Source organism: Luteimonas colneyensis (assembly GCF_014836665.1).
GTDB lineage: Bacteria > Pseudomonadota > Gammaproteobacteria > Xanthomonadales > Xanthomonadaceae > Luteimonas > Luteimonas colneyensis.
The window spans coordinates 110,100-166,174 of record NZ_JACSQJ010000004.1; the positions used below are offsets into that span (position 1 = coordinate 110,100).

At 72.0% G+C, this 56,075-nt stretch carries 52 protein-coding genes and 1 pseudogene (2 of these 53 cut by a window edge); 11 read left to right on the plus strand and 42 right to left on the minus strand.

All coding sequences use genetic code 11. The annotated features are described in order from the left end of the window. The 4 genes in view from H9645_RS08950 to H9645_RS08965 are tightly spaced (at most 48 nt apart) and all read right to left on the minus strand, a layout consistent with a single transcriptional unit that may run on beyond the window. Window positions 1-58: the start of a sensor histidine kinase gene (locus H9645_RS08950; protein ID WP_318240519.1), read on the minus strand. It extends 1,160 nt beyond the left edge of the window; only the first 58 of its 1,218 coding nucleotides appear in the window; the start codon lies at window positions 56-58; its stop codon lies off the left edge, out of view. A gap of 48 nt (window positions 59-106) precedes the next feature. Then, on the minus strand, window positions 107-1,978 hold the full coding sequence (locus H9645_RS08955) for a CIA30 family protein (protein WP_191729360.1): 1,872 nt from the start codon (window positions 1,976-1,978) through the stop codon (window positions 107-109). A gap of 12 nt (window positions 1,979-1,990) precedes the next feature. Then, window positions 1,991-2,779 carry an ABC transporter permease gene (locus H9645_RS08960; protein WP_191729361.1) on the minus strand — a complete coding sequence of 263 codons (789 nt, stop codon included), beginning with the start codon at window positions 2,777-2,779 and terminating at the stop codon, window positions 1,991-1,993. Beyond that, window positions 2,779-3,693 carry an ABC transporter ATP-binding protein gene (locus H9645_RS08965; RefSeq protein WP_191729362.1) on the minus strand — a complete coding sequence of 305 codons (915 nt, stop codon included), beginning with the start codon at window positions 3,691-3,693 and terminating at the stop codon, window positions 2,779-2,781. Before H9645_RS08965 ends, H9645_RS08960 begins: the two co-directional genes overlap by 1 nt. 146 nt (window positions 3,694-3,839) lie before the next feature. On the opposite strand from H9645_RS08965, the gene H9645_RS08970 reads away from it, so the two are divergent. The 4 genes from H9645_RS08970 to H9645_RS08985 all read left to right on the plus strand — a co-directional run bounded on the left by H9645_RS08970 (window position 3,840) and on the right by H9645_RS08985 (window position 8,410). Further along, the gene (locus H9645_RS08970) at window positions 3,840-5,090 is read left to right on the plus strand and encodes an efflux RND transporter periplasmic adaptor subunit (protein WP_191729363.1); all 1,251 of its coding nucleotides are present in this window, start codon (window positions 3,840-3,842) and stop codon (window positions 5,088-5,090) included. Window positions 5,091-5,177: 87 nt separating this feature from the next. Beyond that, the gene (locus H9645_RS08975; protein ID WP_191729364.1) at window positions 5,178-5,870 is read left to right on the plus strand and encodes an ABC transporter ATP-binding protein; all 693 of its coding nucleotides are present in this window, start codon (window positions 5,178-5,180) and stop codon (window positions 5,868-5,870) included. A 31-nt stretch (window positions 5,871-5,901) separates the two neighbouring features. Then, complete coding sequence (locus tag H9645_RS08980) at window positions 5,902-7,071, plus strand: ABC transporter permease (RefSeq protein ID WP_191729365.1); 1,170 nt, start codon at window positions 5,902-5,904, stop codon at window positions 7,069-7,071. A 16-nt stretch (window positions 7,072-7,087) separates the two neighbouring features. Continuing rightward, entirely contained in the window at window positions 7,088-8,410 is a 1,323-nt protein-coding gene (locus H9645_RS08985) for an ABC transporter permease (RefSeq protein ID WP_191729366.1), read from the plus strand. 16 nt (window positions 8,411-8,426) lie between these two features. On the opposite strand, the gene rarD is transcribed toward H9645_RS08985, so the two are convergent. From rarD to H9645_RS09015, 6 genes and pseudogenes are all read right to left on the minus strand, one after another. Further along, window positions 8,427-9,329 (minus strand): EamA family transporter RarD, encoded by a 903-nt coding sequence (gene rarD / locus H9645_RS08990; protein WP_191729367.1) that lies wholly within the window; start codon window positions 9,327-9,329, stop codon window positions 8,427-8,429. Between the two features lie 128 nt (window positions 9,330-9,457). Continuing rightward, window positions 9,458-10,357: pseudogene (yedA, locus tag H9645_RS08995) on the minus strand (drug/metabolite exporter YedA); the annotation flags it as partial. A gap of 183 nt (window positions 10,358-10,540) precedes the next feature. Next, complete coding sequence (locus H9645_RS09000) at window positions 10,541-12,727, minus strand: carboxy terminal-processing peptidase (protein WP_191729369.1); 2,187 nt, start codon at window positions 12,725-12,727, stop codon at window positions 10,541-10,543. A gap of 166 nt (window positions 12,728-12,893) precedes the next feature. Then, window positions 12,894-13,904 carry a lipoyl synthase gene (gene lipA / locus H9645_RS09005; protein WP_191729370.1) on the minus strand — a complete coding sequence of 337 codons (1,011 nt, stop codon included), beginning with the start codon at window positions 13,902-13,904 and terminating at the stop codon, window positions 12,894-12,896. A gap of 105 nt (window positions 13,905-14,009) precedes the next feature. Then, the gene (gene lipB, locus H9645_RS09010; protein WP_318240520.1) at window positions 14,010-14,720 is read right to left on the minus strand and encodes a lipoyl(octanoyl) transferase LipB; all 711 of its coding nucleotides are present in this window, start codon (window positions 14,718-14,720) and stop codon (window positions 14,010-14,012) included. After that, complete coding sequence (locus H9645_RS09015; protein ID WP_191729371.1) at window positions 14,708-14,986, minus strand: DUF493 family protein; 279 nt, start codon at window positions 14,984-14,986, stop codon at window positions 14,708-14,710. The genes lipB and H9645_RS09015 overlap by 13 nt, the downstream gene beginning before the upstream one ends. A 129-nt stretch (window positions 14,987-15,115) precedes the next feature. On the opposite strand from H9645_RS09015, the gene H9645_RS09020 reads away from it, so the two are divergent. Further along, the gene (locus H9645_RS09020; protein ID WP_191729372.1) at window positions 15,116-16,030 is read left to right on the plus strand and encodes a CsgG/HfaB family protein; all 915 of its coding nucleotides are present in this window, start codon (window positions 15,116-15,118) and stop codon (window positions 16,028-16,030) included. Window positions 16,031-16,039: 9 nt separating this feature from the next. Here H9645_RS09020 and H9645_RS09025 read toward each other — a convergent pair whose 3' ends face one another. The 8 genes from H9645_RS09025 to H9645_RS09060 form a co-directional block, all read right to left on the minus strand. Continuing rightward, complete coding sequence (locus H9645_RS09025) at window positions 16,040-17,263, minus strand: D-alanyl-D-alanine carboxypeptidase family protein (RefSeq protein ID WP_191729373.1); 1,224 nt, start codon at window positions 17,261-17,263, stop codon at window positions 16,040-16,042. A gap of 82 nt (window positions 17,264-17,345) precedes the next feature. After that, window positions 17,346-18,737: a septal ring lytic transglycosylase RlpA family protein gene (locus tag H9645_RS09030; protein WP_191729374.1), complete on the minus strand. Its 1,392-nt coding sequence runs from the start codon at window positions 18,735-18,737 to the stop codon at window positions 17,346-17,348. Window positions 18,738-18,781: 44 nt separating this feature from the next. Next, complete coding sequence (mltB, locus tag H9645_RS09035) at window positions 18,782-19,942, minus strand: lytic murein transglycosylase B (RefSeq protein WP_191729375.1); 1,161 nt, start codon at window positions 19,940-19,942, stop codon at window positions 18,782-18,784. A 65-nt stretch (window positions 19,943-20,007) separates the two neighbouring features. Then, window positions 20,008-21,120 carry a rod shape-determining protein RodA gene (rodA, locus tag H9645_RS09040; protein ID WP_191729376.1) on the minus strand — a complete coding sequence of 371 codons (1,113 nt, stop codon included), beginning with the start codon at window positions 21,118-21,120 and terminating at the stop codon, window positions 20,008-20,010. Then, on the minus strand, window positions 21,117-23,144 hold the full coding sequence (gene mrdA, locus H9645_RS09045; protein WP_318240521.1) for a penicillin-binding protein 2: 2,028 nt from the start codon (window positions 23,142-23,144) through the stop codon (window positions 21,117-21,119). The genes rodA and mrdA overlap by 4 nt, the downstream gene beginning before the upstream one ends. Beyond that, window positions 23,141-23,626, minus strand: a complete 486-nt coding sequence (gene mreD, locus H9645_RS09050; RefSeq protein ID WP_191729377.1) for a rod shape-determining protein MreD — start codon at window positions 23,624-23,626, stop codon at window positions 23,141-23,143. The genes mrdA and mreD overlap by 4 nt, the downstream gene beginning before the upstream one ends. Beyond that, window positions 23,623-24,579 (minus strand): rod shape-determining protein MreC, encoded by a 957-nt coding sequence (gene mreC / locus H9645_RS09055; protein WP_191729378.1) that lies wholly within the window; start codon window positions 24,577-24,579, stop codon window positions 23,623-23,625. The genes mreD and mreC overlap by 4 nt, the downstream gene beginning before the upstream one ends. 21 nt (window positions 24,580-24,600) lie before the next feature. Next, window positions 24,601-25,644: a rod shape-determining protein gene (locus H9645_RS09060; protein WP_189496173.1), complete on the minus strand. Its 1,044-nt coding sequence runs from the start codon at window positions 25,642-25,644 to the stop codon at window positions 24,601-24,603. A gap of 267 nt (window positions 25,645-25,911) precedes the next feature. Here H9645_RS09060 and H9645_RS09065 point away from each other — a divergent pair, with 267 nt between their 5' ends. Further along, window positions 25,912-26,844, plus strand: a complete 933-nt coding sequence (locus H9645_RS09065; RefSeq protein ID WP_191729379.1) for a carbohydrate kinase family protein — start codon at window positions 25,912-25,914, stop codon at window positions 26,842-26,844. A gap of 129 nt (window positions 26,845-26,973) precedes the next feature. On the opposite strand, the gene H9645_RS09070 is transcribed toward H9645_RS09065, so the two are convergent. The 3 genes from H9645_RS09070 to ubiE form a co-directional block, all read right to left on the minus strand. After that, on the minus strand, window positions 26,974-27,729 hold the full coding sequence (locus tag H9645_RS09070; RefSeq protein WP_225218138.1) for a hypothetical protein: 756 nt from the start codon (window positions 27,727-27,729) through the stop codon (window positions 26,974-26,976). A 64-nt stretch (window positions 27,730-27,793) separates the two neighbouring features. Beyond that, window positions 27,794-29,857, minus strand: coding sequence for a M1 family metallopeptidase (locus H9645_RS09075; RefSeq protein WP_191729380.1), 2,064 nt, complete (start codon window positions 29,855-29,857; stop codon window positions 27,794-27,796). Between the two features lie 109 nt (window positions 29,858-29,966). Beyond that, on the minus strand, window positions 29,967-30,725 hold the full coding sequence (gene ubiE / locus H9645_RS09080; protein WP_191729381.1) for a bifunctional demethylmenaquinone methyltransferase/2-methoxy-6-polyprenyl-1,4-benzoquinol methylase UbiE: 759 nt from the start codon (window positions 30,723-30,725) through the stop codon (window positions 29,967-29,969). Window positions 30,726-30,829: 104 nt separating this feature from the next. On the opposite strand from ubiE, the gene H9645_RS09085 reads away from it, so the two are divergent. After that, window positions 30,830-31,285 carry a nucleoside deaminase gene (locus H9645_RS09085; protein WP_191729382.1) on the plus strand — a complete coding sequence of 152 codons (456 nt, stop codon included), beginning with the start codon at window positions 30,830-30,832 and terminating at the stop codon, window positions 31,283-31,285. Window positions 31,286-31,586: 301 nt separating this feature from the next. Here H9645_RS09085 and H9645_RS09090 read toward each other — a convergent pair whose 3' ends face one another. The 13 genes from H9645_RS09090 to H9645_RS09150 form a co-directional block, all read right to left on the minus strand. Beyond that, window positions 31,587-32,903: an FG-GAP repeat domain-containing protein gene (locus tag H9645_RS09090; RefSeq protein WP_191729383.1), complete on the minus strand. Its 1,317-nt coding sequence runs from the start codon at window positions 32,901-32,903 to the stop codon at window positions 31,587-31,589. Between the two features lie 82 nt (window positions 32,904-32,985). Next, on the minus strand, window positions 32,986-33,408 hold the full coding sequence (locus tag H9645_RS09095) for a hypothetical protein (RefSeq protein ID WP_425490228.1): 423 nt from the start codon (window positions 33,406-33,408) through the stop codon (window positions 32,986-32,988). A 164-nt stretch (window positions 33,409-33,572) separates the two neighbouring features. Further along, window positions 33,573-34,973 (minus strand): ATP-dependent protease ATPase subunit HslU, encoded by a 1,401-nt coding sequence (gene hslU / locus H9645_RS09100; protein ID WP_318240522.1) that lies wholly within the window; start codon window positions 34,971-34,973, stop codon window positions 33,573-33,575. 2 nt (window positions 34,974-34,975) lie between these two features. Next, window positions 34,976-35,527 (minus strand): ATP-dependent protease subunit HslV, encoded by a 552-nt coding sequence (gene hslV / locus H9645_RS09105; protein WP_191729385.1) that lies wholly within the window; start codon window positions 35,525-35,527, stop codon window positions 34,976-34,978. A 75-nt stretch (window positions 35,528-35,602) separates the two neighbouring features. Beyond that, on the minus strand, window positions 35,603-36,514 hold the full coding sequence (locus H9645_RS09110; protein ID WP_191729386.1) for an amidohydrolase family protein: 912 nt from the start codon (window positions 36,512-36,514) through the stop codon (window positions 35,603-35,605). 158 nt (window positions 36,515-36,672) lie between these two features. Continuing rightward, the gene (gene xerC, locus H9645_RS09115; protein WP_191729467.1) at window positions 36,673-37,596 is read right to left on the minus strand and encodes a tyrosine recombinase XerC; all 924 of its coding nucleotides are present in this window, start codon (window positions 37,594-37,596) and stop codon (window positions 36,673-36,675) included. 50 nt (window positions 37,597-37,646) lie between these two features. Next, the gene (locus H9645_RS09120; protein ID WP_191729387.1) at window positions 37,647-38,321 is read right to left on the minus strand and encodes a DUF484 family protein; all 675 of its coding nucleotides are present in this window, start codon (window positions 38,319-38,321) and stop codon (window positions 37,647-37,649) included. Beyond that, entirely contained in the window at window positions 38,318-39,181 is an 864-nt protein-coding gene (gene dapF, locus H9645_RS09125) for a diaminopimelate epimerase (RefSeq protein ID WP_425490229.1), read from the minus strand. The genes H9645_RS09120 and dapF overlap by 4 nt, the downstream gene beginning before the upstream one ends. Window positions 39,182-39,185: 4 nt before the next feature. Next, on the minus strand, window positions 39,186-39,488 hold the full coding sequence (lptM, locus tag H9645_RS09130) for an LPS translocon maturation chaperone LptM (RefSeq protein WP_191729388.1): 303 nt from the start codon (window positions 39,486-39,488) through the stop codon (window positions 39,186-39,188). A gap of 9 nt (window positions 39,489-39,497) precedes the next feature. Continuing rightward, entirely contained in the window at window positions 39,498-39,947 is a 450-nt protein-coding gene (locus H9645_RS09135) for a YbaN family protein (RefSeq protein ID WP_191729389.1), read from the minus strand. A 59-nt stretch (window positions 39,948-40,006) separates the two neighbouring features. Continuing rightward, on the minus strand, window positions 40,007-42,187 hold the full coding sequence (locus H9645_RS09140) for a S9 family peptidase (RefSeq protein ID WP_191729390.1): 2,181 nt from the start codon (window positions 42,185-42,187) through the stop codon (window positions 40,007-40,009). 59 nt (window positions 42,188-42,246) lie between these two features. Next, on the minus strand, window positions 42,247-44,364 hold the full coding sequence (locus H9645_RS09145; RefSeq protein WP_191729391.1) for a prolyl oligopeptidase family serine peptidase: 2,118 nt from the start codon (window positions 44,362-44,364) through the stop codon (window positions 42,247-42,249). 101 nt (window positions 44,365-44,465) lie between these two features. Then, entirely contained in the window at window positions 44,466-44,708 is a 243-nt protein-coding gene (locus H9645_RS09150) for a hypothetical protein (RefSeq protein ID WP_191729392.1), read from the minus strand. A gap of 118 nt (window positions 44,709-44,826) precedes the next feature. Here H9645_RS09150 and H9645_RS09155 point away from each other — a divergent pair, with 118 nt between their 5' ends. Beyond that, window positions 44,827-45,450 (plus strand): lipocalin family protein, encoded by a 624-nt coding sequence (locus tag H9645_RS09155; protein WP_191729393.1) that lies wholly within the window; start codon window positions 44,827-44,829, stop codon window positions 45,448-45,450. Window positions 45,451-45,465: 15 nt separating this feature from the next. Here H9645_RS09155 and H9645_RS09160 read toward each other — a convergent pair whose 3' ends face one another. Both H9645_RS09160 and H9645_RS09165 read right to left on the minus strand, forming a co-directional pair. Then, window positions 45,466-46,434 carry a helix-turn-helix transcriptional regulator gene (locus H9645_RS09160; protein WP_191729394.1) on the minus strand — a complete coding sequence of 323 codons (969 nt, stop codon included), beginning with the start codon at window positions 46,432-46,434 and terminating at the stop codon, window positions 45,466-45,468. 7 nt (window positions 46,435-46,441) lie between these two features. Continuing rightward, the gene (locus tag H9645_RS09165; RefSeq protein WP_191729395.1) at window positions 46,442-47,812 is read right to left on the minus strand and encodes an FAD/NAD(P)-binding protein; all 1,371 of its coding nucleotides are present in this window, start codon (window positions 47,810-47,812) and stop codon (window positions 46,442-46,444) included. Between the two features lie 98 nt (window positions 47,813-47,910). Here H9645_RS09165 and H9645_RS09170 point away from each other — a divergent pair, with 98 nt between their 5' ends. The 3 genes from H9645_RS09170 (at window position 47,911) to H9645_RS09180 (ending at window position 50,690) form a co-directional block, all read left to right on the plus strand. Next, entirely contained in the window at window positions 47,911-49,680 is a 1,770-nt protein-coding gene (locus H9645_RS09170; protein WP_191729396.1) for an SLC13 family permease, read from the plus strand. Continuing rightward, window positions 49,677-49,904, plus strand: a complete 228-nt coding sequence (locus tag H9645_RS09175) for a hypothetical protein (RefSeq protein WP_191729397.1) — start codon at window positions 49,677-49,679, stop codon at window positions 49,902-49,904. The genes H9645_RS09170 and H9645_RS09175 overlap by 4 nt, the downstream gene beginning before the upstream one ends. 105 nt (window positions 49,905-50,009) lie before the next feature. Then, complete coding sequence (locus H9645_RS09180; RefSeq protein ID WP_191729398.1) at window positions 50,010-50,690, plus strand: DUF481 domain-containing protein; 681 nt, start codon at window positions 50,010-50,012, stop codon at window positions 50,688-50,690. 89 nt (window positions 50,691-50,779) lie between these two features. Here H9645_RS09180 and hemC read toward each other — a convergent pair whose 3' ends face one another. The 6 genes from hemC to mdoH form a co-directional block, all read right to left on the minus strand. After that, window positions 50,780-51,703, minus strand: coding sequence for a hydroxymethylbilane synthase (hemC, locus tag H9645_RS09185; protein ID WP_191729399.1), 924 nt, complete (start codon window positions 51,701-51,703; stop codon window positions 50,780-50,782). 24 nt (window positions 51,704-51,727) lie between these two features. After that, window positions 51,728-52,459, minus strand: a complete 732-nt coding sequence (locus H9645_RS09190; RefSeq protein WP_191729400.1) for a LytR/AlgR family response regulator transcription factor — start codon at window positions 52,457-52,459, stop codon at window positions 51,728-51,730. Continuing rightward, the gene (locus tag H9645_RS09195) at window positions 52,456-53,517 is read right to left on the minus strand and encodes a sensor histidine kinase (RefSeq protein ID WP_191729401.1); all 1,062 of its coding nucleotides are present in this window, start codon (window positions 53,515-53,517) and stop codon (window positions 52,456-52,458) included. The genes H9645_RS09190 and H9645_RS09195 overlap by 4 nt, the downstream gene beginning before the upstream one ends. Before the next feature lie 3 nt (window positions 53,518-53,520). Beyond that, on the minus strand, window positions 53,521-54,189 hold the full coding sequence (locus tag H9645_RS09200) for an alpha/beta hydrolase (protein WP_191729402.1): 669 nt from the start codon (window positions 54,187-54,189) through the stop codon (window positions 53,521-53,523). A gap of 55 nt (window positions 54,190-54,244) precedes the next feature. Then, window positions 54,245-55,210: an energy transducer TonB gene (locus tag H9645_RS09205; RefSeq protein ID WP_191729403.1), complete on the minus strand. Its 966-nt coding sequence runs from the start codon at window positions 55,208-55,210 to the stop codon at window positions 54,245-54,247. 70 nt (window positions 55,211-55,280) lie between these two features. Continuing rightward, window positions 55,281-56,075 carry the final stretch of a glucans biosynthesis glucosyltransferase MdoH gene (gene mdoH / locus H9645_RS09210; RefSeq protein WP_425490225.1) on the minus strand. 1,137 nt of this gene lie beyond the right edge of the window, so the window shows 795 of its 1,932 coding nt (coding positions 1,138-1,932); the start codon falls outside the window, past its right edge; it ends in the stop codon at window positions 55,281-55,283.

Sequence of the window (56,075 nt, forward strand, 5' to 3'; positions counted from 1 at the left end):
GCGTCGCCGCCATCAGCGAATCCGGCGCCGGCGCGAACCACGCGCGCCAGCCGGTCACGCTCCCACCCCGTGTCGATGCCTGCTGCATGGCGCGATGATGCCGCACTCAGCGCAGCTCGACCTGATCGATGGACAGTTCGAAGCCACCCTCGGGGAGGCCTGCGGTGATCGCCACCGCGCGCAGCGTGGCGGGATCGGCGCCGGCGAAGGCCGACAGCGGGATCCGCACCTCGGTCCACGCGGGGCCGGCGGTGAACGACTGCATCGCCGGCATGCCCTGCATCGACGGACCGGAGAACAGCATGGCCTGGTAGGTGCGGCCATCGCCGCGCGCCTGGAACACCAGCTCGCTGCGCGACGAGGCGTCCACCGGCTGCATCGGCTGCGCGCCCGGATGGAACATGGTGCCGGCCCAGGGGAAGGCGAAGCCGGGGCGGATCTCGCCGCTCACCCGCAGCGCGCCGCGCGAACCGCCCGCGCCGCCCGCGATCCACGCCTGCGTGGCCGTGGAACGGCCGCCGGCCATGGCATCGGTGGTGACCTGCCAGCCGTGTCCGTAGCGCACGCCGGTGCCGCCGCCCTCGAAGTCCGCGACCAGGGCACCGTCGGCGATCGCGGGCGCGGCGGGGGACGCGGCGGCCTGGTCGACGCGCGGCCGCGCCACGGCGTGGCCGTTCTTCCAGATCCCGGCGATGGCGCGCGTGGCCTCGATGTCGAGGGTTGGATCGCCTTCGACCAGCAGCAGGTCGGCGCGCAGTCCCGGCGCGATGCGGCCACGGTCGTCGAGGCCGAAGCGGCGCGCGGGCACCGAGGTGGCGGCAGCCAGCGCCTCGACCGGCGACAGGCCCGCGCGCACCAGCAGCGCCAGCTCGCCGTGCATGCTGACGCCGTGCGCGGTGCCGGGATTGCCGGCGTCGGTGCCGGCGAGGACGTCCACGCCGGCCACGTGCAGGGCGGCGACGCTGCGCAGCGCGTTGTCGAGCGCCTGCGGCCGCGGCGCGCCCGGAAAGCTGGCGGCAAGTCCGGCGCGCTGCGCGGCTTTCAGCCACGGCGACAGGCGCACGTCGTCGGCCAGCGCCGCGCCGCCGCCGTCATGCGCGAAACCGGCGATCACCGACAGCGTCGGCGTGACGAAGGCGTCGGCCTGCTTCGCGGCGGCGACGAACGCCGGCGAGGCGGCCACGTCGTGGAAGACGTGCACCAGCCCGTCGGCGCCCGACTCCACCGCGTGCAGCGCGTCGGCCTGCGAGGCCGCGTGCACCAGGGCGAGACGCTGCCGGGCTTGGGCGGCGACGATCGCGTCCGTGACCTGGGCCGGCGTGATCGTCGGCAGCCGGCGGTCGGCCGAGTGCGTGCTGAAGTCCTCGACGATCAGCTTGATGTAGTCCGAACCCTCGGCCACCCGCGCATCGACGAAGGCCCGCGCGTCGCCGTCGGCGCCCAGCGTCGGCACCGGGAAGCCGAACTGGGTGCCGTGGCCGCCCTCGGTGGTGACCGTGGCGCCGGCGGTCCAGAGGTCGGCCTGCGGCGTCGCCGCGAGCGACTCGCGCTGCGCGCGCAGCGCCGGGATCCGGTTCCAGTCGCCGAACATGTCGAGCTCGGCGGTGACGCCGAAGCGCAGGGCGTCGCGCTGCGCGTCGCCCCAGCTGTGGGTGTGCGCGTCGATGAAGCCCGGCAGCAGGGTGCGCCCGACGCCGTCCACGACCTCCAAGCCCGCGGGAATGGCGACGCCCGCACCGACGGCTTCGATGCGGCCGTCGCGCACGACCACGTTCGCCTCCGGCAGCACGCGTATGCCGTCGAACACGCGCACGCCGGCGATGGCGAAGGCCGCGCCTTGGCCGCCGGACGGCAGCGCCCCGGCAGGCGCGGACGCGAGGTCGTGCGTGGACGTCGAACGTGGCTGTGCGAACACCACCGCGCCGGCGATGGCGGCAGCGATGGCCGTGGCGGCAAGGACTTCAGGCAGGCGGGTCATGGCGTGGACTCCTCAACCGCGCCGCGCCAGCCGCGCGTGCGCCAGGACGAAGAAGCCGATCGTCACCGCCAGCAGCACGCCGATATGCAGGGCCGCCGGCTGCCCCGCGTCCATGCCGACCACCTTCAGCGCGAGCTGGGCGTGGTGGTAGGACGGCCAGGCCGGCGCCAGCCGGGCCAGCGCATCCGGCAGCATCGACAGCGGCAGCCACAGCCCGGACAGGAAAGCCATCGGCAGGTAGAGCAGGTTGACCACTACCGGCGCGGCCGCGCCGCTGGCGAGCGTGCCGACATAGAGGCCCAGCGCGCAGAACGGCAGCGCGCCGGCCACGTGCACCGCCCACAGCAGCAGCCACTGCGCGGGGGCCAGCGACACGCCGGCCAGCGTCGCCGCGATCACCGCCAGCAGCAGCGAGACGATCGCCGAGAACAGCAGGGCCATCGCCATCTTCGACATCAGGTAGGCGCCCGGCGGCACCGGCAGCGCGCGCTTGAGCGCGAGCAGGCCCTGGTCGCGGTCCATCGCTACCGTCACGCCGAAGCCGAACAGCGCCGCGCCCATGACGCCGAACACGCCGTAGGTCGCCAGCAGGTACTGGCCGGCACCGCCGCCGCGGTTCATCGCGACGCCGAACAGCAGGTAAAACATGGCCGGGAACAGCAGCGTCGGCAGCGCGAAGATGGGCGTGCGCAGCAGGCCGAGGAACTCGTACTTCGCCTCCAGCAGGCGGGCGCGCAGCAGCGGGTGCCGGCGCGTGGCGGGCACATGGGCGTCGGGGCGGACATCGGGAACGGCATGCATCACGCGGCCTCCTGCATCGGTGCGTCACGGGTGATTTCAAGGAAGGCCTCCGCGAGGCCGGCGCGGCTGACATCGAGGCTGGAGAGCGCCGGATCAGCCGCCAGCAGCCGGCGCACGACGTCCTCGGCGGTGCCGGTCACCACCTCCAGGCGTCCGCCGTCGCGGTTCGCCGCGCGCACGCCGGGCCAGCGCGCGACCTCGGCGGCATCCAGCGCGGTGACGCAGCGGATGCGGCGCTGGTCGACGCGCGCGCGCACGGCGTCGAGGCTGCCTTCGGCGACCACGCGGCCGCCGGCCAGCACCACCACGCGGTCGGCCAGTGCTTCGGCTTCCTCGAGGTAGTGCGTGGTCAGCAGCACCGAGGTGCCGCCGGCCACCAGCGCGCGCAGGCCGCGCCACAGGCCCTGCCGCGCCTCGATGTCGAGGCCGGTGGTGGGTTCGTCGAGGAACAGCACGCGCGGCCGGCCGCAGATCGCCAGCGCGAACTGCACGCGCCGCTGCTGCCCGCCCGAGAGCGTTCCGTAGCGGCGCGCGAGCAGGCCGTCGAGGCCGGCGATCGCCACGCACTCCGACACGTGGAGCGGATCGGGGTAGTAGCTGCGGACGAGGTCGAGGTGCTCGGACACCGCCAGCGTCGGCGCCAGCGCGCCCGACTGCAGCATCACGCCCACGCCCTGGCGCGCGGCCAGATCCCGCGGGCTGCGGCCGCACAGCCGTGCCTGCCCGGCATCGGGCTCGAGCAGGCCCAGCAGCAGCGACACCGCCGTGGTCTTGCCGGCGCCGTTGGTGCCGAGCAGCGCCAGCACCTGGCCCGCACGCAACTCCAGGTCGACCTCCTCCAGCGCCAGCGTGCCGCCGTAGCGCTTGCTGGCGCCGCTCAGGCTGGCCAGCGGAATCTCGCAACGGTGTTCCATGTCCGTCCTCCTCGGCAGGATTCCAGAATCCCCGCCGGAGGCCCACGGCGGCAGTCCCGTGCATCATCCGTAGAAAGTGACAACCGTCAGGTGACCCGCACCGTCGATGCCGTCACACTCGGCCCCTTGCCGTCGTCGGGGATGCCATGAACACGAAAGCCGACCTGCTGCGCGAGCTGCGCATCGACCGCCAGCCCACGCCCCCGCCCTCGCGGCGCGGGCTCTGGATCGGACTCGGCATCGTGGTCGCGGCGCTGCTGCTCGCCGCGCTGGCCTGGGCGCTGCTGTCCGGTGGACGCGCGATCGAAGTCCGCACCGCCACCGCGGCGGCGACCGGCGACGGCGGCAGCGGCACGACCTCGGTGCTCGACGCCAGCGGCTACGTCGTCGCCCGGCGCATGGCCACCGTCTCGGCCAAGATCACCGGCCGCGTGCGCGAGGTGCTGATCGAGGAGGGCATGGCGGTCGAGGAAGGCCAGGTCATGGCCACGCTCGACCCCGTCGATGCCGACGCGCAGAACGCGCTGGCCCGGGCCCAGCTCGGCGCCGCGCGCAGCCAGATCGCCGGCGTCCAGGCGCAGCTGTCCGAGGCCGAGGCCAACGCGACGCGCCTGTCGGGCCTGGTACGCCAGCAGCTGGTGTCGCGCGCGCAGTACGACCAGGCGGTGGCCCAGCGCGACGCGCTGCGCGCCCAGCTGACCACGGCACGGCGCAACGCGCAGGTCGCGAGCGAAAGCGTGCGCATCAGCGACATCGGCGTCGACAACACCGTGGTGCGCGCGCCGTTCGCCGGCGTGGTCGTCGCCAAGGCCGCGCAGCCGGGCGAGATCGTCTCGCCGCTGTCGGCCGGCGGCGGCTTCACCCGCACCGGCATCGGCACCATCGTCGACATGGATTCGCTCGAGGTCGAGGTCGACGTCGGCGAGGCCTACATCGGCCGCGTGCAGGCGAAGATGCCGGTCGAGGCCACGCTCAATGCCTATCCCGACTGGAAGATCCCGGCCGAGGTGATCGCGATCATTCCCACCGCCGACCGCGGCAAGGCCACGGTCAAGGTGCGCGTGGCGCTGAAGGAGAAGGATCCGCGGATCGTGCCCGACATGGGCGTGACCGTGAGCTTCCTCGAGCGCGCGCCCGACGCCGGCGAAGGCGACGATGCGCCACGCGGCGTGCGCGTGCCGGAGGCGGCGGTGGCCACGCGCGACGGTGGCGACGTGGTGTTCGTCGTTGCCGGCAGCGACGACGAGGCCGTGGCCGAGCGCCGCGGCGTCAGCACCGGCGGTGCCTCGGGCGGCCAGCGCATCCTGCTGTCGGGCGTGGCGCCCGGCGAGACCGTGATCCTCGATCCGCCCCGCGACCTGGCCGACGGCGACAGGGTCACCCCTGCCAGCCCCTAGGCGCCTCCCCGACCGGAACCACGCTGGACACGTCCCTGCAGGAGCGTTCGGGTCCACCGCATCCACTACATCCACCGGAGCCTCGTGATGACGACCCTGGTATCGATCCGCAACCTCACCAAGTCCTACCAGCGCGGCCCGGAGAAGGTCGACGTGCTGCACGGGCTGGACCTGGACATCGCATCCGGCGACTTCGTCGCGCTGATGGGCCCCTCGGGCTCGGGCAAGACCACGCTGCTGAACCTGATCGGTGGCCTCGACGCGCCCAGCAGCGGCGAGATCGACGTCGCCGGCCAGCGCATCGACCGCATGGGCGCGGGCCAGCTGGCCGCGTGGCGCAGCCAGAACGTTGGCTACGTGTTCCAGTTCTACAACCTGATGCCGGCGCTCAGTGCGCAGAAGAACGTCGAGCTGCCGCTGCTGCTGACGAAGCTCGGTGGCGCGCAGCGCAAGCGCAACGCGCAGATCGCGCTGGAGCTGGTGGGCCTGTCCGACCGGGTGTCGCACAAGCCGGCCGAGCTCTCTGGCGGCCAGCAGCAGCGCGTGGCGATCGCGCGCGCGATCGTCTCGGACCCGACGCTGCTGATCTGCGACGAACCCACCGGCGACCTCGACCGCCAGTCGGCCGAGGAGATCCTGGGCCTGCTGCAGGAGCTCAACCGCGAGCACGGCAAGACCATCGTGATGGTCACGCACGATCCGAAGGCGGCCGAATACGCCAGCCACACCCTGCACCTCGACAAGGGCGTGCTGGTCGAGCAGCAGGCGCACGCGGCCTGAGCCGCACGGGCCACCACCGGAGGGGCTTGCGATGAAGTACTTCCACCTGGTCTGGGCGGCGCTGTTCCGGCGCAAGACCCGCACCTTCCTGACCCTGGCCTCGATCGTGGCCGCGTTCCTGCTGTTCGGCCTGCTCGACGGCATCCGCACCAGCTTCGCCGAGCTCGGCCGGAACGCCGACGGCGCGCAGCGGCTGCAGACGGCGTCGAAGCTGTCGTTCATCGAGACCCTGCCGATCTCGCTGCAGTCGCGCATCGCCAGCATCGACAACATCGAGGCGGTGACGCACGCCAACTGGTTCGGCGGCGCCTACCAGGATCCGAAGAACCAGCTGTTCACCTTCGCGGTGGCGCCGAACTACCTCGACCTCTATCCCGAGATCGAAGTCGACCCGGCGCAACTCGAGGCCTGGAAGCGCAACCGCACCGGCATGCTGGTGGGCGAGGCGATGATGAAGCGCTTCGACTGGACCGTCGGCCAGCGCATCCCGCTGCAGTCCACCATCTATCCCAACAGCGACGGCAGCCTGGACTGGGCCTTCGACATCGTCGGCGTGCTGCGTGCGAAGGAAGGCGGCGCGGGCGGCGGATTCACCGATTCGCTGATCCTCATGCACTACGACTACTTCGAGGAATCCTCGCCCTATATCGACGGCGACGTCGGCTGGTACATCAGCCGTGTCTCCGACGTGCGCCGCAGCGACGCCGCGGCGAAGGCGATCGACGCGCTCTCGGCCAACTCGCCGCACGAGACCAAGACCATGAGCGAGCAGGCGGCGATGGCCTCGCAGCTCAAGCAGATGGCCGACATCGGCCTGATCGTGGGCTCGATCATGGGCGCGGTGTTCTTCACCCTGCTGCTGCTGACCGGCAACACCATGGCGCAGGCGGTGCGCGAGCGCACGTCCGAGTTGGCCGTGCTCAAGACGATCGGGTTCACCAGCACCAGCGTGCTGATGATGGTGCTGGCCGAATCGATGCTGATGGTGGTGATCGGCGGCGTCCTGGGCCTCGGCCTGGCGGCGGTGATCGGCAAGGCGGCGACGGCCGGCAGCGGTGGCCTCATCAACCTGCCGCCGGTGGGACTCGAAAGCTGGCTGCTGGGCCTGGGCCTGATGCTCGCGATCGGCCTGCTGGTCGGCGCGCTGCCGGCGATCCGCGCGATGCGCCTGAACATCGTCGACGCCCTCGCGGGCCGCTGACCGGGGAGAGACACGGATGAACCGTTTGAAGAAGCTGCTTCGTGGCGCGGGCCTGGTGCTGCTCCTGGTCGCCTTCCTCGCCGCCTGGATCGTGCTGCCCTGGCCGGCGCTGCTGGCGCTGGCGGTGGCGTTCGCGCTGTGGATGGTCCTCACCCGCAGCGGCCGCCAGGCCGCGTCGGTGACCGGCGTCGGCGTCAGCACGCTCGGCCAGCGCCTCGGCGCCTCGTCGGTGGTGGTGATCGGCATCGCCGGCGTGGTCGGCGTGCTGGTCGCGCTGCTGGCGATGGCCGAGGGCTACCGGCACACCGTCAGCAGCAGCGGCGATGAAGCGACCGCGATCGTGCTGCGCGGCGGCTCCTCGGCCGAGCTGATGTCGGTGATGACGCGCGATGCGATCACCACCATCGAGCGCGCACCGGAGATCGCGCGCGACGCCGACGGCCGGCCGCTGGCCTCGCCCGAGCTGGTGGTCGCGGCCAACCTGCCGCGGCGCGACAACGCCGCCGAGGACGGCAGCGTGCAGCTGCGCGGCGTCGGCGACATGGCCTGGGCGGTGCGTCCGAACGTGCAGCTGGTGGAAGGCCGGCGCTTCGAGCCAGGCAAGCGCGAGCTGGTGGTGGGCAAGGGCGCGCGGCGACAGTTCGCCCGCCTCGAGCCCGGCGCGGAGCTGCGCCTGGGCAACCAGCCCTGGACGGTGGTCGGCGTGTTCGAATCCGGCGACGGCATGGAGTCCGAGATCTGGGCCGACGCCGAGGTGGTCGCGACCACCTACCGCCGCGGCTCCAGCCGCGCCTCGGTCTTCGCGCGCCTGACGTCGCCGTCGGCGTTCAACGCCTTCAAGGCCACGCTCGACGCCGATCCGCGCCTGCAGGTGGAGGCGCAGACCACGCTGGCGTACTTCCAGGGCCAGTCGGCCGGCGTGTCGAAGGTGCTGAGCATCATCGGCATCGTCGTCGGCTCGATCATGGCGATCGGCGCGGTGTTCGGCGCGCTCAACACCATGTTCGCGACCGTCGCCTCGCGCGCCCGCGAGATCGCCACCCTGCGCGCGATCGGCTTCCGCGGCATCCCGGTGGTGGTCGCCGTGATGCTGGAAACCATGCTGTTGGCCGCGCTCGGCGGCGTGCTCGGCGGGCTGCTGGCCTGGCTGGTGTTCAACGGCTACACCGCGTCGACGCTTGCCGGGGGTGTGGCCCAGCTGACGTTCGAGTTCAAGGTGTCGCCGGAGCTGCTGAGGCAGGGCCTGAAGTGGGCGCTGGCGATCGGCTTCGTCGGCGGCCTGTTCCCGGCGCTGCGCGCGGCCACCATGCCGGTGACCGACGCCCTGCGCGCGGCGTGAAACTCGCGCCGGCGGATCAGGCCTGCTGCGCCACGATCCGCCGGCGTGCGCGGATGAAGCCGTCGATGGCGAACACCGCCAGGCCGACCCAGATGACCGCGAAGCCGATGGCGCGGTCGCGATCGAAGGACTCGCCGAACACCAGCACGCCGCACAGCAGCTGCAGCGTCGGCGCCAGGTACTGCAGCAGGCCGACGGTGGTCAGCGACACCTGGCGCACGGCGTAGGCGAAGCCGATCAGCGGCAGCGCCGTCAGCGCGCCGCCCAGCACCAGCAGCAGGTTGCTGCCCCAGCCCCAGCGCGCATCGGCGAAGCCGCCCTGCCCGCCCAGCTCCAGCCAGGCCAGCAGCGCCGCCGCCGGCACCAGCAGGTACAGGTTCTCCACGCCCAGTCCGGCCACCGCGTCGACCTGCGCCTGCCGCCGGATCAGCCCGTAGAAGGCGAACGAGGTGGCCAGCGCCAGCGCGATCCAGGGGAAGCTGCCGTAGTTGAAGGTCAGCCAGAGCACGCCGCAGGCCGCCAGCGCGACCGCCACCCACTGCGCCGGCAGCAGCCGCTCGCGCAGGAACACCACGCCGATCACCACGTTGAGCAGCGGGTTGATGAAGTAGCCCAGGCTGGTCTCGACCACGTGGCCGGCGTTGACCGCCCAGACGTACAGGCTCCAGTTGAAGCCGATCAGCAGGCCCGAGGCCAGCAGCATGCCGGCCAGCCGCGGCTGCGCGAACACCGCGCGCAGCCAGCCGCGCCCGCGGGTGAGCGTGAGGTAGGCGGCGACCAGCAGCGCCGACCACAGCGCGCGGTGCAGCACCACCTGCAGCGAGGGCACGTGCTTGAGCAGGTGCCAGTACAGCGGCATCAGGCCCCAGATGACGAAGGCCGCGACCGCCATCCACAGGCCGCGGGTGCGTGCGTCCATGCTCAACGGCGCGCTCCGGAGTCGACGAGTGGCGCGGCGGCGGCCGCGTCCGGGGCAGGCGCCGCGTCCGCGGTCGAGGCCGCGATCGGCTCGGCCACGGTCGACGGGGCCGGCTGTGGCGGCGCGCGGCGGCGCGCGCTGGCGATCGTGATCGCGACCACGCCGGCCAGGATCACCGCCATCGCGCCGAGGTCGTGGGCGCTGAAGCGTTCGCCGGCCAGCAGGGTGCCGAGCAGCACCGCGATCACCGGATTGACGTAGGCGTAGCTGCCCAGCAGGGTCGCGCGCACGTTCTGCAGCAGCCAGGCATAGGCCGAAAACGCCACGATCGAGCCGAACACGGCCAGGTAGGACACCGCCAGCCAGCCGCGCGGCGTCGGCATGGCCTCGATGCGCTCGCCGAGCAGGCCGCCGGCCATCGTGAGCAGCACGCCGCCGCAGAGCATCTGCGCGGCGGCGGCCATGAACGGCGACGGCAGCGCGCGCCCGCGGCTCCAGACCGAGCCGAAGGCCCAGGCCAGCGGCGCCACCAGCAGCGCGGCCAGGCCCACCGGCGACGCGGTGAGCGAGCTGCCGGCGTTGAGCCAGGCGACGCCGGCGAAGCCGATCGCCAGGCCGACGACCTCGAGCCGCGACGGCCGCTCGCCACGCAGCGCCGCGAACAGCCCGATCCACAGCGGGCACGAGGCCACCGCCACCGCGGCCAGCCCCGACGAGACCGTCTGCTGCGCGATGCAGACCATGCCGTTGCCGAGGCCCAGCAGCAGCAGGCCCATGACCCACAGGTCGCGCCACTGCGTGCGCGTGGGCGCAGGCACCCCGCGCAGGCGCAGCAGCGCATACAGCAGTCCGCCTGCGACCAGGAACCTGCAGCCCGCCATCAGCAGCGGCGGCCAGCCGCCCTCCAGCGCGAAGCGGATGCCGAGGTAGGTCGAACCCCAGACGACGTAGACCGCACCCAGCGCGAGCACGACCGCGGTCGCGCCCGGAGGCGTGCGGGAAGGGAGGGACGGCGAAGCGGCACCCATGGCGCGGTCCGGAACGTGTTCTGGGGGAGGAAGACGGCGGGAACCCGCCGACCGGTCCGGCATTCTACGCCGCCGGCGCCGCGCCTGTAGGAGCAGCTACAGCTGCGACGGCGCCCGGCCCGGCGTCGGAGGAAGCGGTCGCAGCTATAGCTGCTCCTACAGGCTGTGCCGTGGTGACAGGACTCAGCGGGCCCAGCGGCCCGGTCCGGTCGACTCCGGCAGCACCACGCCCGACAGCTTGCGGTCGGCGTCGAGCAGGCGCACGGCGTCGGCGAGGATGGCAGCGGACTCGCGCAGCAGCGGATCCGGGCGCTTCTCGGCGGCGTCCTCGCGCGCGGTGTCGGTGGCGATGTCGCGCTCGTTGGCGGTCAGGCCATCGTCGTCGGCCAGTTCCGCCAGCGGGTCGAGGTCCAGGCCCAGGCGCTTGCGCTCTTCCTGGCGCTGCGTGCGCTTGGCGGCCTGGCGGTCGCGCTCGGCGCGGCGCTCGGCCTCGTTGAGCGAGATGTACTCCTTCTCGGCCTCGGCGCGGAACTCGGCCACGTCCTCCTTCCACCACTGGAACTCGCGGTCGACCGCCACGCGTGCCGCATGCAGCTCGCCCAGCCGCGGCAGCAGCGGCGCGAAGTTGCCGTAGCGGATGTGCTGCACCGCGGAGATGCGGGTCCACGGCAGCGCGTTGTCATAGGTGCTTTCGCCGAACTCGCTGCCGTTGACCGTGGCCGGGAAGCGGACGTCGGGCACCACGCCCTTGTTCTGCGTGCTGCTGCCGCCGGGCAGGAAGAACTGCGCGATGGTCATCTTGACCTGGCCGTGGCGCGCGCCCTCGTTGGCCGGCCAGCGGTCGAGGTCGAACAGGTTCTGCACCGTGCCCTTGCCGAAGGTCGTCTCGCCGATGACCAGGCCGCGGCCGTAGTCCTGGATGGCGCCGGCCACGATCTCCGAAGCCGAGGCCGAGGCGCGATTCACCAGCACCGCCAGCGGCCCGTCCCAGGCGACGCCGGCCTTGCGGTCGGACTCCACGTTGACGCGGCCGCCCGACTCGCGCACCTGCACCACCGGGCCGGTGTCGATGAACAGGCCGGTCAGTTCAACCGCCTCGTTGAGCGAGCCGCCGCCGTTGTTGCGCAGGTCCAGCACCACGCCGTCGAGGTCCTTGCCGCGGAACTCGCCGAGGATGCGCGCCACGTCGCGGGTGGCCGAGGCGTAGTCGCCGTTGCGGCTGCGGCGACCCTCGAAGTCCTGGTAGAACGCCGGCAGCTCGATCACGCCGATGCGCCGGGCGTCGCCGGCGGGGCCGGCCGGGATGTCGAGCACCTTGGACTTCGCGGCCTGTTCCTCCAGCCGCACCTTGGCGCGCGTCAGCGTGATCCTCACCGGCTCGCTGTCGAGCAGCGCTTCCACCGGCACCACGTCCAGCCGCACCTGGCTGCCCGCCTTGCCCTTGATCCTGTCGACCACGTCGTCGATGCGCCAGCCGATCACGTCCTCCATCGGCCCGCTGCTGCCCTGGCCGACGCCGACGATGCGGTCGCCCGGCGTGAACTTGCCGCTGCCCGCGGCCGGGCCGCCGGCGATCAGCTCGCGGATGACCACCACGTCGTCCTGCTTCTGCAGCTGCGCGCCGATGCCTTCCAGCGACAGCGACATGCTCTGGGTGAACAGGTCCGCGGTGCGCGGGTTGAAGTAGTCGGTGTGCGGATCGATCGAGGCCGTGTAGGCATTGAGGAAGGTCTGGAACGCGTCTTCCTGGTTGAGCTGGGCGACGCTGGTGGCCATGTTGGCGTAGCGCTTGTCGAGCGTGGCGCGGATCTCGGCGGGCTCCTTGCCGGCCAGCTTCAGGCGCAGCCAGTCGTTGCGCACCGACTTCCGCCACAGCGCGTCGAGTTCGGCCTGGTCCTTGGCCCACGCCGCGTCCTCGCGGTCGTAGTACCAGCGCTCGTCGGCGTCGAAGTCGAAGATGTCCTGGCCCAGCAGGTCGCGCGCGTACTGCACGCGTTCGGCCACGCGCTGCTTGTAGATCGCGTACATCTCCATCGCCGCCGCGGTATCGCCCTCGCGCACGGCCTCGCCCAGCGTCGCCTCGTGGCGCCGGAAGCGCGCGACGTCGGCGGCGTCGAGGAACAGCTTGTTGCCGTCCAGCGCCTCGAGGTAGCGGCGGAAGATGTCCTGCGACAGCGTGGCGTCCAGCCCGCGCGGGCGGTAGGCGTAGCGGCTGTCCGAGAGCAGGCCGTAGACCAGCTTCGAGGTGGTGGCGTGGTCGGTCGAGGGACCGGCCGGGATCGCATCGCCGCCCGACCGCGCCATCAGCGCCAGGGGCATGGCCAGCGCCAGGGCGACGACGGAGGTGGACAGGGCTTGGCGTGCTTTCATGGACAGTGCTCGGTGCTCACGTGGGGAGGCGTCGCGTCATGCGCCAACATGGCCAGCCGGTGACGGGCTGCACAGTGCTGGAAGTCGCATGGAACGCCCTCGAGCCACTCTAACCGCGGCCCAGTGGCAAGGTGTGAACAATTCGCCAAGCGGCGCGAAGCCGCGTTCAGCCGGCGACGCCGGCCCCCGCGGCCTGCCGGTCGGCGTGGTAGGACGAACGCACCAGCGGCCCGGAGGCGACGTGGGTGAAGCCCAGCGCCATGCCGTAGTCCTCGAAGGCCTTGAACTCGTCCGGCGTCCAGTAGCGCAGCACCGGGTGGTGGTGCGCGCTGGGCTGCAGGTACTGCCCGATGGTGACCATGTCGACGTCGTGCGCGCGCAGGTCGCGCAGGGTGGCTTCCACCTGCTCCCGGGTCTCGCCCAGGCCGAGCATGATCCCCGACTTGGTGGCGACCTCCGGGTGCTGGGCCTTGAAGCGCTGCAGCAGGGTCAGCGACCACTGGTAGTCCGCGCCGGGGCGCACGTTGCGGTACAGGTCGGGCACGGTCTCGACGTTGTGGTTGAAGACGTCGGGCGGGTTGGCGGCCAGGATCTCCAGCGCGCGGTCCATGCGCCCCTTGCCACGGAAGTCCGGGGTGAGGATCTCGATCTTCGTGGCCGGCGTCTGCGCGCGGATGGCGGTGATGCAGTCGACGAAGTGCTGGGCGCCGCCGTCGCGCAGGTCGTCGCGGTCGACCGAGGTCACCACCACGTACTTCAGGCCCATGTCGGCGACGGTCTCGGCCAGGCGGCGCGGCTCGTCGGCGTCGGGCGGCTTCGGCCGGCCGTGGGCCACGTCGCAGAAGCTGCAGCGGCGGGTGCAGACCTCGCCGAGGATCATGAAGGTGGCGGTGCCGTGTCCGAAGCACTCGTGGATGTTCGGGCAGCTCGCGTCCTCGCAGACGGTGACCAGGCGGTTCTCGCGCAGCTTCGACTTCAGCGCCGCGACCGCGCCGTTGGACGGGATCCGCACCCGGATCCACGACGGCTTGCGCAGCACGGGCGCGTCCACGAACTCCACCGGCGAACGCGCGATCTTGTCGCCCGCCACCTGCTTCACCCCCGGCACCAGCGACGGCGGCGCGGCGTCGACCACGTTCAGCGGGATGGAGCGGGAGTTTTGGGCGGTATCGGACATGTTTTCTCTTGCCACGGATGAACGCGGATCACGCGGATTTACACGGATAAGGCAAAAGCCAAGGCAGGCATGTTCAGGGGCGAGGCTCTTCCATCTGTTTTCGCTTTATCCGCGTGAATCCGCGTGATCCGCGTTCATCCGTGGCAAAAGCGCTTGCTCTTCCGCAGCCTCGACAGGCGCGAGACCGAACTGCGCGGCAAGCGCCGCGACCAGCGGGGCCTGGGCGGCGTGGAGGCTTGCGGGACCGCCGCATTCTACCACCGAGGTCACGTCCAGCCCGGCGTAGCCGCAAGGGTTGATGCGGCGGAAGGGCTCGAGGTCCATGGCGATGTTGAAGGCCAGGCCGTGGAAGCTGCGGCCGTGGCGGACGCGGATGCCGAGCGCGGCGATCTTGGCGCCACTGTCGACGTAGACGCCCGGCGCGCCCTCGCGGCGCTGCGCGTGGATGTCCCAGCCGGCCAGGGTGTCGATGATCGCCTGCTCGATGCGGCAGACGTAGTCGCGCACGCCGATCCCCAGCCGCTTCAGGTCCAGCAGCGGATAGGCCACCAGCTGGCCGGGGCCGTGGTAGGTGACCTGTCCGCCGCGGTCGACCTTGAGCACCGGGATGTCGCCGGGCAGCAGCACATGCTCCGGCTTGCCGGCCTGGCCGAGGGTGAACACCGGATCGTGCTCGACCAGCCACAGCTCGTCGGGCGTGTCGGCATCGCGCGCATCGGTGAACGCCTGCATCGCGCGCCACACCGGCGCGTATTCCATCCGGCCGAGGTCGCGCACCCGCAGCGGCCGTGCCTCCACGGCGGCTACAGCGTCCACTTCACCTCGGGATGCTCGCGCAGCGCGGCGTGCGCGCTCTCGTATTCCTCGCGAGAGTTGGCGCGGAAGCTCAGGCGCACGGACACGAAGCGTCCGTTGCTGGACGGCCGGCTGGTCAGCGTCTCGTGCAGCACCGTCAGCCCGGCCGCGCGCAGCAGGTTCGGCACTTCCACCTCGAGCCCGGCCGAGGCCGGTCCCATCGCGGTGATCTCGAAGTCGCCGGGGAACTGGAAGCCGTGTTCAGGGTTGTCGGACTTGATTTCCATGCCACCGATTATGGGCCCGCGGGCGCGCGATCCCAATGCCACGGCTGGAACGTGCCGGCCCGGCGGCGGCCGCTCCCGTCGGGGCCTGCCGTATTGCGAGGAACCGGACCCGAATCCCAAGGAGCCCCCATGCCCCGCACGTCTCTCGCCGTTCTCGCCGCCTGCCTGCTGGCCGCGCCCCCGCTGGCCCTGGCGCAGGCGGCCACGGACGTCCCGGTCTGCCAGCGCAGCCTGGGCACCCTCGCCGTCATCGAACCCACCGGCCAGAACTGGTGGACCGGCCAGCGCCTGCCCTCGCCCGCGGCGCTGATCAAGGTCTACGTCAACCGCTCGCGCTGCTTCACCCTGGTCGATCGCGGCACCGGCATGCGCGCGATGCAGGCCGAACGCGCGCTGGCCGAATCAGGCGAGCTGCGCGGCGGTTCCAACATCGGCAAGGGCCAGGTCCGCGCCGCGGACTACGTGCTGGTGCCCGACGTGGTGTCGCAGAACCGCAACGCGGGCGGCACCAACATCGGCGGTATCGTCGGCGGCCTGCTCGGCAACCGCCGCGCCGCGGCGGTGGTCGGCGGCGTCAACCTCAAGCGCAGCAGCGCCGACGTCGTGCTGACCGTCACCGACGCGCGCTCGTCCGAACAGGTGGCGATGGCCGAGGGCCACGCCACGAAGACCGATGTCGGCTGGCGCGGCGGCGGCGGCGGGATCGGCGGCGCGCTGCTCGCCGGCGGCGCCTCGGGCTACGCCAATACCGAGATCGGCCAGGTGGTGGCCCAGGCCTATATCCAGGCGTATTCCGACCTGGTCGCCCAGCTCGGCGGGCTGCCCACCGACGCGTCGGCCGCGAACGTGGCCCAGGCGGTGACGATGACCCGGCCGGGCCGGCTGCTGGCCTCGGCCGACGGCAGCGGTGCCGCCGTGCGCGACCTCGAGCCCGGGATGCTGCTCTATCCCACCGGCACGAAGGCCGGCACGATGTGGGAAGTCGAGGACGAGGTCGGCAACCGCGGCTGGGTCAACTCGACCCAGCTGTCGAACGCGCGCTGACGCGGGGCCTCAGAGCGACTGCCACCACATCAGCAGCTCGTGCCACAGGCGCTTGAAGAACCCGGCCTCCGGCACGTCTTCGAGCGCCACCAGCGGCGCCTCGGCCACCAGCTTGCCGTCGAGCATCACCCGCACCTTGCCGACGGCCTGGCCCTTGGCGAGCGGCGCCACCAGGGTGCGCGGCACGTCCATGCTCGGCTGCAGCTTCGCGTACTGGCCGCGCTGCATGCTCACCAGCAGCGGCTGGGCCACGCCCAGGCCGATCTCGTTGGTCTCGCCCTTCCACACCTTCTGGGTGGCCATCGGCGCGCCGGGCGTGTACAGCTCGTGGGTCTCGAAGAAGCGGAAACCCCAGTTGAGCAGGGCCTGCGAATCGGTCGCACGCTGGCTTTCGCTGGTCGAACCCATCACCACCGAGATCAGGCGCTGGTCGCCGCGCTTGGCCGAGGCCATCAGGCAGTAGCCGGCGCCGGAATGGTGGCCGGTCTTGATGCCGTCCACGCTCTTGTCGCGCCACAGCAGCACGTTGCGGTTGCGCTGGGTGATCGGGCCGACGGTGAATTCCTTGATCGCGTTGTAGGCGTAGTGCTCGGGGAAGTCGCGCGCCAACGCGCGGCCGAGCGTCGCCAGGTCGCGTGCGGTCGAGTAGTGCTCCGGGCCCGACAGCCCGGTCGCGTTCTCGAAGTGGGTGTCCTTCATGCCCAGGCGCGCGGCATGGGCGTTCATCAGCGAGGCGAAGGCCTCCTCGGAGCCGGCGATGTGCTCGGCCAGGGCGATGGCGGCGTCGTTGCCCGACTGCACGGTCATGCCCTTCTCCATCTCCAGCAGCTTCGCGGTCTTGTTGACCTCGAAGCCGCTGTAGCTGCCGTCGGTGCCGGCGCCGCCGGTGCGCCAGGCGTTGACGGTCATCATGACGTCGTCGTCGTTGCTGATCTTGCCGGCAGCCATCTCGGCGGCGATCACATAGCTGGTCATCACCTTGGTGATGCTCGCCGGTTCGACGCGCTCGTCGACGTTCTCGCCGGCCAGCACCTGGCCGGTGGCGTAGTCCATCAGCAGCCATGCGGTCCCGGTCACGTCGGGCGCGTCCGGAACCGGCAGCTGGTCGCTCAGCGCGGCCGCGGGAGCGGCGGCCGGGGTCGGCGCGGGCGCGGGATCCTGGGCAAAGGCGAGGCCGAGCGTGGCGGCGGAAACGGCGGCGAGCAGCGCGACGCGGGCGGCGTGGGCTTTCATCAGGCGGGAAACTCCGGGAATTTCGGGCCACCCGTGTCCGGGCGGCGTGGACAGTCGTTGATTCTGATTCTACCCGCGCGGGTCACTCGCGCACGGGCTGCGGCGCCCCGAAGCCGAGACCGGCGACGCGGGCGCTGAGGGCCGCGACCGTCGTCGGCGCGACCGGACCCACGCGCAGGCGCCACACCGGCTTGCCCGCCGAGGTGCCGTCCTGCAGGCGGGCCTCACCGATGCCGGCACCGCGCAGCATCGCCAGCGCGCGCTCGGCGTTGTCGCGCGAGCCGAAGGCCGCGACCTGGAGCAGGATGCCGCCAGCGGTGGCCGACGGGGCGGCCCGGGTGGCACCGGCGGACGCGCCCGTTGCCGACGCGGTTGTCGGCGACGCGGCCGCAGGCATCGCGGCCGCGGGCGTGGCGGTCGGCGCGGCCGCAGCGCCGATGCCCGACGGGGCCTCCGCGGCCAGGCGCGGGTCCCTCGGCTCCGGCGTGCCTGCGCGGCCGGTGGCCACGCGCGCGCGGCGCGCCTTCATCCAGGCGTCGAACTCGTCGGCGGTCATCGCGCGGCCGTCCTGGTGCATATCGAAGCGCCAATCGCCTGCGGACGGCGCCGACGACGCCGGCGCGGCGGTGGCCTGCGCGTGGCCCTGCTCCGGCGCCGAGGCGTCCGCGTGCAGCGCAGCCGGCTGCGACACCGCGGCGACCAGCGCCGCCGGCGCCACCGGGCCCTGCACCGCCGCCACCAGCCCGTCCATGCCGCTCGGCGCTGCCGGCCGCGGCGCGCCGCTGGCCACGCGCACGCCGGGCGGCAGCCCGGTCGCGGGATCCACCGCCGCCGTGCGCACGTCGGCCGGGCGTTCGCGGGCGTTCTCGCCCGGGCCCAGCGCGCGCACTTCCACGCGCGCGGTGCCGCGCGGATGCACGCCGATCTTCACCGCGGCGGCGTAGCTGAGATCGACCACGCGTCCCTCGTGGAACGGACCGCGGTCGTTGACGCGCACCACCACCGACTGGCCGGTCTCGAGGTTGGTCACGCGCGCGAAGCTCGGCAGCGGCAGCGACTTGTGCGCGGCGGTGAACGCGTACATGTCGTAGACCTCCTGGTTGGAGGTGCGGCGGCCGTGGAACTTCTGGCCGTAGTAGGACGCCAGCCCGGTCTCGACGAAGCCTTCGGTGTCGTCGAGCACGCGGTAGGTCCGGCCCAGGACCTTGTACGTCGGGCCGTTGCCGTAGCGCGAGCGCGGCAGCGCCATCACCTCGGGCTCGGGGATCGCATCCACGTCGGGCAGGTAGTCCGGGATGGTGTCGGAAACCCCGGGCTTGTAGAGGCCGCCGGCGACGTAGTCGCCGCGCGTGGACGGATCCTCCTGCGCAGGCGCGTAGGGCGACACCTTCGGGCCTGGAGCGGCCGGCGCAGCGGTGTCCGCGGGCGCGTCGCGCTTCGGCGTGCCCGCGCAACCGGCGAGCAGCACGGCCATGGCGGCGACCGACCAGCACGCGGCCCGCGCGCGCCGGAGGCGCATCACGGCCCGCGCCCCGCGATCGCCTGCGCGAGCTGGTGCACCGCCAGCGAGTACATCGGCGAGCGGTTGTAGCGGCTGATGACGTAGAAGTTGCGGTAGCCGAGCCAGTATTCGCGGCCGGCCTCGCCGTCGAGCGCGATCACGGTCGCGCCCTCGCCCACCGGTTCGCCGGCGCGCGGAGTGAAGCCCAGCTCCGCCAGGCGCGACAGCGGGTGGTCGGGCTCGAGCGACTTCGGGTCGCCGCTGGGCACGAACTCGGCCGCGCCTTCGGCCTTGTCGGCGCGCGCGACCACCGGGCCGCCGCGCTCCCAGCCATGCACCACGAAATAGTTCGCGATCGACGCGAACACGTCGGGCTTGTGGGTCAGCAGGTCGCGCTGTCCGTCGCCGTCGCCGTCCTTCGCCCACAGGCGGTAGCTCGACGGCATGAACTGGCCCATGCCCATGGCGCCGGCATAGCTGCCCTTGAGCGCGGGGATGTCGAGCTGCGGCTCTTCCTTCGCGAGCGCGAACAGCTGCGCCAGCTCGCCGGCGAAGAAGGGCGCGCGCTTCGGGAAGCCGAAGGCCAGGGTATACAGCGCGTCGAGCACGCGATGGTTGCCGGTGATGCGGCCATAGCTGGTCTCGACGCCGATGATGGCGACGATGTACTCCGCCGGGACGCCGGTCTCCGCGGCCACGCGGTCGAGCGCCTCGCGGTTTTCGGCGTAGAAGGCCTTGCCGCCGCTGATGCGCGCGTCGTTGATGAAGATCGGCCGGTAATCGCGCCAGGGACGCACGGCCTCGGCGGGGCGGGACATCGCGTCGATGATCGACTGCTTGTGCGCGGCGCCGGCCAGCACGCTGCGGATGTGCGCGGGGTCCACGCCGTAGGTGCTGGCGGTGTAGTCGACGAAGTTGGCGATGCGCTGCGTGCGGTCGATCGCCGGATCGGTCACGGCGGGCGGCGCCACCGGCCGCTCCGGCGGCTGCGGCACCGCCGGCAGCAGGCCGGGCGCGGACGCCGTGGCAGCGGGCACGACCGCCACCGGGGCGGCTTCGCCGGCGATGGCCGGGGCATGGACGAAGGCGGAGGGCGCGCAGGCGGCGAGCAGCAGCGGCGCGGCCAGGACCGGCAGCAGGCGCGGTCGAGAGGGGGTCGGTCGCGGGTGTCGGTTCATCGGCGGCGAGGTTAGCACGCAGCTGCGGCGCGTCCGGGTGCCGCGTTCATGCCCGGTTGTGGCTGTCAGCGCCCGCGCACGGGGCGCCCGGCATGCACCGCCATGACCACGCCCATGCCCGCGAGCAGCGACACCGCCGCGGTGCCGCCGAAGCTGAGCAGCGGCATCGGCACGCCCACCACCGGCAGCAGGCCGGAGATCATGCCGCCGTTGACCAGCACGTAGACGAACAACGCCAGCCCGAGGCCGCCTGCCAGCAGGCGCCCGAAGCCGTCGCGCGACTCCGCCGCGATCCACAGGCAGCGCCCCACCACCACCAGGTACAGGGCCAGCACCGTGACCACGCCGAGCCAGCCGAACTCCTCCGACAGCACCGCGAAGATGAAGTCCGTGGTGTGCTCGGGCACGTAGTTGAGGTGCGACTGCGAGCCCTGGCCCCAGCCCTGCCCGCGCAGCCCGCCGGAGCCGATCGCGATCTTGGACTGGATGATGTTCCAGCCCGCTCCGAGCGGATCCGACTCGGGGTCGAGGAAGGTCAGGATCCGGTCCTTCTGGTAGGGCCGCAGCAGCCAGAACCAGGCCACCGGCGCCACGGCGGCCACGCCGGCCGCCGCCGCCACGAACCACCACCACGACATGCCCGCCAGGAACAGCACGAAGACGCCGCTGCTGGCCACCAGCATCGCGGTGCCGAAGTCCGGCTGCAGCAGGATCAGGCCGGTCGGGACCGCCACCAGCAGCAGGCTCGCCACCGTCGTCGCGAAGGACGGCGGCAGCGGGCGCGTGTTGAGGTACCAGGCGACCATCATCGGCAGGCTGAGCTTGAGCAGCTCGGAGGGCTGGAAATAGAACACGCCCAGGTCGAGCCAGTGCGCACCGCTGCGGCCGGTGCCCAGGAACAGCACCGCGACCAGCGGCAGCAGCGACAGCAGGTAGGCCACCGGCGCGGCGTCGCGCAGGCGCATGAGCGGCACCCGCGACAGCAGCCACAGGACGCCCAGCCCGACGCCGTAGCGGGCGCCCTGCGAGACCACCAGCGCGGGGTTCTGGCCCCCGGCGCTGTGCAGCACGGCCAGGCCGATGCCCATCAGTGCCACCAGTGCGCCCAGCAGCACCCAGTCCAGCGTGCGCACGAAGCGCAGCACCAGGTCGAGCAGGAAGCGCAGGATCACGTTCATCGCGCGGCGCCTTCGGGCACGGGCGGTGCCAGCGGCGCGGGCGCCGGGTCGCCGGACGCGGATGGCGCGGGTACGGCGAAGGTCGAGCCCGCCCCCGGGAGCACGGCCGACTGGACGCCTTCGAACAGGTCGACCACCGGCACTTCCTCGCCCTCCGCCGTCGGCACCGCCGGCATCTCGCCCAGCAGCCAGGCATCGAAGATCCGGCGCGCGATCGGCGCCGCGGTCGAGCCGCCGTAGCCGCCGTGCTCCACGACCACGGCCAGCGCGATGGTCGGATTCTCCGCAGGGGCGTAGCCGGCGAACAGCGCCTGGTGGCGCAGGTGGTAGGGCAGCGTTCGCGGGTCGAGGCTGGCGCTGCCGCGGCGGCTGATCTTCTGCGCGGTGCCGGTCTTGCCGGCCATGCGGTAGGGCGCCCCGCGCGCCATCGCGACGGCGGTGCCGCGACCGTGAATGGTGTTCTCCATGCCTTCCTGCACCGCGCGCAGGTGGTCTGGATTGTCCGTGATCAGCGGCGCCGGCGCGGCCGGCAGCGGCGACCAGGGCGCGTCGTAGCCGGTGCGGCGCTCGGCAACCAGGCGCAGCGGGTGCAGGCGGCCGCCATTGGCGATCGCCGCGGTGCCGCGCGCCATCTGCAGCGCCGTGGCCACCCAGTAGCCCTGGCCGATGCCGGCGATCACGGTCTCACCCGGGTACCAGGGCTCGCGGCTGTTCCTCGCCTTCCATTCGCGCGAAGGGACGATGCCGGCGCTCTCGCCGGTGAGGTCGATGCCGGTGGGCTCGCCGAAGCCGTAGCGGTGCATGTACTCCGCCAGCCGGTCGATGCCCATGTCGTAGGCGAGCTTGTAGTAGTAGTAGTTGATCGAGCGCGAGATCGAATCGCGCAGGTCCACCCAGCCGCCGCCGCGGCCGGCGTCGCGATAGCCGCGGCTCTGCCCGGGAATGAAGAACTCGCCGGTGGAGAACACGCGGCTTTCCGGCGTGCGCAAGCCGCTGTCGACGCCGGCCAGCGCCACGAAGGGCTTCACGATCGAGCCCGGCGGCCCGCCACCCAGCACGTTGCGGTTGAACAGCGGCCGCGCCGGATCGTCCATCAGCGCGCGGTAGTCGGTGTTGGAGATGCCGTTGACGAACAGGTTGGGGTCGTAGCTGGGCAGGCTGACCATCGCCAGCACCTGGCCGGTGGCGGGATCCACCGCCACCGCCGAGCCCTGCATGTCGCCGAAGGCGGCCACCATCGCCTGCTGCAGCTCGACGTCGATCGACAGCCTCAGGTCGGCCCCGGCGGTGGCCGGCACCAGGCCGAGCCGGCCCAGCGCGCGGCCTTCGACGTTGGTCTCCACCTGCTCGTAGCCGACGACGCCGCGCAGCAGCTCGTCGTAGTAGCGCTCGAGGCCGGTGCGGCCGGTGTGCGTGAACACCCCGTGCGCCTCGCCGAAGCGCGCGATGTCGTCCTCGTCGGTGCGGCCGACGTAGCCGACGACGTGGGCCAGCAGGTCGCCATAGGGATACCGGCGGTTGAGGTAGGGCACCAGCTCGACGCCGGGGAAGCGCCACCGTTCGACCGCGAAGCGCGCGGCCTCGTCGTCGCCGATGCGCAGCTTGAGCGGGATCGCGCGGAACCCGCGCGCGCCCTTGCGCGCCGCCTCGAAGCGTTCGATGTCCTCGGGCGCAAGCTCGACCACCTGCGACAGCGCCTCGATCAGCGCCTGCGGGTCGCCGGCCTCCTCAGGGGTCACGTCCAAGCGGTAGGCCGGCACGTTGTCGGCCAGGATCCGGCCTTCGCGGTCGAGGATCAGCCCGCGCCCCGGCACCACCGGCCGCGGCTTGATGCGGTTGGCCTCGGAGCGCTTGGCGTAGTCGTCGTGGTCGAGCACCTGCAGCTTGAAGTACCAGCCCGCAAGCCCCGCCAGCGACAGCAGCACCACGGCGAAGCCGGACAGCGCGCGCCCGCGGAACAGCCGCGCCTCGGCCTCGGGATTGCGCAGCCGCCGGGCAGGCCGGCCGCGCCTGCCGGCGATCACAGGCGTGCGCCGCGGCCCATGCGCAGCGCGTCGAGCAGCACGAACAGCGGCGCCCAGAGCAGCATGCCCACCAGCGGCGCCCACCAGTAGGCCAGCGGCAGCACCGGCTCGCCGAGCGCGAGGTGGACGACGGTGCTGATGACGCGGTCGTTGAGCAGCAAGCCGCCGATCGCCAGCGCCTGCTGCGGGATCGGGAAGAAGCGCAGCTGGGTGCGGAAGCGCTGCAGGATGAAGGTCATCACCACCAGCCGCAGCGCCTGCTCGCCGAGCAGGCCGCCGAAGGCGACGTCGGCGACCAGTCCGACCAGGAACGCGAAGCCCAGGCCCACGCGCTCGCTGTCCTCGATCACCCAGTAGGCGATGACCAGCGCCAGCCAGTACGGCCTCAGCGGCTGCAGCAGCCCGGGCATCGGCAGCAGGCCGAGCAGCAGCGCCAGCACCACGCTGATCGGCAGCACCCAGGCACGGCCGCGCGCGGTCACGGCGCGGGCTCCGCGGGCGGCGCGGCGGCGTCCGGGGCAGGTGCCGCGGCGGTCTCCGTGGCGGCGTCCGGCGCAGCGTCCTCGGCGGGTGCCGGCGTGGCCAGGGCAGGCGCGGCAGCCTCCCGCCGCAGCAGCAGCACGTCGCGGCCGCGGTCGAGCTGGGCCGCGGCATCGACGTCGCCGACCAGGAAGGCGCGGCTGTCGTCGGGACGCAGGGTCGCGATCGTGCCGACCGGGAATCCCGGCGGGAAGCGGCCGCCGAGGCCCGAGGTGATCAGTACGTCGCCGGGGCGGACGTCGCTCGACAGCGGCACGTTGCGCAGTTCAAGCACGTCGCTGCGGCCGGTGCCATAGATGATCAGGCGCACGCCCGTGCGCGCGACCGCCACCGGCACAGCATGGTCGGGATCGGTCAGCAGCAGCACGGTGGCGGTGGTCGGGGTGGCCTCGATCACCTGGCCCACCAGGCCACCGGCGTCGATCACCGCCTGGCCGCGGCGCACCCCGCTCGCCGTGCCGGCGTTGAGCATCAGGCGCTGGCGCGTCGGGTCGAGGTCGACATCGAGGATGGGCGCGAGCTGCACTTCGTGCCCGCCGCGCTCGGCGGCCCCGAGCAGGCCCCGCAGGCGCGCGTTCTCCTCCGCCTCGACCTGCAGCCGCGCCTGGCGCGCCGCAGCCAGCAGCAGCTCGTTGCGCAGGACGCGGTTCTCCTCGGCCAGCCGCGTGCGCGTGGCGGCATCGTCGCGCAGGCTCTCACCCATGCGCGACGGTAGCCCCGCCAGCCACCACAGCGGCTGCATGGCGACGCTGGCATGCCCGCGGACCTGGGCCAGCCAGTCGCCGCGGTGATCCATCACGATGAGCGCCACCGAAATCGCGAGATAGGCCAGCAGGCGCAGCGTGCCGGCAACGTCACTGGATCGGGGGGTGGCGGGACCGGCGTAGCTGGACACTGTGGGGGCCGGGCCTCTGCCTTATTCCGAGGCGAAGAACTCGTTGCCGTGCATGTCCAGCAGTTCCAGCGCACGTCCGCCGCCGCGGGCCACGCAGGTCAGCGGGTCCTCGGCCACCTGCACGTGCAGGCCGGTCTCCTCGCTGAGCAGCCGGTCGAGGTCGCGCAGCAGCGCGCCGCCGCCGGTCAGCACGATGCCGCGCTCGGCGACGTCGGCGCTCAGCTCGGGCGGGGTCTGTTCAAGCGCCTGGCGCACCGCGGCCACGATGCCCATCAGCGGCTCGCGCAGGGCCTCGAGCACCTCGTTGTTGGAGATCGAGACCATCTTCGGCACGCCCTCGGCCAGGTGGCGGCCGGAGATCTCGGTCTCCTCCACCTTGTCCTGCGGGTAGGCGCAGCCGAGCTCGATCTTGACCCGCTCGGCCGTGGCCTCGCCGATCAGCATGCCGTGGTTGCGGCGCACGTAGTTGATGATCGACTCGTCGAAGCGGTCGCCGCCGATGCGCGCGGACTGCGAATACACGATGCCGTTGAGCGCGATCACCGCGACCTCGGTGGTGCCGCCGCCGATGTCGACCACCATCGAGCCGCGCGCCTCGGTGACCGGCATCCCGGCGCCGATCGCGGCGGCCATGGGTTCCTCGATCAGCGAGACGTCGCGGGCGCCGGCCTCCATCGCGGAGTCCTTGATCGCGCGCTTCTCCACCTGGGTGGAGCCGGCGGGGACGCAGATCAGCACCCGCGGGCTCGGCCGCAGGAAGCGGCTCTTGTGCACCTTGCGGATGAAGTACTTGAGCATCTCCTCGGTATAGGTGAAGTCGGCGATCACGCCGTCCTTCATCGGCCGGTGGGTGGTGAGGTGGCCGGGGGTGCGGCCGAGCATCTGCTTGGCCTCGCTGCCGACGGCGGCGACCGCGCGCGGCCCGCCGTTGCGGTCCTGGCGCACCGCGACCACGGACGGCTCGTTGAGCACGATGCCCTGGCCGCGGACGAAGATGAGGGTGTTGGCCGTGCCCAGGTCGATGGACAGGTCGTTGGAGAACATGCCGCGGAACTTCTTGAACATCGGGGGCGCGCGTCCGTCAGGAGGGGGCGGGGAACGGGGGAATTCCCGCGAAAATGCGATCGTCAAGCGTAGCAACCGCCCCCTGCCCCGGCAAGGAAAACCGGCCCGCAGGCCCCGCCGCGCTTGGCCGCCCGCCCGCCCGCGGGCTACCCTATGCGGCCGCGCCACGCCGCGCGTGCCGGGGCCTTCCGCCGGAACCCGGCCCCTTCCCAGAAAAACGAGACCGCCGTCCCCACGGGCCGGCACCCCATCCGGAGCGCCTCCACGATGTCTGCACTGATCTGCGGTTCCCTGGCCTACGACACCATCATGGTGTTCCCCGACCAGTTCAAGAACCACATCCTGCCGGACAAGGTGCACATCCTGAACGTCTCGTTCCTGGTGCCGCGGATGCGCCGCGAGTTCGGCGGCTGCGCCGGCAACATCGCCTACAACCTCAAGCTGCTGGGCGGCGACCCGATCCCGATGGCCACCGTGGGCGGCGACTTCGGCCCCTACCGGGCCTGGTTCGAGGAGAACGGGATCACCCTCGACCGGGTCAAGGTGCTGGAAGAACTGTTCACCCCGCAGGCCTTCATCACCACCGACCACGACAACAACCAGATCACCGCCTTCCATCCGGGCGCGATGATGCGCAGCTACGAGAACCACGTGAAGGACGTGCCGGGCGTGAGCATCGGCATCGTCAGCCCGGACGGCTACGAGGGCATGATCCAGAACGCGAAGGAATTCGCCGAGGCCGGCATCCCCTTCATCTTCGACCCCGGCCAGGCGATGCCGCTGTTCAACGGCGAGGAGCTGCGCGCGTTCATCGAGCAGGCCGACTACGTCACCGTCAACGACTACGAGTCGAACCTGCTGCAGGAGCGCACCGGCTGGGACGAGAAGACCATCGCCGGCAAGGTGAAGGCCTACATCGCCACCCGCGGCCCGAAGGGCGCCTGCATCCACGCCGACGGCAAGGTCCACGACATTCCGCCCGCCCAGGAGCGCCGCATCACCGATCCCACGGGCTGCGGCGACGCCTTCCGCGCCGGCCTGATCTTCGGCATCCAGAAGGGCTACGACTGGGAGACCATCGGCCGCATCGGCAACCTGATGGGGTCGCTGAAGGTCGAGCATCCCGGCACCCAGAACCAGCGCTTCGACTACGCCGAGTTCGCCGCGCAGTTCCGCCAGCAGTTCGGCTACGTGCTCTGACGCCCCGTCGGGCGCATCCGCAGGTGTACCTGTAGGAGCAGCTATAGCTGCGACCGCCACCCCTGACGCTGGCAGCCGCTGGTCGCAGCTATAGCTGCTCCTACAGGGTATCCACGTGGAGGCGGCGGCTCAGTTCCAGGCCGGCAGTTGCGTCCGGTCCAGGCCGCCGACCTCGAATTCCGCGGTCCGCGTGCCGCCGGCCTTGACCGGATACTCCACCACCAGCCGCTTCGCGCCGTCGATCATGCGCCACAGCGCCTTCTCGTCGTCGATGAACATGGCGATGGCCTCGTCGGTGTCGGGGCGGTTGGCGGCCATGCGCACCGGGGCCGCGTCGTCGACGGTGACCGCGACCCGGCAGGCACCGTAGCAGTCGAAGTCCCCGGCCTGCATGACCAGGTAGCTGCTGCGGCCCCAGTCCGGGTGGTCGCGGAAGATCAGCCGCACCGGCTTCGCCCCGCTGCCGTCGCTGTCCACGTTCTCCTTCGAGAAGATCGCCGCGGACAGCTGGTTGCCGCCCTTCACCGCCTCGACGTTGTAGGCCCAGAGCGCGGCCAGGCGCGCGTCCTCGCGCACGGCATTGCCCTTGGCGCGGGCGTCCTCGTGCAGCGGGCGGATCCGCTCCGCGGCCGCGGTATCGGGATACCGCGCCAGCAGCACGTCGCCCTGCGCGGCGGCCAGCGGCCAGTTCTCCGCGGCGTAGGCGGCGTCGAAGTCGGCGGCGGCCTGCTCCGCGGCGGCTTCGCTGGCCTCGCGCTGGGCCGCCGCCTGTGCCTCGGCCTGGGCGGCGGGGTCCTGGCAGGCGACCAGCGCGGCGCCCGCCGCGGCGATGGCGGCGGCGAGCAGGGCGATGCGCGCGGTGATGGCTGGACGTGGGCGGCTCATGCGGCGTTTCCCCTGGGTGGCTTCACCGCGGGACGGTTCGTCCCGCGGGATGGCGTGGCGTGCGTCAGCGGCCGGTCGGCGCCGGGCGGGTGGGATCGCCATCGGCGGCCGGCATCGCCGGTGGCGCGGCGTCGACCTCGGCGTCCGGCGCGACCGCCGGCTCGATCGTTCCCGGCATGAACGGCGTGCCGCTGCCCGGTGCCGGCTTCGCTTCGGCGATCAGCTTCTCGACCGAGCCCGTCGTGATCGGGTGGTAGCCCGGGCGCGCGGCCTCCAGCTGCTCCTTCGCGAACGCGAGCCCCGCCTCGGTGGCCACCAGCGCCTGGTAGGTCGGCATGATCAGCTTGCGGCGACCGATGGTGCGCACGAAGTCGGCGATCGCGGGATAGGCCTGCATGTAGCTGCTGCGCACCGCCAGCGGGTACCAGCGCTGCGCCAGCTCGGCGTTCGGCGTGCCGGTGAAGCGGTAGGCGGTGTCGAGCTGCGAGAGCTGCTCGATCGACAGCGTGTCCGGCAGGCCTTCCAGGAAGTGGATCCACTCCTGCGTGCTCCACTCGCCGGTGATCGACTGCGGCGGCAGCGTGCCGCTGCCCAGCCACGCCAGGCGCGCGCTGTCGACGACGCCGAAGCTGCGCGACATCACCTGCGGCGCGCTGCCCGGGATGCCGGGCTCGTACAGCCAGGCGTCGAACTCTTCCTTCGTCACCCTGTCGGGGTACTTCTCGAGCAGGTGCTCCTGCGCGTAGTCCACGAAGCGCGCGGTCGGGATCGACTGGAAGGCGAAGTGGTCGAAGTAGCCGCGCAGGAAGGCGTCGAACTCGGCGCGGCCGAAGCGCTCCTCGAGGAACTGCAGGAACCAGGCGCCCTTGTCGTAGGACACCGCGCTCAGCGAGTCGTCCGGATTCTTCACCACGCCCGGGCGCACGGCCAGGGCCTGCTCCTCCGGGCTCATGTTGGCGATCTCGGCCTTCAGGCCGTTGCGCGAGATCACGTATTCCATGTCGGCGCGCTCCTCGCCGTACAGCGCCTCGACGATGCGGTTCTCGACGTAGCTGGTGAAGCCCTCGTTGAGCCAGCCGTCCTTGGCGCTGGAGTTGGTCACCAGGTTGCCCGACCAGCTGTGCGCCAGCTCGTGCGCGATCAGCGAGACCAGCGACTTGTCGCCTACGATCACCGTGGGGGTGATGAAGGACAGGCGCGGGTTCTCCATGCCGCCGTAGGGGAACGACGGCGGCAGGATCAGCAGGTCATAGCGCTCCCAGCGGTAGGGGCCGTACAGCGACTCGGTGGTCGCGATCATCTTCTCGGTGTCCTCGAACTCGGCCACCGCGCGGTCGACGGTCGCGGGCTCGGCCCAGACGCCGGCGCGGGCGGAGATCGGCTTGAACACCAGGTCGCCGGCCGCGATCGCCATCAGGTAGGACGGGATGCGCTGCGGCATGCGGAAGCTGTAGTCGCCGTCGCGCGGCGCGGCCGGATCGTTGTCGGCGCTCATCAGCACCATGACGTCGGCCGGCGCGGTGACGTGCGCGCTGTAGGTGTAGCGCACGCGCGGCGTGTCCTGCAGCGGCACCCAGGAACGCGCGTGGATGGCCTGCGACTGGCTGAACATGAAGGGCGTGGCCTTGCCTTCGGTCATCGAGGCCTCGAGCCACTGCAGGCCCGAAGCCGCCGGCGAGGTGCGGTAGGCGACGCGGATGCGCGCGTTGCGCTCCGGCGCCTGGATGGTGAGCTTGCTGCCGAGCAGGTCATCGCGGCCGGCCAGCTCGAACTGCAGCGGCTGCCAGCTGCCACCGGCAACCTCGCCTTCGGCGCGTTCGATGGTCAGGTCGCGGGTGTCGAGCACCAGCGTGGTGGCAGTGTCGTCGCGCCAGTCCAGCGTGTAGGTGGCGGTGCCGCCGATGGTGCGGGCGTCGAAATCCAGCGCCAGCTCCAGCGCCAGGTCGTCGATCGCGACCTTGTCCGGCTCGGCGTAGGAATGCTCGTCGTAATCGCCGGACTCGGCGGCGGCCTGCGGCTTCGGGGCCGGCGGCGTTGCGGCGGGCGTCGGCTCGCGCTTGCAGGCGGCGACGGCGAACACGACCAGCGCCGCGAGCGCGGCGAGGCGGAGGAAACGGCTCAGGATCATGGACGGGGGTCCGGTGACTGGAACAGCCGTCGATTCTAGCCCGTGGGCGCGCGGGACGCCCGATCCGCGGCCGGCAGCCCCGGCGGCGCGGCGCGGCCGCGCGTCGACCTCAGGCCTTGTAGCCGTCGTGGATCGCCACGATCCCGCCCGACAGGTTGCGGAACCGGCAGCGCGCGAAGCCCGCGGCCTCCATCATCGCCTTGAGCTCCGCCTGCGGCGGGTGCTTGCGGATCGACTCGGCCAGGTACTGGTAGCTGCCGGCATCGCCGGCGAACAGCTGGCCCAGCTTCGGCAGCACCTTGAAGGAGTGGAAGTCGTAGGCCGGCTTGAACCAGTCCGGCACCTCCGAGAACTCCAGCACCCGCGCCTGCCCCCCGACCTTGAGCACGCGCAGCATCTCGCGCAGCGCCGCGTCCTTGTCGGTGACGTTGCGCAGTCCGAAGGCGATCGTGACCAGGTCGAAGCTCGCGTCGGGGAACGGCAGCGACTGCGCGTTGCACTGCACGTAGCTGAAGCCGCGCACATGGCCGCGGTCGACCATGCGGTCGCGGCCGACGCGCAGCATGCTGCCGTTGATGTCGCCGAGCACCAGCTCCCCCGTGTCGCCCACGCGCGGCTTCAGCAGCGCCGCGATGTCGCCCGTGCCGCCGGCCAGGTCGAGGACCCGGTCGCCGCGCGAGACCTGCGCCGTGGCGGTGAAGTAGCGCTTCCACAGCCGGTGGATGCCGAACGACATCAGGTCGTTCATCAGGTCGTAGCTGCCGGCGACCGACGAGAACACCTCGCCGACCAGCTTCTGCTTCTGGGCCACCGGCACGTCGCGGAAGCCGAAGTGGGTGGTGTCGGGGCGGGGGTCACGGTCGCTCATGGCAGCGATTATCGCACCGCAGCGGCGCTGCGCGTGCGCGATGCCGGCCGGAGGCGGCGCGGCATGGCACGATGCCGGCCCGTCCCTTCGCCTGGAGCCCCGCCATGATCGCCACCCCGGACTATCGCGCCCTGCTCGACACCGCCATCGAGGAGGCGCGCCAGGGCCTGGCCGAAGGCGGCATCCCGATCGGCGCCGCCCTGTACCACGCCGACGGCCGCCTGCTCGGCTGCGGCCACAACCGCCGCGTGCAGGAGGGCGATCCCTCGATCCACGGCGAGACCGACGCCTTCCGCAAGGCCGGCCGCCAGCGCGCCTACCGCGACACCATCATGGTGACCACGCTCGCGCCGTGCTGGTACTGCAGCGGCCTGGTGCGGCAGTTCAACATCGGGACGGTGGTGGTGGGGGAAGCGGTGAACTTCGCCGGGGGCGTGGACTGGCTGCGGGAAAACGGCACCGAGGTGGTGGTGCTGGACGACGCGCGCTGTGTCTCGATGATGGGGGAGTGGATCGCGGCGAATCCGGGGTTGTGGAACGAGGATATCGGGGAGGAGTGAGGGGCTCCTGACCCGCTCGGGCGTGCCCAGCTCGGCGGCGTCGGCGATCGCGTGGTTTGAGCTCCGCCTCCATGGCCTTCTCGCGCTCCAGCGAGTCGAGGTACTTGAGGAACAGCAGCCAGGACGACTGTCCGGTGTAGTCCAGCTCGCTGGTGCAGCCGGCATCCTTGTGCAGGATGTCGTCGATGTTCTTGGAGGCCTGTTCGAACACGTCCTCGTGGAGAACGGGGCTGTAGTGGCCGCGACCCGTGTCGCCAGGTCGATCCACTGAAGTCCGGATGCGTATCAGGCACTTGCGGCGCTACACCGGACAAGGATCCGACCACGGCGGATCCCGGTGTTCGGCGCGCAACCCCGCCTTCGTCGGCAGCACGCCGTCCAGTCCCACCTCGAAGGTCTGCGCGGCGATCGACTGTCCAACCGGCGCGCCGCGGGTGTACACGGTGAGGGCGAACGGGGGCCGTCCTTCGGCTTCGACGATGTAGGCGGCGTTCACTTCGACGATGCCGAAGTGGTAGCAGCCCAGCGCCTCCACCTTCGCGCCGCGCGCGGCGAGCGCACCGGGCAGGTCGTAGGGAGGTTCGGCGCCCTGCTCGCTCCAGCCCAGCGTCAGCGACTTCGCCGCGGCCGCGCTGCCGGACACCCAGGCTTCGAAGGCACCCACGCGACCGGTCGCGGCGGGCATCGCCTGGCCACGGGCCGTGGCCGGGTGGGCATCCCACTGCGAGCCGGGCAGGCGCGCGCGCAGGTCGGCGAGGGACAGCCGCTCGCCGGCCCGCGCAGAAACCGTGGACAGCACGAGGTCGGCCAGCGGGCCGGCGGCCTCGACCTTTTCCCACTGGTCGCCGCAGGAGGACGTCGCCGCGTCCGCGGCCATCTGCGGATACAGCCGGCGATGCTCGGCGCTGCAACGCTCCATGTGGCGGGCGCGCGCGTTGGCGACCATCGGAAGCCTGGCCGCGGCGGGGCCGGCCGCTGCAGCGGGCACGGCTGCAGCAGCGGGCGTGTGCGCCGACGCTGGCGCCACCGTCCCGGCACCGGAGGCAGGCACCGCGGCACCCTCGATTACCGCCGGCCGCACCACCGCCTGGCCCGGGCCACCGCGACTGCCGGTGGGCACTTCGTCGAAGCGCGCCTGGCCGGCGTTCCAGCGCAGCTCGGCACCGCATTGGGCACTGGCGCCGCTGCCGGCGCCGCAGGCCTCGCCGCGGCGCGCGATCTGCAGCTTCGCCGGGCTGCCGGCCACCACGCGGTAGGCCAGCAGGCGGTCGGCGAAGGCCAGCTGCGCGGCGGCGGTGCCGGTGCCGGTGTACAGCTCGACCCGCGACAGGCCGCCGTCGCGGAACAGCTGCGGCCGCCCGGTGCAGGGCACGTTGCCTTCGGAGACCACGAAGTCGGTGAGGCCGTCGCCGTTGAAGTCGGCGGGGATGACGAAGCGGCCCTGCCCGCTCATGTCGCCCAGGGTGCCGCCGGCGCGCACGCAGGCGGCGACCAGGTCGTTGACGCGCGCCTTGACGGCATCGGGCACGACGCCCTGCTGGGCCAGCGTGGGCGGTGAGGTGCAGGCGGCCGCGGCGGCCAGCGCCGCAATGAGGAGGGCGGGCGGTTCGCGGTGCATGGGCGTCCCCTGGCATGGCCGCGGGCGCGGCCCTGTCAGGGGCGCAACGCTCGCCGCGGCGGAAAGCGGCCAGCGTGCGGGTTCAGCGCGCCTCGATGGTGAATCCGCCGAAGGCCACGCCGAGGTCGACGCCCTCGCCGGTGCCGGCCAGCGCAAGCGAGACTTCGCCCTTGGTCATGACCTGGGCCTTGCTGGACTTCACCACGCCGGCATGGGCCTCGGCGGAGACGTAGGTGCCCAGCACCTCGTTGATCGAGCGCACGCCCGAGAACTCGCCGCGGCCGCCGCGGATCTCGGACTTGCCGACGGTCAGGCCACCGCCCTTGGCGCTGATGCTCACGGCCATGGACTGGCCGTTGTCGCAGCTGACGCGGCCGGTGCCCGAGGCGGTCTTGTAGAACGCCGACCAACCCGCCATGTCGAAATCGAGGCGGCAGGAGACGTCGCGGGCGATGGCGGGGGTGGCGGCCAGGAGCAGGGCCAGCGCGCCGGTGGTCGCGATGATGGTGGTAAGCCGGGACATGGCGGGCCTCGCGGTGTTTCGGGGGGAGCGGCCAGTCTGCCACCCCGTCGCTGAAGTCCGAAGAAGCGGCCTCCCCCCCCGCAAAGCGTGGGAAGAGGCCCAAAGGGCAGATGCGGCGATGCTTGCGGGAGTGCCCTGGCAACGGCTCAGAGGATGTAACGGCTCAGATCCTGGTCCTGCACCAGTCCGCCCAGCTGTCCGTCGACATAGGCACGGTCGATCCGCACCGCCCCGCCGCGATCCGGCGCCTCGAAGCTCAGGCTGTCCAGCAGCCGCTCCAGCACGGTGTGCAGTCGCCGCGCGCCGATGTTCTCCTGGCGCTCGTTGACGTCGGCGGCGATCTCGGCGAGGCGGTCGACGGCGTCGGCGCCGAACTCCAGCTCCAGGCCCTCGGTCCTCATCAACTCGACGTACTGCTTCGTCAGCGCCGCCTTCGGCTCGGTCAGGATGCGCACGAAGTCGTCCTTGCTCAGCGCGGTCAGCTCGACGCGGATCGGGAAGCGACCCTGCATCTCGGGGATCAGGTCGCTGGGCTTGGCCAGGTGGAAGGCGCCCGAGGCGATGAACAGGATGTGGTCGGTCTTCACCGGGCCGTACTTGGTGCTGACGGTGCTGCCTTCGACCAGCGGCAGCAGGTCGCGCTGCACGCCCTCGCGGCTGACGTCGGCGCCCATGCCTTCGCTGCGCTTGGCGACCTTGTCGATCTCGTCGATGAAGACGATGCCGTGCTGCTCGCAGGCCTCGATGGCGGCGGCGCGCACCTCGTCCTCGTTGACCAGCTTGCCGGCCTCTTCCTCGACCAGCAGCGGGCGCGCGGCGCGGATCGCCATGCTGCGCTTCTGGGTGCGGCCGCTGCCGAGGTTGGCGAACATCTGACGCAGCTGCTGGCCCATCTCCTCCATGCCCGGGGGGGTCATGATGTCGACGCCGCCGCCCATGGCGAGGTCGAGCTCGATCTCGCGATCGTCCAGCTCGCCGGCGCGCAGCTGGCGGCGCAGCTTCTGCCGCGTTTCGCTCTCGCGCGACGAGGGCTCGGCGCCGATGTCGACGGTGGTGCTGCCCTGCCCGCCCGCGGCACCGAAGCCGAACGGCGCCTGCGGCTGTTCGCGCCTGGGCAGCAGGGCGTCGAGGATCCGGTCCTCGGCGCGCTCTTCGGCCTGGGTGCGCATCTTCTGCTTGGCCTGTTCGCGGTAGAGCTTGACCGCGGTGTCGGCGAGGTCGCGGATGATCTGCTCGACGTCCTTGCCGACGTAGCCGACCTCGGTGAAGCGCGTGGCCTCCACCTTCACGAAGGGCGCGTTGGCCAGCGTCGCCAGGCGGCGCGCGATCTCGGTCTTGCCGACGCCGGTGGGCCCGATCATCAGGATGTTCTTGGGCATGACCTCGTTGCGCAGCTCGTCGCCCAACTGCGCCCGGCGCCAGCGGTTGCGCAGCGCGATCGCAACCGCGCGCTTGGCCTCCTGCTGGCCGACGATGTGGCGGTCGAGCTCCTGCACGATCTCGCGCGGGGTCATGCTGGCGTGGGAGGTGTCGATCTTCATGGCCATGCTCAGAGCTCCTCCACCACGACGTTGCGGTTGGTGTAGATGCAGACGTCGCCGGCGATGTTGAGCGCCTCGGTGGCGATGGTGCGTGCGTCCATCTGCGTATGCGCGAGCAGCGCGCGCGCGGCGGACAGTGCGAAGGGGCCGCCGGAGCCGATCGCGATCAGCCCGTCTTCGGGTTCGATCACGTCGCCGGTGCCGCTGATGATCAGCGAGGTCTCGCGGTCGGCCACCGCCAGCAGGGCCTCGAGCTTTCCGAAGCGGCGCTCGGTGCGCCAGTCCTTGGCCAGTTCCACCGCGGCGCGGGTGAGCTGGCCGTGCTTCTCGAGCTTCGACTCGAACAGCTCGAACAGGGTGAAGGCGTCGGCCGCTGCGCCTGCGAAACCGGCCAGGATCTGGCCGTCCTTGCCAAGCCGGCGCACCTTGCGCGCGTTGGCCTTCATCACCGTGTTGCCGAGCGTGACCTGGCCGTCGCCGGCGATGGCGACGCGGCCCTCGCGGCGCACCGAAACGATGGTGGTGGCGTGGAAAACGTGGGGGTTCTGGCTGGGGTCCATGCGGCCTCCGGGGGCTGAAACCCATGGATGGGGACCGCTCCCGACGGATGCAAGCCCGCCGCGCGACGACGCCGTTCAGTCGCCGGACGGTGCGTCCAGGCGCAGGAACCGCGCGGCGTTGTCATGGAAGATCGCCCGCTTCTGCGCCGGCGTCAGGAAGGGCGCGCTGTCGGTGCCCTCCACCGCCAGGGTGATGGCCTCGGGCCACACCATCTGGTCGGAGCCGAACATCAGCCGGTCGCCCAGGCCGGCGGTCATCAGCGCCTGCAGGTAATCGTGGAACTCCTGCCGCGGAATGATCCAGTTGATCACCGAGATGTCCGCATGCAGCTGCGGATAGACGTACATCAGCGCCTTGGTTTCCTGCAGCCAAGGCCAGCCGGCGTGCATCAGCCAGACGCGCAGCTTCGGATGGCGCTTGAGCATCGGCTCCAGCAGCTTCGGGTTGCCCAGCTCGACGCTGAAGTCCGGGCAGCAGCCATAGGGCGTGCCGGGCGGACCGAGGCCGGTGTGGATGCCGACGGGCAGGTCGAACTCCTCCGCAAGCGCGAGGTACGGCTCGAACCACTCCGCGCCGGCGTCGAGGCCGTGGTACTGCGCGCCGATCTCGCCGAGCACCGAGAGTTCGCCGCTGGCGAAGGCTTCGCGCAGGACCCCGGGCGGCGGCAGGCGCGTGCGGCCGTCGTCCATGAAGGCGCCGGCGCGGATCGCGTCACCGCCGGCGCGGCGCATGCTGGCCATGTAGGCGTCGGGCCCGCTGACCAGGCCGAGCACGATGCCGTGGCGGCGCATGCGCTCGAGGGTCAGCCGTTCGCGCTCGGCATCGGTGCCGGCGGTGGTCGGTTCACCGGTGACGGGATTGGGCGCGCCGGGCGCCGCGGGTCCGACGTGCAGGTGCATGTCGATGATCGGTCCGACGTAGGGCTGGGCCGCGGCGGTCGCGGCGGCCAGCAGCAGGGCGAACGGCAGGGCAATCTGCAGGCGCATGATCGGGTTCCGGGCGATTCGTCGATATGTACGCGCGAAGCCACGGGCGACGGACACCGCGCCGCGTTGCCCGCGCATGGCCTGGACGGATCAGCCTGGCGCAGTGCACGCGCGGAAACCCGCCCGATCCGGACGCGAGTGCACGACGCCCGCTCCGCTCAGCCGCCGCCCTTGCGACGCTTCGCGCGCGGATGCGCGTCGTCGTAGACCTTCGCCAGGTGCTGGAAGTCCAGGTGGGTGTAGATCTGGGTGGTGGCGATGTCGGCGTGGCCCAGCAGCTCCTGCACGCCGCGCAGGTCGCCGGATGACTCCAGCACGTGGCTGGCGAAGGAGTGCCTGAGCATGTGCGGGTGCACGTGCTTGAACAGGCCCTGGCGCTGGCCCAGGGCGCGCAGGCGCAGCTGGATCGCACGCGCGCTGATCGGCGCGCCGCCACGGCCCGGGAAGACGGGCGCGTCGGGTCCGGGCATGGATCCGGGAGCACCGCCAGCGGCCGGGTCGGTCCGCCATTCGCCCAGCGCGCGGCAGGCGTGCGAGCCCACCGGCACCGTGCGCTGCCGGCTGCCCTTGCCGAGCACCGTCACCAGCCCCTGCTCCAGGTCCAGGTCGCGCCAGCGCAGCAGGCGCAGCTCCGACAGGCGCAGGCCGGAGGAATAGAACAGCTCCAGCAGGGCGCGGTCGCGCAGGCCCAGCGGAGCGTCAGTGGGCACTTCGACCAGCGCCACGGCCTCGTCCACGTCCAGCACCTGCGGCAGCTTGCGCGGCGCCCGGGGGGCACGCACGCCGGCGGCAGGATTGGCGACCACGCGGCCGTGCTTCAGCAGCCACTGGAAGAAGCTGCGGCAGCCGGACAGCCGGCGCTGCAGGCTCTTGGGCGAGAGGCCGCGGCGGTGCTCGGCGGCGACGAAGGCGCGGATCGCGGCGCTGTCCAGGGCGAGCAGGTCGCCACGGCCCTGCGCGTCGACCCACTGCGCGAGCGCTGCCAGGTCACGGCGATAGGCGTCGAGCGTGTGCGCGGACATCCGGCGCTCGACCTCCAGGTGCGCGAGATAGTCCGCCACCGCCGGATGCAGGCCGGCCATGGCCGCGCCCTCCGCACCCGCCGTGGCCGCCATGCCGCGCTCCCGGGGGCTCAGTCGCGATGGCGCAGCAGCGCCACCGCGAAGGCCTCGCCCATCATGCGCAGGAACAGCGTGCCCATGCCGGGATAGAACCGGTTGGGATCGCGGCTGCCGACGGCGACCAGGCCGACGCCCGCGATCGGCAGCAGCGCGGTGGACGCCACGTCGTCGACGCGCGCGGCGTACAGCAGCGCCTGCTTGTCCGGATGCAGCCGGCCGCACAGCGGCTCGCCCTCGCGGATGCAGTCGGCAAAGGGCTGCAGGCGGCGGTCGTCGCGCGCGATGACCTGCAGCCATTCCTCGTCGGCCAGGCCCGGAAGCCCGTCGAACAGCACCACCCGCACCAGGTCGCCGTTGAAGTCCTCGGCCAGGGTCGCGACCATCGCGCGCACCACGCCGGCGGCGCTGCCCGGACGCATCAGCGCCAGCGTCAGCTGGTGGGTGCGCACGGCCAGGCGCTCGTTCTCCTGGGAGACCGCGTACAGGTCCTGCAGCCGCCGCGACAGCTCGCGGTTCTTGTCCCGCAGCACCTCCAGCTGGTAGCTGGCCAGCGAGGCGGCCGGGCCATCCTCGCGCGGAACCACCATGCTGATGGCGAGGTCCGGGAACTGCTTCAGGAAGTCCGGGTGGCGGCGCAGCCAGGCCGCGACCTCGTGGGCGCCGAGCTTTTCGACGATGTCGGTCATGCGTTGAATTCCCCTTCGTAGACGAACGCCGCCGGCCCTGCCATGTGCAGGACGCCGTCGGCGCCTTGGTGGATGCGCAGCGTGCCACCCGGCAGCGCCACCTCGACGCCCGCCGCGGCGTCCACGCGGCCGCGACGCGCGAGCACGGCCACCGCCGCGCAGGCGCCGGAGCCGCAGGCCAGCGTCTCGCCGACGCCGCGCTCGTGCACGCGCAGGCGCACGTGGCCGGCGTCGAGCACCTGGGCGAAGCCGGCGTTGCACTGCTGCGGGAAGGCGGCGTGGCGCTGCAGCGCCGGGCCGAGCGTGGCCACCGGCGCCGCGTCGACGTCGTCGACGTCGTCGACCTCGAGCACCGCGTGCGGATTGCCCATCGACACCGCGCCGACCGGCCACTCGCGGCCGTCGATGTCGATCGCATAGGCCTCGGCCTCGCGCTCGAAGCCGGACAGCGGGATCGCGGCCGGCGCGAACGCGGGCGCACCCATGGCGACCTCGAAGCCGCCGTCGTCGAGCTGGCGCACGCGGTGGCTGGCCAGCGGGCTGTCGAGGACGAAGTCGCCCGCTGCGGCGCCATCGCGCACCAGCCAGGCCGCGACGCAGCGCGCGCCGTTGCCGCACTGCTGCGAAGGCGAGCCGTCGGCATTCCAGATGCCGTAGGACGCCACCGCATCGGCGCTGCGCGGCGCGGCGATGGTCAGGATCTGGTCGCAGCCGACGCCGCGGTGGCGGTCGGCGAGCAGGCGGCACAGCGCGGCGTCCGGCGGCGGCATGCCGCCGCGCAGGTCGAGCACCACGAAGTCGTTGCCGGCGCCGTGCATCTTGCTGAAGCGCAGCCCGGCCGGGGCGGCCGCGGCGTCCACGGGATCAGGCGCCGCCATCACCATCGTCGGCGGGCGGCGCCGGATCGTCGCCGTCACCGTCGACGTCGGCTTCGGGCAGCGGTTCGGCAGCGTCGGCGTCGTCGCGCGCGGGGTCGTCGAGCACGGGAGCGACGGCGTCATCCTGCGCGTCCGCATCGGTGTCGACATCGGCGTCATCCACCTGCTGGTCCGGCCACTCCTCGTCCTCCGGCGCCGGCGGCGGGAGCAAGGGACCCTTGTTGCCGCAGGCGGACAGTGCGAGCGCGGAGGACAGCAGGACGAGGGGCAGCAGGGCACGGATGTTCATGGCCGCAGTCTAGCGCGGCGGCGGTTCCGGCCGCATCCACAGCCACGCGCCCACCACCGCCATGCAGGCGATCGGCAGGGCCACCGCCCACCAGCGCTGGTAGCCGGTGAACCAGGCCATGGCCAGCAGCAGCACCGCGGACGCCAGCATCGCGCCGCTGGCCAGCCACTTCGACCGGCGGGTGACCGCGCCATGGTCGTGCCAGTCGCGGATCATCGTCCCGAACTTCGGATGCGCCAGCAGCCAGGCATGCAGGCGCTGGGAGCCCTGCGCCGCGGCCCAGGCCGACAGCAGGATGAAAGGCACCGTCGGCAGGCCCGGCAGCACCACGCCGAGCAGTCCGAGGCCCAGCGCGGCGTAGGCCAGCAGCCACCAGGCCCAGCGGAAGCGCCCGGCGCGCGCGCCGGGACGCGCGCTGCTGGACGGTGCCGACGGCGGCCGCGGCTTCGGCGCGTGCATGCGGGATTCCGGTTCCATCCCGCCATCATGCCTTTTGTGGGGCGGGAGCTGCCTCGGCCTCAGTCGGCGGGCGCGTCGCCGGCGCCCACGCCGAGCTGGTCGAGCATGAAGGCGTACATCTCGGCCAGTTCGCGGTAGCGGCGGAAGCGCCCGGATTTGCCGCCGTGGCCGGCGTCCATGTTGGTGCGGAACAGCACCGGCACACCCGAGGTGTTCAGGTCGCGCAGCCGCGCCACGTACTTCGCGGGCTCCCAGTACTGCACCTGCGAGTCCCACAGGCCGGTGCCGATGAACATCGCCGGATACGCCTTCGCCTCCAGGTTGTCGTAGGGCGAGTAGGTGACCATGTAGTCGTAGTCGGCCTTGCGCTCCGGATTGCCCCACTCGTCGTACTCGTTGGTGGTCAGCGGGATGCTGCGGTCGAGCATCGTCGTCACCACGTCCACGAACGGCACCTGCGACAGGATCAGCCGGTACTTCTCCGGCGCCATGTTCGCGATCGCGCCCATCAGCAGGCCGCCGGCGCTGCCGCCGTAGGCCGCCACGCGGTCCTTCGCCGCCCAGCCCTCGGCCACCAGGTGGTCGGTGACGTCGATGAAGTCGGTGAAGGTGTTGATCTTGTTCCTGAGCTTGCCGTCGTCGTACCACGTGCGACCCATTTCCTGGCCGCCGCGGATGTGGGCGATGGCGTAGACCATGCCGCGGTCGAGCAGGCTGGTGGTGGTCAGGCTGTAGCCGGGATCCATCGACATGCCGTAGCTGCCGTAGGCGTACTGCAGCAGCGGCGCGGTGCCGTCCTTCGCGAAGCCCTTGCGGTACACCAGCGACACCGGGATGCGGGTGCCGTCGCGGGCCGTGGCCCAGGTGCGCTCGGTGGCGTACTTCGAAGGGTCGTAGCCGATCACGGGCTGCTGCTTGAGGAGCCGACGCTCGCCGGTGGCGACGTTGAGCTCGTACGTGGTGCCCGGCGTGGTCATCGAGGTGTAGCCGTAGCGCAGCCACTCGGTGTCGGGCTCGGCGTTGACCGAGAGGCCCATCGAATAGGCCGGCTCGTCGGCCGCCACGTACTCCTCGCCGTCGGCCTTCAACAGGCGGATGCGCTCGAGCGCATTGGAGCGCTCGGCCAGCGCGGTGAAGCCGTCGAACAGCTCGAAGCCCTCCAGCAGCACGTCGTCGCGGTGCGCGATCCAGTTCGTCCATTCGCCGCGCGAGGTGGCCGTGGTCGGCGCGGTCACCAGGCGGTAGTTCGGCGCCTTGTGGCCATCGGCGTCCGGCGCGTTGGTGAGGATCACCCAGCGGCCGTCGTAGTGGTCGGCGTCGTATTCGACGTCGCGCTCGCGCGGCGCCAGCACGGTGAAGTCACCCGGATTCGCGGCCGGCGTGCAGCGCAGCTCGCTCGACACCGTGCTCTCGACGCCGATGCAGATGAAGCGATCATCGCGGGTGCGCGAAAGCCCCATGTAGAAGCTGTCGTCCTCCTCCTCGTACACCACCACGTCGTCGGCCACCGGCGTGCCCAGCACGTGCTTCTTCACGCGCACGGTCAGCAGCGTCTCCGGGTCGTTCTCGACGTAGAACAGCGTGCGGTTGTCGTCCGCCCAGACCATGTCCGCGGACAGGCCGGTGATCGCTTCCGGATAGACCTCGCCGGTCTCGAGGTTGCGGAAGCGGATCGTGTACTGGCGGCGGCCGACGCTGTCGTCGGCCCAGGCCAGGATGCGGTTGTCGGGGCTGGTCTCGTACACGCCGACCGAGAAGTACTCCTTGCCCTCGGCCATGGCGTTGACGTCGAGCAGCACCTGCTCGGTCGCGAAGTCGCCGGCCTCGTTCAGGCGCATGATCTCCGCCGCGCCGACGCCGGCGCCGTCCTTGCGCCGCGCGTGCACCGGATAGTCCTTGCCGGTCTCGTAGCGCGAGTAGTACCACCAGCCGTTGTCGCGGAACGGAACGCTGGCGTCGTCCTGCTTGATGCGGGCGACGAACTCGTCGTACAGCGCGTCCTCGACCGGCTTCAGCGGCGCCATCACCTGGTCGACGTAGGCGTTCTCCGCTTCGAGGTAGGCCAGCATCGCCTTGTCCTCGCGGCTGTCGTCGCGCAGCCAGTAGTACTCGTCCTGGCGCACCGCGCCGTGCGGGGCGCGGACCTCGTGGGCGCGCTTCTCGACGTCGGGCGGGGTGGGCGTGGCGGCGTGGCTGGTGGCGGTCATGAGCAGGAGGCTGGCGATGGCGAGGGTCTTCATGGATGGGGTCCCCGGGGTTGCAATGCAACGGGGCGCCCTGAGGCGCCCCGTCGGTCCTGTTAGTCGGCGTCGCGGCCGAGATGCTGCCAGAGGAACGTCAGGTAGAGCGCGTCCATGTGCGCCGCCTGGCGGTTGTTGGCCGCACCGCCGTGGCCGCCCTCGATGTTCTCGTAGTAGCGCACGTCCTTGCCGGCCGCCGACATCAGCGCGTGCATCTTGCGGGCGTGGCCGGGGTGGACGCGGTCGTCGCGGGTCGAGGTCAGGATCAGGGTCGGCGGGTAGTCCTTCGCCTCGTCGAACAGATGGTAGGGCGAGAACTTCCGGATGAAGGCCCACTCCTCCGGCTTGTCCGGATTGCCGTATTCGGCCATCCACGAGGCACCGGCCAGCAGCTTGTGGTAGCGCTGCATGTCCAGCAGCGGCACCTGGATCACCACTGCGCCGAACAGCTCCGGGTACTGAGTCAGCATGTTGCCGGTAAGGAGACCGCCGTTGCTGCCGCCGCGGATGCCGAGATGCGCAGGCGAAGTGATCTTCCGCTCGATCAGGTCCTGCGCCACCGCGGCGAAGTCCTCGTAGGCCTTGTGGCGGTTGGCCTTCAGCGCGGCCTGGTGCCAGCGCGGGCCGTACTCGCCGCCGCCGCGGATGTTGGCCACCGCATAGGTGCCACCCTTCTCCAGCCAGCCCTTGCCGACGCCGCCGGAATAGCCCGGCACCATCGGGATCTCGAAGCCGCCATAGCCGTACAGCAGGGTCGGATTCTTCCCGTCGAGCACCATGTCCTTCGGGCGCACCAGGAAGTAGGGCACGCGCGTGCCGTCCTTCGAGGCGACGAAGTGCTGCTCGACCTCGTGGGTCGAGGCGTCGAAGAACGCCGGCTGGGTCTTCAGCACCTCCGGCGCGGCCGCGCCGGGCGCGGCGCTGGCCAGCATCAGCGTGGTCGGCGTCAGGTAGTCGGTGACCGTCATCCACAGCGCATCGGATTCGTCGCTGTCCACCGCGCTGGCGCTGACGGTGCCGAACTCCGGCACGCCCGCGAGCTCGCTGCGCGTCCAGCCGTCCGCGCCGGGCGTCAGCACGCTGATGCGGTTCTTGACGTCGTCGAGCACGTTGAGCACGAGGTGGTTCTTCGTGAACGAACTGCCGGCCAGCGAGGTGGTGTCGGAGGGCTCGAACAGCACCTCGAAATCGCGCTTGCCGGCCATGAAGTCGTCGAACTTCGCCACCAGCAGCGAGCCCGCCTTGTACGCCTTGCCGCCAACCTCCCAGGGCTCGCGCAGCTCGACGCCCAGCCACTCGCGGTGCACGGACTTCTGCGCCGAATTCGGCAGGTCCAGCTTCGTGAGCGAGCCGTCGGCGTTACGCAGGTACAGCTCGTCGTTGTAGAAGGCGAGCGTGCGCATGACGAAGTCGCGCTCGTAGCCGGGCGTGTGGTCGTGCGCCGCGGCGATGTACATGTCGTCGGGCCTGCCCTCGTACACCACCGTGGCCGATGCGATCGGCGTGCCGCGCGTCCACTGCTTGACGATGCGCGGATAGCCGGAGCTGGTCATCGTGCCGTCGCCGAAGTCGGTATAGGCGTAGACGGTGTCACGGTCGATCCAGGACAGCGCGCCCTTGGCCTCGTCGCGGAAGAAGCCGCCGTCGACCCACTGCTTCGTCGACAGGTCGAACTCGCGGGTGACGTCGGCGTCGGCGCCGCCGCGCGAGAGCGCGACCAGGCAGCGCGTGTACTCGGGACGCAGGCAGTTGGCGCCGTGCCAGACCCAGTTCTCGCCCTCGGCCTTGTTGAGGGCATCGAGGTCGAGCACGGTCTCCCACTTCGGCTGCGGCTTGCGGTACTCCTCGAGCGTGGTGCGGCGCCAGATGCCGCGCTCGTGGTTCCGGTCGCGCCAGAAGTTGTAGTACCACTCGCCCTGCTTGTAGACGCCCGGGATCTTGTCGTCGGAGTCGTAGATGGCCAGCAGGTCGGCCTCGAGGGCCTTGAAGCCGGGGGTGTCGGCCAGCTCGGCCTCGGCCTTCGCGTTCTGCTCGCGGACCCAGGCAAGCTGCTTCTCGCCCTCCACGTCCTCGAGCCACTGGTGGGGATCGGTCACGGCGGCGTTCTCCTGCGCGTTCACGCCGAAGGCGGCGACGGCAAGCGCTGCGAACAGGCAGGCATGGGGCAGCTTGTGCATTGCGGCATGGCTCCGGCGGTTCGGAATGGGCCGGCAACGCTAGCACAGGCCACAGGCTCCGCCCTGGTCCGAAGGTCGTGACCCCGCGCAGGACGCCGTGCTCAGTCCAGCCTGCGATGCCGGACCGCGGCCAGCGCCAGCCCGGCCGTGGCCGGCAGGCCCGCCAGCCACAGCGGCAGCCAGCCGAAGGTGGCGCTGGCCGTGCGCGCCTCCGGCAGCGAGAGCATGGCGACCACGGCCAGGAATGCCAGCGCCAGCACCACGCGGCCGGCCCAGTCCGGCGATGCATGGACGCCTGCGCGGCGCGGCGGGAACGGGGACACGGAATGGCTGCGTGCTGTCATGATGGCGCTCCAGGATGTCGACCTCAGACTGCCAACGCCGCATCTCACGGACTGCGACCCCGTTGACGCCTCCTTCGCCGTGCCGCTGGCAGGCTGCGGCCGCGCTCCGAACCCGCCCATGACCCGGACCTTGCCCGTCATCGCCCGCCTTTCCGCCCTGCGCCTGTCCTGGATGGTGGCCGCCTGCCTGGTGCTGGCGGGCTGCGCCGCGTTCGGCCGCGGCCGCGACGACGCGGACGTCCACCGCGACGACGGGATGCCGTCGCTGGAGACGCTGGCCGGTGACTGGTACGTCGCCGCGCGCGTGCCCTGGTTCGGCGAACGCGGGCGCGTCGCCACCCGCATCACCTTCGATGTCGACGGCGACTCGAGGATCGACATCCGGCGCTCCTGGCGCGAGGGCTTCGCCGAGCCACTGGAATCGGACACCACGACCGCACGCCGCGCCGGCCAGGGCACTCGCGTCTGGAAGGTCCGCGCCTGGCGCGTCCTGCCCACGCGCCTGCGGGTCCTGGAAGCGGCCGTGGACGGCAGCTGGATGCTGCTGGATGCCGACGAGCGCGACCACGCCTGGATCCTGACCCGCGCGCAGGTGGTCGGCGACGAGGCCTATCTCGAGCTCGAGCGCCGCATCCGTGGCCACGGCGTCAACACCGACCGGCTGCGCCGCGTGCCCCAGGTCCCCGAGCAGGAAGGCCGGCTCGGCTTCGAGCCGGCCGCGGCGCCCACGCCCGGCCGCTGAGCCGCGGGCGCGCCCTCAGTCTTCGTACTTCGACAGCGCCAGCGCCAGCAGCGTGCGCGCCTGTTCGCGCAGCGACTGCGGCGCGGTGATCTCGGCGTCGCTGCCGTAGTGCAGCACGTCCATCAGCAGTTCGCGCGGCGCGCTGTAGGGCACCTTCAGCTCGTAGCGGCCATCGGCCAGGTAGCGACCCTGCTGCTGCGAATGCCAGTGCTCGTCGGCCACCCAGCGCGCGGCCTTGGCGCTGAAGACGATGGTGGCCACGCCCTTGGGCGTGCCGGAGAAGATGCCGTAGCCACCGCCGAGATGGCGGTCGAGCTCGGATTCGTCGACGTCGATGGCGGCCTCGTCGAGCCCGCGCGCCTGCGCGATGCGGTCCACCGAGAAGCTGCGCAGGCCCTCGCGCTCGTGGTCCCAGGCGTCCAGGTACCAGTTGTCGCGGTAGTGGGTGATGCGCTGCGGGGACACCGTGCGCCGGGTCTTCTCGTCGGTGGAGCGCGCGCGGTAGTCGAAGGCCAGGCGCTTGCGGCCGAGCACCGCGGAACACACGCTGCGGAACACGTGCTCGTCCAGGCGCCGGGTGCGGTGCGGGATCACCCGCACGCGTTCGACCGGCCAGGCCTTGCCGCTGGCGTGTTCGCTGAGCAGCTTCTCGATTCGCGACTGCAGCGGCGCCAGCGCCGACGACAGCACGCCACCGCCGCTGCGCGACAGCAGCTGCTGCGCGGCCAGCAGCGCGTGCAGTTCCTCGGAGCTCAGCCACAGGCCGGGCAGTTCGAAGCGGCCGCTGTCCTCGGCGTCGTAGCGGATGCCCGACTCGCCGTCGCCGACGATCGGCGCCATCAGGCCGTCGCGCAGGAAGGCGACGTCGCGGTAGACGGTGGCGCGCGAACAGCCGAGTTCGTCCTGCAGCCGGGCCACGGTGACCGGATAGCGCGAGGAGCTGAGGATGCGGTGCAGCGAGAGGATGCGCTCGTATCGGTCCATGGCCGGATTATGGCCCCAGATGGGCGCGCACGGCGCCGGCCACGCGCCGCGCCTGGCCGCGCAGTTCCGGCATCGCGATGGTCTCCCAGAGGTCGCCGATGCGCAGCGTGCCGAGCGTCCACAGGCCGGGCACGGGGACGCCGCCGGCATCCAGCGGCACGCCCTCGCCGACCGTGGCCGCACCCATGCGGTGCGGACCGGGCCGCAGCAGCCCGCGCGCGCACAGCCGGGCGGGCAGGCCGCTGCCGCCGTCGATCCGCTTGTCCATGCCCAGGGCGTTGACCACGACGTCGGCCTCGAAGCGCCGCACGGCGTCGCCGCCGCGCGGCCGCCAGGCGATCGCGTTCCGCGCGCCGGGCTCGATCGACACCAGGTGGCCCGCCAGCCGCTCGAGCTGCCCGGCCGCCATGGCGGCGTCCAGCTGGGCCGCGACCTCCGGCGCGATGCGGTGGCGATGCACGTCCCAGTGCCGCACCAGATGGCGCAGGAACCGCGCCTGCGCGCGCGCGTCGAGGCTGGTCCACAGCGCCTGCCCGTGCGGCCGCAGCGCATCCAGCGCCCCCTGCCAGGGCCGGCCCGCCGCGACTTCGCTGGCGGCCAGCGCGCGCACCGCGCGGGTCCGCGCACCGAGGTCCATCGCCCGCAGCCGGTCGATGTCGATTGCCGCCGCAGGGGCCGGCGCCGCGTGCGGAAGCGGTACCAGGCCGCGCCGCGACAGCGAGACGATGCGCCCGCGATGGCCGTTGGCGCGCAGGGTCAGGACCACGTCGACCATGCTCAGGCCGGCGCCGAGGATGCAGACGTCGGCCTCGGGCGCGATCGCGGCGACCGCCGGATAGTCCCAGGCGTCGACCGGCGCGACCGCTGCGGCGGCCGCGGGATCAAGCGGCAGCCGCGCCGCGCGGTTGCCCACCGCCAGCACCACCGCCCTCGCCTGCAGGCGCGCGCCCAACGCCAGTTCGACTTCGAAGCCGTCCGCGACCGGCGCCACGTCCACCGCTGTATCGGCAATCCGCTGCAACGGCGGCGGCGCGGCGTCCAGGATCGCGGCGAGGTAGCGGGCATAGACCCTGCGCGGCATGAAGCGCTGGCCGAGCACTGCAGGATCCTCGCCGGCATGCTCCGGCAGGGTCCGCAGGAAGCGGACGAAGTCGCCGGGGCTGTCGTCGAACGCGCTCATGCCGGCGGCGCGCACGTTGAGCAGGTGCTCCGCGCGGCGCGTGGCGTAGGCCACGCCCTCCCCGACCACCGGCGCCGCCTCGACCAGGGCCACCGACGGGGGCGCAGCGCCGTCCACGAGATGGGCGGCGACGAGCGCGCCGCTCGCGCCACCGCCGATGACGACGACGTCGAACCGGGAAGGAACTGGACTGGACACGTGATCCCCAGGCAGGGCCGGAAAGCGGCCAGTATCCCATCGGCGCGCGCGGCGCATCCACATCCGCCGCGGCGGCTGCGCTACGCTGCGCATCGCCCATGACCCCAGACATGCTGCTTACTTTCCTCGTGCTCGCCGGCGCCGTGGCGCTGTTCGTCAGCGAGAAGATGCCGCCCGAAGTGGTGGCGATGCTGACGCTGGCCGCGCTGCTCACCCTGCGTCTGGTCAGCACCGAAGAAGCGCTGTCGGGCTTCAGCAGCCCGGCCACGGTGACCGTGGCCGCGATGTTCGTGCTCAGCGCGGGCCTCCAGCACAGCGGTTCACTCAACCGGCTGGGCGAAGCCATCGCGCGCATCCGCTGGGGCTGGCTGCTGGCGCTGGTGATGATGCTGCTGACCGCGGCGGTCTCGGCCTTCATCAACAACACCGCCGCAGTGGCGGTGTTCCTGCCGCTGATCATCGCCGCGGCGGTGGCCAACAACCTGCCGCCGTCGAAGTTCCTGATCCCGCTGTCGTACGCGGCGCAGTTCGGCGGCGTCTGCACCCTGATCGGCACCTCCACCAACCTGCTGGTCGATTCGATGGCGCGGCAGGCCGGGCACGAAGGCTTCACCATCTTCGAGTTCAGCCGGCTGGGCCTCGTCTTCGTGGTCGCCGGCACGCTGTACCTGATGTTCGCGCGGCGCTTCCTGCTGCCCGACCTCGGCGTGCCGCAGCGGGCCGACAGCGGCCACGCCGGGCGCTACGTGGTCGAACTCCTGGTGCCCGACAGGTCGGGCGCCATCGGCAAGCGCGGCGCCGAGCTGCTGCCGCATGACATCGGCGACGTGGTCCTGCTGGAGATCATCCGCGCGCGCAGCGTGCTGCCCTCCCCGCGCGGCACCGACATCGAGGCTGGCGACCGCCTGCTGGTGCGTGGCAGCTGGCCCGACATCGAGGCGGCGCGCCGCAAGCTCAGGCTCGCCCACGACAACGTCGCCACCGACCTGGAGGACGACGTCGAGGACGGCCGCGTGTACGCCGAAGCCATGGTCGCGCCGGGCTCGCACCTGGTCGGGCTGTCGCTGGCCGATGTCCGCTTCGCCCACGTCTACCGCGCCCGCGTGCAGGGCCTGCACCGCCACCGCCTGTCGATCCGGCAGCCGCTCGACCAGGTGCCGCTCGCCGTGGGCGACGTGCTGCTGCTGGACGCGCCGGAAAGTGCGCTCGACCTGATGCGCGCCGACCCCGGGCTGGTGGTCATGGGCGAACGCGAACAGACGCGCACCTCGATCCGCCGCTCGCTGCTGGCACTGGGAATCCTGACGGCGGTGGTGGCCGTGGCCGGCGCCGGCCTGATGAGCATCGTGGCCGCGGCGATCATCGGCTGCTGCATGCTGCTGCTGCTGCGCGTGCTCAAGCCCGAGGAGGCCTACGCCGCGATCGACTGGCGCGTGGTGCTGCTGCTGGCCGGCGTGCTGCCGCTCGGCATCGCGCTGCAGAACAGCGGCGCCGCGGCGCTGATCGCGGACGTCTCGATCGGCCTGGTCGGCGGCCTGGGGCCGGTGGCGACGTTGGCGGTGATCTACGTCATGACGTCGCTCCTGACCGAGATCATGAGCAACAACGCCTCGGCCGCGCTGGTGGTCCCGATCGCGATTGCCACCGCGGAGTCGCTGGGCCTGGACAGCAAGCCCTTCCTGGTGGCGGTGGCCTTCTCGGCATCGACCAGCTTCGCCACGCCGATCAGCTACCAGACCAACACCATGGTCTATGCCGCGGGCGGCTACCGCTTCCGCGACTTCGTGAAGGTGGGGCTGCCGCTCAACCTCATCTTCATCGTGCTGGCCATCGTGCTGATCCCGCGCCATTTCCCCTTCCACGCATGAAGGCGCTGCACCGGCTCGTCGGCGTATTGATGGTCGTGGGCGGCTGCGCCGGCGCGATCGCCTGCGCGTGGGCGCTGGTCGATCCGTCGATCATGGCGGCGCCGACTCCGCTGGGCGCCTTCGAACCGCCTTCGCCGCGCTGGCGGGCCGCGCTGGGACTGGTGGTGTCGATCGGCCTGGTGCTGTTCGGCAGCGGCCGGCTCCGCCACCGGGAACTGCCGTGAGCGGGCGCGCGGCCGGTTCCTGAACCGGACCACCGCGCCGCCTTGGAACGGTCGCGCCGGGCGCGGATAATGCCGGTGTAACCGTTTACACCGGAGCCCGACGCCATGCTTGTGGCCCTCTGGCTGGCCCTTGCCGCACCGCCCGTGTTCATCGCGCCCTTGCCGGACTCCCCCGGCGAGCCGGCGGCGGTCGCGCTGGCGGCGGGCCGGGTCGACCTGCGCCGCCCCTGCTACCGGCTCGCCTGCGAAGACGCCGCCTGGCAGGCGCCGAACCGGTTCACCCGCATCGAGCGGGCCAAGGCGCCGGGCAGCGTCGATCCGCTGGCGAGGATCCGCATGCCGGTGCTCGCGACGCGCCGCTATCCGCTGTATTCGCCGGCCTCGCGCCGCGACTGGCGCGTCACCCATGGCAGCCACTCGCGCTTCACCGCGGGCTTTGGCTATGAGGCGGTACGCACGCCCGATACCAGCGTGCGCTTCGAGTTCGGCACCGGCTACCGCCTGCAGCCCTACGCCGACTACGGCACGGCGATGGAAGGCCCGATCGCCCGCGGTCGGCTGGAGCTGCGCCAGAATATCGCCGACCGCGCGTTGCTGACCCAGAACCTCCTGGTCGAGACCGGGAAGTTCAACACCACGACCCGCCAGGTGATCGGCCTGGACCTCGAGCTGCTGCCGCAGTGGACGCTGCAGTCGAACTTCGAGCTGCGCCACGACAGCGCCGGCAACGGCGGCAGCGGTGCGACGGACACCGAAAGTTCGCTCAACCTGCGCTACCGCTTCTAGCCTGCTGCAGGAGCGACTGTAAGAACGGCTGTAGGAGCGGCTATAGCCGCGACACGTTCCCGCGAGTGCGGTCGCGGCTGTAGCCGCTCCTACAGGGTGCCGGGATCGGGGAGGAATTCGCCCGCACCGGCGGCCAGCAGCTTTGCCGCAACCTCGCGGCCGAGGACGTCCGGCGCCGACGCCGGGCCAACGGCCTCGGCCCGCACCGCGCGGCCATCGCTCGCCGACCCCACCAGCCCCTGCAGGTACAGCACATCGCCGTCCAGCCGCGCGAACGCCGCCACCGGCACGTGGCAGCTGCCGTGCAGCGCGAGGTTCAGCGCGCGCTCCGCGCCCGCGCTGGTGCGCGTGGGTGCGTGGTCGAGCGCGCGGCACAGGTCCATCACCGCGGCATCGTCGCCGCGGCATTCGATCGCGATCACGCCCTGCGCCGGCGCCGGCAGCCAGGCTGGCGCGTCCAGCCGCGCACGGATGCGGGCGTCGAGCCCGAGCCGCTGCAGGCCCGCGCAGGCAAGGATGATCGCGTCGTACTCGCCGGCATCGAGCTTCGCCAGGCGCGTGTTGACGTTGCCGCGCAGGTCGCGGATCTCCAGGTCCGGCCGCAGCGCGCGCAGCTGCGCCTGGCGCCGCAGCGACGAGGTGCCGACGCAGGCGCCCGGCGGCAGCGCCTCGAAGCTGGCGAACTGGTTGCTGATGAAGGCGTCGGCGTGGTCGGCGCGTTCGAGGAACGCCGGCAGCGCGAACGGCGCATCCACCTCCATCGGCACGTCCTTGAGCGAATGCACCGCGCAGTCGGCCTCGCCGCGCAGCATCGCCAGCTCCAGCTCCTTCAGGAACAGGCCCTTGCCGCCGATCGCCGACAGCGAGCGGTCCAGCACCTCGTCGCCGCGCGTGGACATGGGCACCAGTTCGACCGCCAGGCCTGGATGCGCCGCGCGCAGCAGGTCGGCGACGTGTTCGCTCTGCCAGAGGGCGAGCGGGCTCTTGCGGGTGGCGATGCGGAGGATGCTCATGGGGGGATTATCCCCGACCCGCGCTCAAAACTGCCGCAGCACCTCGCGCAGCGGCGCCACGCAGCGCCGGCTGACCTCGAGCGGCTCCCGCCCGTGGCGCAGGATCGCGTGCACGTGGCCCTCGGGATCGCGGCGCAGCTCCACCAGCTCGTGCCGGGCCACCAGGCAGTTGCGGTGGATGCGCAGGAAGCGGTCGCCGAACTCCTCCTCCAGCGACTTCAGCGACTCCTCGATCAGGTCCTCGCCGCGGGCGTGGTGCACCACCACGTACTTCTCCTCGGCCTGGAGGTAGTGGATGTCCTCGATCGGAATCAGGCGCAGGCTGCCGCGCAGGCGCGCGCACAGGTGGGTGCGGCGCTTGCCGTCGCCTCCCTCCGCGCGGCCGCGTTCGAGGCCGGCGGTGAAGGTGCGCACGCGGTCGAGCGCGGCCTGCAGGCGCTCGGGGCGCACCGGCTTGACCAGGTAGTCGACGGCCGCGGCTTCGAACGCGGACAGCGCGTGGGCGTCGTAGGCGGTGCAGAACACCACCGCCGGGCGCGGCTCGAAGGCCGCCAGGTGGCGCGCGGCCTCGAGGCCGTCGATGCCGGGCATGGCGATGTCGAGCAGCACCAGGTCGGGCTCGTGCTCGGCGCAGGCCTGCAGCGCGCCGCGGCCGTCGCCGGCCTCGGCCACCACGTCGATGTCGGGATGCACGGCCAGCAGGCTGCGCAGGCGCTCGCGTGCCAGCGGCTCGTCGTCGGCGATGACCACCTTCATCCGGTCCTCCTCCCGCTCCCCAGCGGCAGCTCGAGCTCGCACAGATAGTAGCCCGCGTCCCAGCCGCAGGCCATGCGCGCGCGCGGGCCGAAGGCGTAGCCGAGGCGATGGGCGATGCTGCGCTGGGCATGGCCCGCGCCGTGCACGCCGGGGGCATCGGGTGCCCCGGGCGGAAGCGATGGATTGCGCACGCGGAGCCGCAGGATTTCGGCATCGGCCTCGAGGACGATCTCGACGGTGCCGCCCTCCGGCAGCCGCGAAATGCCGTGCAGCACCGCGTTCTCCAGCAGCGGCTGCAGCACCAGCCGCGGCATCGGCAGGTCCCAGGGCAGCGGCTCGTGGCGGCGCCACTGCACGCGCAGGCGCTCGCCCAGGCGCAGCTGCTCGATGCCCAGGTAGTGCTCGGACAGCCGCACTTCCTCGGCGAGCGAGGAGTCGTCCTCGCCCGCGCCGAGCGCGGCGCGGAACAGGTCCGACAGGTCCAACACCGCGCGCTCGGCCACGTCCGGATCCCGGCGCAGCAGGCTGGCGATCATGTTCATGCTGTTGAACAGGAAGTGCGGGCGGATCCGCGCCTGCAGCGCATCGGCCTCGGCGCGCGCGTGCGCGGCCAGCTGCGCCTGCCAGCGGTCGATGACGTAGAAGTAGCGCAGGGCCAGCGCGGTGATCAGCGTGACCACGCCGGCCGACCCGGTCACGAAGCGCATGGCCGACGGCCACTCGCCGGCATCGCCCACGCTCGCGAACAGCGAGTGCACGATGGCCGCCACCACCACCGCCACCATCGCGGCCAGCGCCACCGCGAGCAGCGCGCCGGTGCGCTGCGGCAGCCGCGACAGGGCGCGGCGCGACACGCACAGCAGCACCGACACCGAGAGCGCCATCCACAGCGCGAAGCCGCTGGTCGACAGCACGCGCGGCAGGTCCCAGTGCGTGCCGGCATCCGGCACCAGCACCACGACGACGACCACCAGCTGGGCGATGCCGAGCATCGCCGCCAGCCGCGGCAGCCGGCAGAGATCCGGCAGCCAGGGCTCGTCGGCGCGCCGTTCGCCCATCGCTCAACCCGCGTCGAAGCGCTTCGCCAGCCAGTCGCCGAGGTCGCGGATCTCCTCGGCGCAGACCGAGTGCGGCATCGGGTAGGCATGCCACTCGACCTCGAAGCCGAGCTCGCGCAGCAGCGCGGCGCTCTGCTGGCCGGCCTGGAACGGGACCACGGGGTCCTGGCTGCCGTGGGCCATGAACATCGGCTGCCGCTCGGCACCCGCCGCCAGCGCCGCGCGCGCCTTCGGCGCCGAGGGGACGTAGGTCGACAGCGCGACGAGGCCGCCCAGCGGATCGGCGCTGCGCAGGCCGGCCGCCAGCGTGACCGCGCCGCCCTGCGAGAAGCCGGCGAGGATGATCCGCGAGCGCGGCACGCCGCGCTCCACTTCGCGCGCGACCAGGGCTTCGACCTGCTCCACCGACTGGCTGACGCCGGACTCGTCGGCGCGGTTGGCCAGGTCGATGTCGACGATGTCGTACCAGGCGCGCATCGGCACGCCGTTGTTGATCGTCACCGGCCGCACCGGCGCATGCGGAAACACGAAGCGCAACGCCGGCCAGCCGCGGCGCAGCAGTTCGGGGACGATCGGCACGAAGTCGTGGCCGTCGGCGCCCAGGCCATGCAGCCAGACGATGCTCCAGGACGGATCGGGACCCGTCTCGCGCTCGATGCATTCCAGCAGCATGGCAACCTCGTGGACCGGGCGCGCCATTATGCATGGCACGCCCCTGGCATTCGGGCTACCCGCCGAGGCTGAAGCGCACCGTGACCACCGACGGCATGGAGCGGCCGGGCGGCTCGAACCGATAGCCGCCCACCGCCGCCAGCGCGGAGCGGTCGAACACACCGGGCGGGTCGGCGCCGATCACACGCGTATCACCGACGGCGCCGTCGGCGAGGATGGTGAAGGCGACCTGCACCGAACCTTCCATCTTCCGGCTGAGCGCCAGCGAGGGATAGCGCGGCGGCGGCTGGTGCAACAGGCGCGGCACGGGCGAAGCCGGGGTCTGCGGCGACTGCGCGTCCGCCGCGGACGCCTGCGCGGCGACGGGAGTCGACGGCGGAGGCGACGGCTGCGAGGGCGGCGGCGATGACGGCTGTGCGGCGGACGATGCGGCCTGCGCCGCCGCCACGCGCGCGGTCGCCGTGCGTGCCATCTCTTCCGCCCGCGCTTCGGCCTCGTCGCGCTGGCGCTGCGCTTCCTCCGCGGCCAGGCGCGTGGCCTCGGCGCGACCGGATTCGGCTTCGGCGCTGGCGATCGCCGCGGCCAGGCGCGGCAGCGCGGGCGCGGCCGGGTCGCTCGCGGCCACCAGCGCGTGCAGCCGGTGCGCCTCGGCGAAATCATGCCGCGCGATCGCCTGCTCGCAGCCGATCAGCAGGTAGGGCTGGAGCCCGACGATGGCCGCGTTGACCGCGGCGTTCGCCGGGTCGAGGCGCCGCGCCTGCAGCCAGTGCTCGATCGCGCTGTCGCCCTCCGGCGCATACAGCCGGCCCTCGCGCAGCGCACGCGCGGCCGCCTGGTCGAGCTGCGCGACGGACTCGCGCGAATCCGGCCCCTGCGCATGGCCCTGAGCCGCGTCCGTGCCGGCGCCGTCGACAGCGGCCGCATCGTCGCGCACCGCTCCCGACGCCGGCGGCGCGTCCGGCTGGCACGCGCTTGCAAGCAGGACCGTGGCAAGCGCCGCGGCCATGGTGTATCGCCTCATTGTCCAGCCCCCTGTGGCTTCGGGGGCGGATTCTGGACGTGGCCGATGACGCTATGGCTTCGGTTCCGCGTCAGCTTTCGGCATCGGCCAGCGCCGCGGCCGCCGGTCCGGCGCGCAGCTCGCCGGCACGCACCAGCACCGGCGGCGGCGCCGACTCTTCGGGCGTCAGGAAGATGCGGCGGCGCCGCAGCCACTCGCCCGCCGCGCGCGATGCGCCCAGCGCCACGATCGGGATCGCCAGCAGCAGGCCCAGCACCACCGGCGACATCCACGCCAGCAGCGCCGGCGACACCATCCACGCCGCCGCGCCGGCCATCGCGCCGGCCAGGGTGAGCCCGCCGTAGAGCCGCAGCAGTTCGCGCAGCGGCAGGCTGCCGTCGTCGCGGCGCTGCGACTCCCATCCGGAATCCTTGCCGGCCAGCACCTCGGCCACGCCGCGTGATTGCACCCACATGGTCACCGGCGCCATCAGCGCGGCCAGCAGGGTTTCCAGCAGCATGCCGAGGAAAGCTCGGCCCGCGCCTCCGCAGCCACGGCGCATGTCCGGGTCCACGACCGTGGCCAGCCAGCCCATCAGCTTGGGCAAGAGCAGCATGGACATCGTCACCACGAACACGGCGATGAAGCGGTCGCCGTCCTGCTCGCGCCAGTACGCGGTCGGCGTGAAACCCTCCAGCGAGAACTGGCCCCAGCCAAAGCCCGCGTGCAGCAGCGGGATCGACACGCCGACGATCATCAGCATCGCCCACATCGGCGCGGTGAAGTAGTGGCCGATGCCGATCATGAGGTGCCAGCGGCTCACCCAGTGCAGGCCGCGCCCGGGCAGCACCGCGCCGTGCTGCAGGTTGCCCTGGCACCAGCGGCG

Coding starts and splice junctions, on each gene's coding strand:
- H9645_RS09145 (WP_191729391.1), bottom strand. CDS start 44,364: ATGCACAAGCTGCCCCATGCCTGCCTGTTCGCAGCGCTTGCCGTCGCC.
- mltB (WP_191729375.1), bottom strand. CDS start 19,942: ATGAACCGACACCCGCGACCGACCCCCTCTCGACCGCGCCTGCTGCCG.
- H9645_RS08960 (WP_191729361.1), bottom strand. CDS start 2,779: ATGCATGCCGTTCCCGATGTCCGCCCCGACGCCCATGTGCCCGCCACG.
- hemC (WP_191729399.1), bottom strand. CDS start 51,703: ATGAGCATCCTCCGCATCGCCACCCGCAAGAGCCCGCTCGCCCTCTGG.
- H9645_RS09200 (WP_191729402.1), bottom strand. CDS start 54,189: ATGCTGCTGGAATGCATCGAGCGCGAGACGGGTCCCGATCCGTCCTGG.
- H9645_RS09110 (WP_191729386.1), bottom strand. CDS start 36,514: ATGCGCCTGCAGATTGCCCTGCCGTTCGCCCTGCTGCTGGCCGCCGCG.
- H9645_RS08980 (WP_191729365.1), top strand. CDS start 5,902: ATGAAGTACTTCCACCTGGTCTGGGCGGCGCTGTTCCGGCGCAAGACC.
- H9645_RS09160 (WP_191729394.1), bottom strand. CDS start 46,434: ATGGACCGATACGAGCGCATCCTCTCGCTGCACCGCATCCTCAGCTCC.
- H9645_RS09175 (WP_191729397.1), top strand. CDS start 49,677: ATGAAGGCGCTGCACCGGCTCGTCGGCGTATTGATGGTCGTGGGCGGC.
- H9645_RS09065 (WP_191729379.1), top strand. CDS start 25,912: ATGTCTGCACTGATCTGCGGTTCCCTGGCCTACGACACCATCATGGTG.
- H9645_RS09170 (WP_191729396.1), top strand. CDS start 47,911: ATGACCCCAGACATGCTGCTTACTTTCCTCGTGCTCGCCGGCGCCGTG.
- H9645_RS09025 (WP_191729373.1), bottom strand. CDS start 17,263: ATGAAAGCCCACGCCGCCCGCGTCGCGCTGCTCGCCGCCGTTTCCGCC.
- H9645_RS08975 (WP_191729364.1), top strand. CDS start 5,178: ATGACGACCCTGGTATCGATCCGCAACCTCACCAAGTCCTACCAGCGC.
- H9645_RS08985 (WP_191729366.1), top strand. CDS start 7,088: ATGAACCGTTTGAAGAAGCTGCTTCGTGGCGCGGGCCTGGTGCTGCTC.
- ubiE (WP_191729381.1), bottom strand. CDS start 30,725: ATGAGCGACCGTGACCCCCGCCCCGACACCACCCACTTCGGCTTCCGC.
- hslU (WP_318240522.1), bottom strand. CDS start 34,973: ATGGCCATGAAGATCGACACCTCCCACGCCAGCATGACCCCGCGCGAG.
- rodA (WP_191729376.1), bottom strand. CDS start 21,120: ATGAACGTGATCCTGCGCTTCCTGCTCGACCTGGTGCTGCGCTTCGTG.
- H9645_RS09195 (WP_191729401.1), bottom strand. CDS start 53,517: ATGGGCGAACGGCGCGCCGACGAGCCCTGGCTGCCGGATCTCTGCCGG.
- H9645_RS09090 (WP_191729383.1), bottom strand. CDS start 32,903: ATGCACCGCGAACCGCCCGCCCTCCTCATTGCGGCGCTGGCCGCCGCG.
- H9645_RS09155 (WP_191729393.1), top strand. CDS start 44,827: ATGACCCGGACCTTGCCCGTCATCGCCCGCCTTTCCGCCCTGCGCCTG.
- H9645_RS09075 (WP_191729380.1), bottom strand. CDS start 29,857: ATGATCCTGAGCCGTTTCCTCCGCCTCGCCGCGCTCGCGGCGCTGGTC.
- H9645_RS09205 (WP_191729403.1), bottom strand. CDS start 55,210: ATGAGGCGATACACCATGGCCGCGGCGCTTGCCACGGTCCTGCTTGCA.
- H9645_RS08955 (WP_191729360.1), bottom strand. CDS start 1,978: ATGACCCGCCTGCCTGAAGTCCTTGCCGCCACGGCCATCGCTGCCGCC.
- H9645_RS09030 (WP_191729374.1), bottom strand. CDS start 18,737: ATGGCCGTGCTGCTCGCCGGTTGCGCGGGCACGCCGAAGCGCGACGCG.
- H9645_RS09150 (WP_191729392.1), bottom strand. CDS start 44,708: ATGACAGCACGCAGCCATTCCGTGTCCCCGTTCCCGCCGCGCCGCGCA.
- H9645_RS09060 (WP_189496173.1), bottom strand. CDS start 25,644: ATGTTCAAGAAGTTCCGCGGCATGTTCTCCAACGACCTGTCCATCGAC.
- xerC (WP_191729467.1), bottom strand. CDS start 37,596: ATGGCCGGCCTGCATCCGGCGGTGGCGGACTATCTCGCGCACCTGGAG.
- H9645_RS09070 (WP_225218138.1), bottom strand. CDS start 27,729: ATGAGCCGCCCACGTCCAGCCATCACCGCGCGCATCGCCCTGCTCGCC.
- H9645_RS09180 (WP_191729398.1), top strand. CDS start 50,010: ATGCTTGTGGCCCTCTGGCTGGCCCTTGCCGCACCGCCCGTGTTCATC.
- H9645_RS08965 (WP_191729362.1), bottom strand. CDS start 3,693: ATGGAACACCGTTGCGAGATTCCGCTGGCCAGCCTGAGCGGCGCCAGC.
- rarD (WP_191729367.1), bottom strand. CDS start 9,329: ATGGACGCACGCACCCGCGGCCTGTGGATGGCGGTCGCGGCCTTCGTC.
- H9645_RS09000 (WP_191729369.1), bottom strand. CDS start 12,727: ATGAAAGCACGCCAAGCCCTGTCCACCTCCGTCGTCGCCCTGGCGCTG.
- H9645_RS09120 (WP_191729387.1), bottom strand. CDS start 38,321: ATGACCGACATCGTCGAAAAGCTCGGCGCCCACGAGGTCGCGGCCTGG.
- H9645_RS09140 (WP_191729390.1), bottom strand. CDS start 42,187: ATGAAGACCCTCGCCATCGCCAGCCTCCTGCTCATGACCGCCACCAGC.
- H9645_RS09085 (WP_191729382.1), top strand. CDS start 30,830: ATGATCGCCACCCCGGACTATCGCGCCCTGCTCGACACCGCCATCGAG.
- hslV (WP_191729385.1), bottom strand. CDS start 35,527: ATGGACCCCAGCCAGAACCCCCACGTTTTCCACGCCACCACCATCGTT.
- lipA (WP_191729370.1), bottom strand. CDS start 13,904: ATGTCCGATACCGCCCAAAACTCCCGCTCCATCCCGCTGAACGTGGTC.
- H9645_RS09020 (WP_191729372.1), top strand. CDS start 15,116: ATGCCCCGCACGTCTCTCGCCGTTCTCGCCGCCTGCCTGCTGGCCGCG.
- H9645_RS09135 (WP_191729389.1), bottom strand. CDS start 39,947: ATGCACGCGCCGAAGCCGCGGCCGCCGTCGGCACCGTCCAGCAGCGCG.
- H9645_RS08970 (WP_191729363.1), top strand. CDS start 3,840: ATGAACACGAAAGCCGACCTGCTGCGCGAGCTGCGCATCGACCGCCAG.
- H9645_RS09015 (WP_191729371.1), bottom strand. CDS start 14,986: ATGGAAATCAAGTCCGACAACCCTGAACACGGCTTCCAGTTCCCCGGC.
- lptM (WP_191729388.1), bottom strand. CDS start 39,488: ATGAACATCCGTGCCCTGCTGCCCCTCGTCCTGCTGTCCTCCGCGCTC.
- H9645_RS09190 (WP_191729400.1), bottom strand. CDS start 52,459: ATGAAGGTGGTCATCGCCGACGACGAGCCGCTGGCACGCGAGCGCCTG.